The organism is Macrococcus lamae, from assembly GCF_004359545.1.
Classification (GTDB): Bacteria; Bacillota; Bacilli; order Staphylococcales; family Staphylococcaceae; genus Macrococcus; species Macrococcus lamae.
On record NZ_SCWB01000004.1, the window covers coordinates 57672 to 115342 of the forward strand.

General features: G+C 36.2%; 50 protein-coding genes and 1 pseudogene (2 of these 51 cut by a window edge). 20 read left to right on the forward strand and 31 right to left on the reverse strand.

Annotated elements, in window-relative coordinates; genetic code table 11:
• From ERX29_RS03485 to ERX29_RS03515, 7 genes and pseudogenes are all read right to left on the reverse strand, one after another.
• Positions 1-622, reverse strand: the 5' portion of a protein-coding gene (locus ERX29_RS03485) for an ABC transporter permease (protein WP_133443304.1). The gene continues 188 nt to the left of window position 1, outside the view; 622 of the gene's 810 nt are visible here — the first part of the coding sequence; the start codon lies at positions 620-622; the stop codon falls past the left edge of the window.
• Positions 623-746: 124 nt separating this feature from the next.
• A complete protein-coding gene (locus tag ERX29_RS03490; protein WP_133443305.1) occupies positions 747-1997 on the reverse strand; it encodes a nucleotide sugar dehydrogenase in 1251 nt (416 codons plus the stop codon).
• Positions 1998-2162: 165 nt separating this feature from the next.
• Positions 2163-3275: pseudogene (locus tag ERX29_RS03495) on the reverse strand (IS30 family transposase).
• Between the two features lie 146 nt (positions 3276-3421).
• Positions 3422-5254 carry an LTA synthase family protein gene (locus ERX29_RS03500; RefSeq protein ID WP_133443306.1) on the reverse strand — a complete coding sequence of 611 codons (1833 nt, stop codon included), beginning with the start codon at positions 5252-5254 and terminating at the stop codon, positions 3422-3424.
• Between the two features lie 23 nt (positions 5255-5277).
• Positions 5278-7326: a CDP-glycerol glycerophosphotransferase family protein gene (locus ERX29_RS03505; protein WP_133443307.1), complete on the reverse strand. Its 2049-nt coding sequence runs from the start codon at positions 7324-7326 to the stop codon at positions 5278-5280.
• A gap of 125 nt (positions 7327-7451) precedes the next feature.
• Entirely contained in the window at positions 7452-8882 is a 1431-nt protein-coding gene (locus tag ERX29_RS03510) for a glycosyltransferase family 2 protein (protein ID WP_165981053.1), read from the reverse strand.
• The gene (locus ERX29_RS03515) at positions 8872-12135 is read right to left on the reverse strand and encodes a CDP-glycerol glycerophosphotransferase family protein (RefSeq protein WP_133443309.1); all 3264 of its coding nucleotides are present in this window, start codon (positions 12133-12135) and stop codon (positions 8872-8874) included. The genes ERX29_RS03510 and ERX29_RS03515 overlap by 11 nt, the downstream gene beginning before the upstream one ends.
• 85 nt (positions 12136-12220) lie before the next feature.
• Here ERX29_RS03515 and tagD point away from each other — a divergent pair, with 85 nt between their 5' ends.
• Both tagD and ERX29_RS03525 read left to right on the forward strand, forming a co-directional pair.
• Positions 12221-12619, forward strand: coding sequence for a glycerol-3-phosphate cytidylyltransferase (gene tagD, locus ERX29_RS03520; protein ID WP_133443310.1), 399 nt, complete (start codon positions 12221-12223; stop codon positions 12617-12619).
• A gap of 69 nt (positions 12620-12688) precedes the next feature.
• Positions 12689-14338: a CDP-glycerol glycerophosphotransferase family protein gene (locus ERX29_RS03525; protein WP_133443311.1), complete on the forward strand. Its 1650-nt coding sequence runs from the start codon at positions 12689-12691 to the stop codon at positions 14336-14338.
• Here the strand turns inward: ERX29_RS03525 and ERX29_RS03530 are convergent.
• Positions 14331-15356, reverse strand: coding sequence for a glycosyltransferase family 2 protein (locus ERX29_RS03530; protein ID WP_133443312.1), 1026 nt, complete (start codon positions 15354-15356; stop codon positions 14331-14333). The genes ERX29_RS03525 and ERX29_RS03530 overlap by 8 nt on opposite strands.
• Positions 15353-16375, reverse strand: coding sequence for a CDP-glycerol glycerophosphotransferase family protein (locus ERX29_RS03535; protein WP_133443313.1), 1023 nt, complete (start codon positions 16373-16375; stop codon positions 15353-15355). Before ERX29_RS03535 ends, ERX29_RS03530 begins: the two co-directional genes overlap by 4 nt.
• A gap of 30 nt (positions 16376-16405) precedes the next feature.
• Here ERX29_RS03535 and ERX29_RS03540 point away from each other — a divergent pair, with 30 nt between their 5' ends.
• Positions 16406-17548 (forward strand): glycosyltransferase, encoded by a 1143-nt coding sequence (locus tag ERX29_RS03540; RefSeq protein ID WP_133443314.1) that lies wholly within the window; start codon positions 16406-16408, stop codon positions 17546-17548.
• Between the two features lie 14 nt (positions 17549-17562).
• Here the strand turns inward: ERX29_RS03540 and ERX29_RS03545 are convergent, their stop codons facing one another.
• Together ERX29_RS03545 and ERX29_RS03550 are read right to left on the reverse strand one after the other, a co-directional pair.
• On the reverse strand, positions 17563-18378 hold the full coding sequence (locus tag ERX29_RS03545; protein ID WP_133443315.1) for an ABC transporter permease: 816 nt from the start codon (positions 18376-18378) through the stop codon (positions 17563-17565).
• Positions 18379-18391: 13 nt separating this feature from the next.
• The gene (locus tag ERX29_RS03550) at positions 18392-19213 is read right to left on the reverse strand and encodes a WecB/TagA/CpsF family glycosyltransferase (RefSeq protein WP_133443316.1); all 822 of its coding nucleotides are present in this window, start codon (positions 19211-19213) and stop codon (positions 18392-18394) included.
• Positions 19214-19344: 131 nt separating this feature from the next.
• Between ERX29_RS03550 and tagH the strand changes: the two genes are divergently transcribed.
• From tagH to ERX29_RS03570, 4 genes are all read left to right on the forward strand, one after another.
• Positions 19345-20136 carry a teichoic acids export ABC transporter ATP-binding subunit TagH gene (gene tagH / locus ERX29_RS03555; RefSeq protein ID WP_133443317.1) on the forward strand — a complete coding sequence of 264 codons (792 nt, stop codon included), beginning with the start codon at positions 19345-19347 and terminating at the stop codon, positions 20134-20136.
• A gap of 67 nt (positions 20137-20203) precedes the next feature.
• Positions 20204-21535, forward strand: a complete 1332-nt coding sequence (locus tag ERX29_RS03560; protein ID WP_133443318.1) for an LCP family protein — start codon at positions 20204-20206, stop codon at positions 21533-21535.
• 13 nt (positions 21536-21548) lie between these two features.
• Positions 21549-22022, forward strand: a complete 474-nt coding sequence (locus ERX29_RS03565; protein ID WP_133443319.1) for a DUF2538 family protein — start codon at positions 21549-21551, stop codon at positions 22020-22022.
• Between the two features lie 258 nt (positions 22023-22280).
• A complete protein-coding gene (locus ERX29_RS03570) occupies positions 22281-25421 on the forward strand; it encodes an N-acetylmuramoyl-L-alanine amidase (RefSeq protein WP_165981054.1) in 3141 nt (1046 codons plus the stop codon).
• 70 nt (positions 25422-25491) lie between these two features.
• Here the strand turns inward: ERX29_RS03570 and ERX29_RS03575 are convergent, their stop codons facing one another.
• A complete protein-coding gene (locus ERX29_RS03575; RefSeq protein ID WP_133443321.1) occupies positions 25492-25938 on the reverse strand; it encodes a MarR family transcriptional regulator in 447 nt (148 codons plus the stop codon).
• Between the two features lie 191 nt (positions 25939-26129).
• Here ERX29_RS03575 and ERX29_RS03580 point away from each other — a divergent pair, with 191 nt between their 5' ends.
• Positions 26130-27116, forward strand: coding sequence for an acyltransferase family protein (locus tag ERX29_RS03580; protein ID WP_133443322.1), 987 nt, complete (start codon positions 26130-26132; stop codon positions 27114-27116).
• A gap of 100 nt (positions 27117-27216) precedes the next feature.
• Positions 27217-28377, forward strand: a complete 1161-nt coding sequence (locus ERX29_RS03585; RefSeq protein ID WP_133443323.1) for an aminotransferase class I/II-fold pyridoxal phosphate-dependent enzyme — start codon at positions 27217-27219, stop codon at positions 28375-28377.
• Positions 28378-28440: 63 nt separating this feature from the next.
• On the opposite strand, the gene ERX29_RS03590 is transcribed toward ERX29_RS03585, so the two are convergent.
• Entirely contained in the window at positions 28441-28899 is a 459-nt protein-coding gene (locus ERX29_RS03590) for a competence protein ComK (protein WP_133443324.1), read from the reverse strand.
• A 208-nt stretch (positions 28900-29107) separates the two neighbouring features.
• Here ERX29_RS03590 and ERX29_RS03595 point away from each other — a divergent pair, with 208 nt between their 5' ends.
• From ERX29_RS03595 to ERX29_RS03605, 3 genes are read left to right on the forward strand one after another with little or no spacing between them, the layout of a single operon-like run.
• Complete coding sequence (locus ERX29_RS03595; protein WP_165981055.1) at positions 29108-29599, forward strand: sigma factor; 492 nt, start codon at positions 29108-29110, stop codon at positions 29597-29599.
• Between the two features lie 41 nt (positions 29600-29640).
• Entirely contained in the window at positions 29641-29823 is a 183-nt protein-coding gene (locus ERX29_RS03600; protein WP_133443355.1) for a YkvS family protein, read from the forward strand.
• A 1-nt stretch (position 29824) separates the two neighbouring features.
• Positions 29825-30424 carry a CPBP family intramembrane glutamic endopeptidase gene (locus tag ERX29_RS03605; protein ID WP_133443326.1) on the forward strand — a complete coding sequence of 200 codons (600 nt, stop codon included), beginning with the start codon at positions 29825-29827 and terminating at the stop codon, positions 30422-30424.
• Between the two features lie 37 nt (positions 30425-30461).
• On the opposite strand, the gene ERX29_RS03610 is transcribed toward ERX29_RS03605, so the two are convergent.
• Positions 30462-31925 carry a bifunctional metallophosphatase/5'-nucleotidase gene (locus ERX29_RS03610; RefSeq protein ID WP_133443327.1) on the reverse strand — a complete coding sequence of 488 codons (1464 nt, stop codon included), beginning with the start codon at positions 31923-31925 and terminating at the stop codon, positions 30462-30464.
• A gap of 65 nt (positions 31926-31990) precedes the next feature.
• Here ERX29_RS03610 and ERX29_RS03615 point away from each other — a divergent pair, with 65 nt between their 5' ends.
• Positions 31991-33460, forward strand: a complete 1470-nt coding sequence (locus tag ERX29_RS03615; protein ID WP_133443328.1) for an ATP-binding protein — start codon at positions 31991-31993, stop codon at positions 33458-33460.
• 70 nt (positions 33461-33530) lie between these two features.
• Here ERX29_RS03615 and ERX29_RS03620 read toward each other — a convergent pair whose 3' ends face one another.
• The 6 genes from ERX29_RS03620 to ERX29_RS03645 form a co-directional block, all read right to left on the reverse strand.
• A complete protein-coding gene (locus tag ERX29_RS03620) occupies positions 33531-34874 on the reverse strand; it encodes a TrkH family potassium uptake protein (protein ID WP_133443329.1) in 1344 nt (447 codons plus the stop codon).
• A gap of 16 nt (positions 34875-34890) precedes the next feature.
• A complete protein-coding gene (locus ERX29_RS03625; protein ID WP_165981056.1) occupies positions 34891-36210 on the reverse strand; it encodes a S1C family serine protease in 1320 nt (439 codons plus the stop codon).
• A gap of 66 nt (positions 36211-36276) precedes the next feature.
• The gene (locus ERX29_RS03630) at positions 36277-37053 is read right to left on the reverse strand and encodes a TerC family protein (RefSeq protein WP_133443331.1); all 777 of its coding nucleotides are present in this window, start codon (positions 37051-37053) and stop codon (positions 36277-36279) included.
• A gap of 31 nt (positions 37054-37084) precedes the next feature.
• Positions 37085-38647 carry a peptide chain release factor 3 gene (locus ERX29_RS03635; protein ID WP_133443332.1) on the reverse strand — a complete coding sequence of 521 codons (1563 nt, stop codon included), beginning with the start codon at positions 38645-38647 and terminating at the stop codon, positions 37085-37087.
• Between the two features lie 9 nt (positions 38648-38656).
• A complete protein-coding gene (locus ERX29_RS03640) occupies positions 38657-38896 on the reverse strand; it encodes a YueH family protein (protein ID WP_133443333.1) in 240 nt (79 codons plus the stop codon).
• A complete protein-coding gene (locus ERX29_RS03645; protein ID WP_133443334.1) occupies positions 38874-40367 on the reverse strand; it encodes a UDP-N-acetylmuramoyl-L-alanyl-D-glutamate--L-lysine ligase in 1494 nt (497 codons plus the stop codon). Before ERX29_RS03645 ends, ERX29_RS03640 begins: the two co-directional genes overlap by 23 nt.
• Positions 40368-40602: 235 nt before the next feature.
• Here ERX29_RS03645 and ERX29_RS03650 point away from each other — a divergent pair, with 235 nt between their 5' ends.
• Together ERX29_RS03650 and ltaA are read left to right on the forward strand one after the other, a co-directional pair.
• A complete protein-coding gene (locus tag ERX29_RS03650) occupies positions 40603-41775 on the forward strand; it encodes a diglucosyl diacylglycerol synthase (RefSeq protein WP_133443335.1) in 1173 nt (390 codons plus the stop codon).
• On the forward strand, positions 41753-42949 hold the full coding sequence (gene ltaA / locus ERX29_RS03655; protein ID WP_133443336.1) for a lipoteichoic acid biosynthesis MFS flippase LtaA: 1197 nt from the start codon (positions 41753-41755) through the stop codon (positions 42947-42949). The genes ERX29_RS03650 and ltaA overlap by 23 nt, the downstream gene beginning before the upstream one ends.
• Before the next feature lie 64 nt (positions 42950-43013).
• On the opposite strand, the gene galU is transcribed toward ltaA, so the two are convergent.
• Both galU and ERX29_RS03665 read right to left on the reverse strand, forming a co-directional pair.
• On the reverse strand, positions 43014-43886 hold the full coding sequence (gene galU / locus ERX29_RS03660) for a UTP--glucose-1-phosphate uridylyltransferase GalU (RefSeq protein ID WP_133443337.1): 873 nt from the start codon (positions 43884-43886) through the stop codon (positions 43014-43016).
• 68 nt (positions 43887-43954) lie between these two features.
• Complete coding sequence (locus tag ERX29_RS03665; protein WP_133443338.1) at positions 43955-45052, reverse strand: AI-2E family transporter; 1098 nt, start codon at positions 45050-45052, stop codon at positions 43955-43957.
• A gap of 125 nt (positions 45053-45177) precedes the next feature.
• Here ERX29_RS03665 and ERX29_RS03670 point away from each other — a divergent pair, with 125 nt between their 5' ends.
• The gene (locus ERX29_RS03670) at positions 45178-45900 is read left to right on the forward strand and encodes an alpha/beta hydrolase (protein ID WP_133443339.1); all 723 of its coding nucleotides are present in this window, start codon (positions 45178-45180) and stop codon (positions 45898-45900) included.
• 41 nt (positions 45901-45941) lie between these two features.
• Positions 45942-46451: a YjcG family protein gene (locus ERX29_RS03675; RefSeq protein WP_133443340.1), complete on the forward strand. Its 510-nt coding sequence runs from the start codon at positions 45942-45944 to the stop codon at positions 46449-46451.
• 38 nt (positions 46452-46489) lie between these two features.
• On the opposite strand, the gene fabI is transcribed toward ERX29_RS03675, so the two are convergent.
• From fabI to ERX29_RS03710, 7 genes are all read right to left on the reverse strand, one after another.
• Positions 46490-47263, reverse strand: a complete 774-nt coding sequence (gene fabI / locus ERX29_RS03680) for an enoyl-ACP reductase FabI (RefSeq protein ID WP_133443341.1) — start codon at positions 47261-47263, stop codon at positions 46490-46492.
• Between the two features lie 101 nt (positions 47264-47364).
• The gene (locus ERX29_RS03685; protein ID WP_133443342.1) at positions 47365-49197 is read right to left on the reverse strand and encodes a monovalent cation:proton antiporter family protein; all 1833 of its coding nucleotides are present in this window, start codon (positions 49195-49197) and stop codon (positions 47365-47367) included.
• Positions 49198-49205: 8 nt separating this feature from the next.
• A complete protein-coding gene (gene mgtE, locus ERX29_RS03690; RefSeq protein WP_133443343.1) occupies positions 49206-50567 on the reverse strand; it encodes a magnesium transporter in 1362 nt (453 codons plus the stop codon).
• Positions 50568-50594: 27 nt separating this feature from the next.
• Entirely contained in the window at positions 50595-51446 is an 852-nt protein-coding gene (locus tag ERX29_RS03695) for an RluA family pseudouridine synthase (RefSeq protein WP_243719962.1), read from the reverse strand.
• Positions 51447-51448: 2 nt separating this feature from the next.
• Entirely contained in the window at positions 51449-52249 is an 801-nt protein-coding gene (locus tag ERX29_RS03700) for an NAD kinase (protein ID WP_133443357.1), read from the reverse strand.
• Between the two features lie 11 nt (positions 52250-52260).
• The gene (gene yjbM / locus ERX29_RS03705; RefSeq protein ID WP_133443344.1) at positions 52261-52887 is read right to left on the reverse strand and encodes a GTP diphosphokinase; all 627 of its coding nucleotides are present in this window, start codon (positions 52885-52887) and stop codon (positions 52261-52263) included.
• Positions 52888-52904: 17 nt separating this feature from the next.
• On the reverse strand, positions 52905-53249 hold the full coding sequence (locus ERX29_RS03710; RefSeq protein ID WP_133443345.1) for a UPF0738 family protein: 345 nt from the start codon (positions 53247-53249) through the stop codon (positions 52905-52907).
• Positions 53250-53366: 117 nt separating this feature from the next.
• Between ERX29_RS03710 and ERX29_RS03715 the strand changes: the two genes are divergently transcribed.
• Genes ERX29_RS03715 through ERX29_RS03725 form a run of 3 tightly spaced genes read left to right on the forward strand, consistent with a single transcriptional unit; the run spans position 53367 to position 55164 of the window.
• Positions 53367-53948, forward strand: a complete 582-nt coding sequence (locus ERX29_RS03715; protein ID WP_165981057.1) for a CYTH domain-containing protein — start codon at positions 53367-53369, stop codon at positions 53946-53948.
• Positions 53949-53996: 48 nt separating this feature from the next.
• Entirely contained in the window at positions 53997-54374 is a 378-nt protein-coding gene (locus ERX29_RS03720) for a globin domain-containing protein (RefSeq protein ID WP_133443358.1), read from the forward strand.
• Positions 54375-54378: 4 nt separating this feature from the next.
• Complete coding sequence (locus ERX29_RS03725) at positions 54379-55164, forward strand: DsbA family protein (protein ID WP_133443347.1); 786 nt, start codon at positions 54379-54381, stop codon at positions 55162-55164.
• Between the two features lie 306 nt (positions 55165-55470).
• On the opposite strand, the gene pepF is transcribed toward ERX29_RS03725, so the two are convergent.
• A complete protein-coding gene (gene pepF / locus ERX29_RS03730) occupies positions 55471-57282 on the reverse strand; it encodes an oligoendopeptidase F (RefSeq protein WP_133443348.1) in 1812 nt (603 codons plus the stop codon).
• Positions 57283-57328: 46 nt separating this feature from the next.
• Positions 57329-57671, reverse strand: the 3' portion of a protein-coding gene (locus ERX29_RS03735; RefSeq protein WP_133443349.1) for a competence protein CoiA. It continues 644 nt past the right edge of the window; the window shows 343 of its 987 coding nt (coding positions 645-987); the start codon falls outside the window, past its right edge; the stop codon is at positions 57329-57331.

Sequence of the window (57671 nt, forward strand, 5' to 3'; positions counted from 1 at the left end):
TGTGCATGAGCGGCGTAGCATTTTCAATTGCCCAAAAGATAGGTGTTATAAAAAAAGCCATACGCATCACATTTTGAAGAATGTTTTTAGTATCTCTCACAAGTATGACAAGCGTACTCATAATAAGAGAAATACCAAATATTAAAAAATAACTCGCAATAATAAAATAAAAAAATTGTAAATAGTGCCACCAGCTGACATAGCCGTTAAGTAAAGAGATAATAAATAGTATGGCTGTTGTAATAAGTAGATTAATTAATGAATTAGTAAATGAGATGGACAATAAAGTGCTAGAAGGAAATTTCATCTTAGTCACTAAACTTAATTGACTTAATATTGCATTTGAACCAGCATTGATTGACTGTGATATAAACAGCCATGGAAATAAACCACTGATTAAGTGAATGATAAAGGGGACATGAGAAACATCTGAATGTGAACCTTTTAATCCTAGACCAAAGACAACATAATAGAGTCCGACTTGCAGCATCGGCTGCAGAAAATTCCAGAATACCCCTAGGTAGTGATTTGAGTATTGACTCTTCATATTGTAAATTGCTAATTTGTAAATCAAGCTAACGTGATTTAACTGCTCTTTAAATAAGCTTATAATTTCTTTCATATATAACTCCTACAAAATAAGAGACTGAGACATCATAGTTTATTCTTCGAGAAATTCAATACGACTAATTTAGCGTATTATCTGTACGAAGAAATGAACGTTTGTCCCAGCCTCCCTTTATGATTTATAAAGTATAGAGGTTACCATAATTTAAGTAACGCGCACTATTGAACTTTGTTTTGATAACATTTTTTGTATCAAAGATAATCGCATCTTTCATCGGGTTCAGCGCCACTTCATCCAACTGTTTAAACTCAGAGTGATCGCTTAATACAACGATAAGTGAGCTGTCTTGTAAAGCAGCATTTAAATCACGCTCTATAAAGTCCAACTGGACATGCGGATCATAGGCAACTACTTCAAAATTTTCATTTTTAAGCATTTGATATATGTCAAAAGCTGGAGACTCTCTAATATCATCAACGTCACCTTTATAAGTTAACCCAAACACAGTGACTTTTTTTCCGCCGGTCGATCTTAAGATTTCCTTTGTCTTTGAAACAACATAATGCGGCATCTGATTATTGATTTTACGCGCGACTTGAATGATATCTGAGTTAATCGGATCTTTTGCGATGATGAAATATGGATCGACAGCAAGACAATGTCCACCGACTCCAGGACCTGGCTGATGAATATTCACACGTGGATGTTTATTCGCCATATCAATGACATCTAATGCATTAATCTCCAGTGTATTACAGATTTTAGCCAGTTCATTGGCAAGTGCAATATTAACGTCACGGTACGTGTTCTCCATCAATTTGCTCATCTCAGCCGTTTTAGCATCTGTTTCAATCATTTCACCTTGAACAAAAGTGCCATATACGTTTTTACCCGCTTCAATACATTGTTTCGTCACACCACCGATGATCCGGTTATTGAAGACAAGTTCATGCATAATTTGACCCGGCAGTACACGCTCAGGACAATGTACTAAGAAGATATCTTCACCGATAACAAATCCTTTACTTTCAACCAATGGTTTGACAAAGTCGTCCATCGTCCGAGGTGCAATCGTTGATTCTACGATGATTGTATTGCCCTTTTCAATTAAAGGTAGAATAGTGTCAACAGCTTTCATCACTAATGAAATATCACATGACTTGAACTGATCAGCCATATTTGGTGTTGGTACTGCTATGATAAAGCAATCTGCAGGTTCCGGTGTTGTTGTCGATTTGAATTTTCCTGAAGCTAGAACAGCTTCAAATGCTTCTTGCAATCCTGGCTCTTCTATATGTATCCTACCGTTATTCAAAGATTCTACAGCCTTCTCGTTGATGTCTACACCGACAACATCTACCCCATGTTTCGCAAACATAATGGAAGTTGGTAGTCCAATGTAACCAAGCCCAATTGTTGTTAATTTCAAAAAATCCCGCCTTTAAGCAATAATAAGTACTGACTTAAAGAATAAATTAATTTTTTAACTCAATGTTGGAATTTACAATATCTTAATACACTTTTACAGATTTTAAATATTTGTGAAATTTATTTGTTTCTAAATTGCAATTACAAGTTAGCCACTCTGACAAATCTAGTTCATATAGAATCCTAGGGATTCGTTTAGTATGTTCTCTTTGATTAGTTCCTTCAAAAACACTTCCATCGCCGACTGTCCATTCAGTATCTTACGTGGATATCTATTCATCCACTCCTGGATTTTATGGACATTGAAAGTTGTTACAGTTGAAATGGGGATACCCTTAGGAATATGCCGGCGAATAAATCTGTGCTGATTTTCTTTCGTCCCTCTTTCCCAAGAAGCATAGGGGTGAGTAAAGTAGACCTCAGATAATCCCCTGAGGCATTCAGAAAGATCGCTGAATTCAGGTCCGTTATCTGATGTAATGGACTTGAATATCTTAGGGAAAGCATCTTATACATCTCCTGTTTCCTTAATCAGATGACGTAGTGCATTGACTACATGGCAACTTTGTTTACCATCAATCTTTAAAATAAGTTCATATCGGCTTTTTCTCTCAACCATGGTGAGGAGAACCTGGTCTTCCCCTGACTTCTGACCGACAACAGTATCTATCTCCCAATGTCCGAAGGTCGTGCGTGTATCCACTGCATGAGGTCGCAGCTCAATAGACTGACCCAGTACTTTTTTATTGATGCGAGTAAAGCCTGCCGGCTTCTTATTCTTAAGCTTTAATTTCATCAAAAGATTGATATTACGTGTCTTTATCAGTTTTCTGTCAATCCAGTTATAGAGTGTCTTGATGCAGGGTATGAAGCTTTCTGGAAAAAGCTTAGCTTTCTTAGCCAGCATAATAACGGAAGCCGGAGACATTTCCTGATGTATCATCAGATCATCGGCCCATTCAACAAAGGGATTATCCGTAATAGGGAGAGGGCGACGCCCTGACTTGATACGATTTTCAAAGTATCTATCCTGAGCAAGATCAGGTGAATAGACGCACTTGTAGTAGGTGTAAGTCTTATTATTCTGTATCTGCTGGCTCTTTTGCGTGCAGGCCCCACGCTTTATCTCATTATTGACGGTCTGTGGTGCTCTGCCGAGCTTTGCGGCTATTTGTCTGTTTGAATACCCTTCATTAATCAACGTCTGTATGATGATCCGTTCATCTCTAGAAAGGTGTTTGCCCTTAACGTTTTTCGTGTTACCATTGATATACGTCATACGAATTCATTCCTTTATTGTCGGTGTGAGAACTACAATATTAACATGAATTCGTCATGGCGTATTTTTTTATAGATAATTAATGTATCTTCCACCTTAGGTGGCTAACTTGATTGTATAACTTACCTATTTTTTTAAATCAATAATTAATAAATCTTTTGAAAAAAATCATCGCTTATTGTGTTTTTATCAAAATAACGATTAAAGGAGATATAGCGATAATCATTAATTAATTTTTGTTCATTTTTGGACAATTTACTATCTGCTATTTTTTTATTGTCCTTATATACACTATCACTGGCTATTCGTGTGATTCCTTGACTTAAAATCTCATCCAGCAGTTCATAGTAAGGAGATAATTTATAATCTCCTTCTTTCAATAACGTCGGTACCAACATTTCTGGCCCAATTATTGTTTCTTTCTGCTTAAAATGTCTTTTACTGTTATAAATAAAGTAAGGGGTTTTAAAAACATTATCCCCTATCAGCTTTTCTTTGCCTCTCATAAATGATGGAGCATGATCACCATAAAACACGATATTAGTCGGTACAGATGACTGATTTAGATCAGCAATCAACTTTTCCACTGCTTTATCAGTATATCTAACCTGCTTAAAATAACCTTCGGCAAAACCAATATAATCAGCAAAATTATCTTTTGGAGGAGCACTCGAGAATAACTTATGATTAATAACCGGCTTATATGTACTGTTTGAAAGTATATTCTGTTTATAAGGAAGATGATTCTGCATCGATAAAACATTTATCATTGAAAACTGGTTTAGTTTTGTATTTAAGTAATCAGTAAGATACATATCCGAAATTCGGGGGCTGCCAGGAATCTTAACGTAATTCTTCATTGATTTTGAATCATATAAATGAGAAATATGCATCTTTTTATATACTTCTTTTCTATTATACAAATCGAATGTATATGGATGGATGACAGCTCTTTTACGGCTATTCACCATTGTTAATATAGATGAAGAAGATTTACTCTTACTGAAATACTCTATGTATGGCGATGTTAATTGTGGTGTTTTATGCAAGTCAAGACTCATACTTGTTAAGACTGAAAACTCAACATTAGCTGTTCCGCCACCGATAAATGGTGATATCATTTTCCCGCCGCTTAAGTTTGCCATTGAATCAATATAAGGTGCTGGTAAATTATTTGGTGTCACAATTTCATCCTGCCATAGACTCTCACTTAAATATATTATCGTTCGTTCATCAGCTAGGTTATAAAGTCTTTTGCGATTATTCCTTATTGATAACTTTACGTATTGATTTTTAATGTCTTTAATTTTATCCCTTGAGTATCCTTTGGGTTCGTCCATAAAGTCTCTAGAAATATTATTCATAAAATAAGGTATAAATCCTATCCTTTTGATTTCCTTTGTTGGATTAAAAACAAACTTTTTAGGCTTCTCAAGTTCAAAATAGCTATAAGTGACTTTTTCTGAATTCACATAAAAGGGTATGAGGCATAAAACTGAAAGGGAAAGTATGAGTATTCTGGCAATTTTACTAAATTTAAAATTGTATTTATTTGAAAAATAGTTTTCAAGTTTAAAGACAAATAAAAATACGACAATTGCTACACCAATCAAAAAGAAAACTTGTGTCAATGGTGCAATATTAGAAAGTTCTTTGATATTCATCAGTTCCCTGAATTCATAGAAATTGATGACCTCTCCTCTTTGTACATATTTCAAATGATTGGCATATATAAACAAGTACATACATACATTAACCACTAATAATGTTCCAAAAAAAGTACCTGTAATTGAAAAGGTAATTAAAAATAATAACACTATGATACTGATGCCTTGAAATGTGTGTGGATTAATTTCATTCGGAGGAATGCCCTCTCCTACATATATTACTTCTGCCAGTTGATGGACAATATAATAAGCATTTAAAAAAAACAGAGAAATTATAACACTGTATATTATTAACTTAATTATCCTATTCAATTTTCTGCTCCTATCTTCCTTACTTATTTATTAGCAAACACGCAATTGACTACTCTTTTTGTTGAAGAACCATCTTCCAGTTGATTGAATAATAAATGAAAGTCATTAATTTTATCTTTATATATCTTTTCAATATCTTCGAGATGTTCCAGTAAACGAAGTAAATCTGTTGAATTTTCTACAAGTGGCCCTGGAATCTCTTTAATATAATTAATATAAAAACCTCTAAGATCATTCTTATACTTCTCCAAGTCATAACTAAAAAACAATTGCGGTCTTTTTAATATAGAATAGTCAAAAAATACAGATGAATAATCTGTGATTAACACATCGCTGATTAAATAAAGATCAGTGATGTCTTCATAACTTGAAACGTCATATGCAAAGCCGCTATATGCTTCAATGTTTAAATTATTTGAAATCAAATAGTGCATTCTCATAAGAAGTATGGTGTCACTTCCCAAATGTTCTTTGAGAAGATTCAGATCGAGTTGCAGCTTAAACTGATAGGTTCCGAGCTTTACAAAGTCATCATCCCGCCAAGTCGGTGCATACATCACAATTTTTTTGTTTAACGGCAAATTAAGACGTCTTTTAATGTCATTGATTTTATTCAGATTGTTTTGACTGGTGATTAACCTATCATTTCTTGGATAACCGGTTTCTATTATAATCTCGCGATTTACTCCAAAAGCTCGCTGAAATATTTTGGTAGAATATTGATTCGGCGAAATCAAATAGTCCCATCGATCACTTTCCTGTAAAAACCTCAGTCGATATTCAATTGTCGTTGTATTCGGCATTTTAACGTCCTCAATATCTAATCCGAGTTTCTTCAACGGCGTGCCGTGCCAAGTTTGTAAATATATCTGTTCTTTTCTTTTAATTAGAAACTTTGATAATCTGGCATTTGAAACCCAGTACTTACTAGTTGCGTAGATAAAATAATATGTCATTGAAAAACGCTTAACCTTTTTTGCATTACCGGAAATAGTCACTTGTTCTGGATGGTCAAATACCCAGTAAAACTTATAGTCAGGATATTCAGAAAGCATGTACTCGTAAATTGCTTTCGGATTATCAGAAAAGCTTTTTCCAGAAAAGCTTTCAAAAACTACCGACTGGTTAAATATTGGCATGTGAGGCGCTATTATTTCATATAGAGAAAAAGGAAGTTGTTGAGGTGTTTTAACTAAACGGCTAAGAGATCTTATAAGCCTTCTTAAAGATTGCATATATAAAAATAATCTTTTCTTTTTTGACGTGATTAAATAGCGTTCTGGTTGTTTTAGACGAGAACCAAATGCATAATTGTTTTCGTAAAATAAGGCTATTTCATTGAAAATTGTCGATAAAAAATCATGATTATATTGATTTGACGGATTAATCATTTTGCTGATTACATAATCATAATAGTCATTCATATAGTCATTAGGTTGCCGCTCAATATATAATTTTATGAACTCTCCCATCATTTCATTTCTTAATGAACAAGGGCTGTCTTCATAAAGCAAGTGATTGCATTCATTAAACGACAGGTAATATGTTATGGGACAAAATTCAATATCATTTGGATCTATATTCTCTAAACATTGCAGAAGAAAGTCAAAATTCTTATAGAATTTTAAAGCTGTGCGTATTTTACAATGTTTGTTATTCAACAGTTCAGTATTAAATATAATAAATTTAAGTCGGTTACAATGATAAATAGGATTGAAGGGATACATGAATTCTTTATTGATTGCAACAAAAAGTGCCTTCTCTGAAACAGGTAACTGAAGAAAATATTCCAAAAAATCAACTTCAATGTCTTCAGTTACTAAATAAGTATAAGTAGTAGTAACATTCGTTAACTCATTATTAATCACAGAACTTACGTCGTTATGAAAACACTGATTTCCTGTGATTTTTTTTAATGGATAATAATCCCTTATATAATTATATGACTCAGCAGAAAGTTCATTATATACAATTACAATATTAAATAAATCATTCACCTGTTCTAACTGTTCAACTAATCGATTAACATTATACGGGTGAATAAGAGGTATAAAAATCGTTAAATTATTCATGGCAAATCCTCTTTTCTGTAATGTTAATTTAAACTAGGAAAACATTATGTATCGCTAAGAACTACATTAAAAAATAGAGAACAATCAATAAAATTTATTGAATGACTCTATTGAAAAAGTTCTTCCTAATTATTTTCTAACTCGATTTTCATGGATAAATTACCTGCTATTGAAGGGTAAATCATTGCTTTTTTATCATTAAGAACAAAGTTCTTCTGATAACCAAAACGGACCGCTATATTTTTATATTCTTTATACTGAACTTTAAAATTATAAAATCCCGCTGGTAGCTGATTAAATAACTGTAGTGAAACATAACAAGTCATTAAATCTCCAGAGCATGTCACTTCTTTTAATAGTATACTTTGCTCAAAAGAAGTTCTACTTTCGATTAACAAACCTGCTATCTCATCACGTTTGACATGATTTAATTTGATTTGCAGTAATAGATAATCTTTTAAAATATCAATTATCATGGCATGACTACTAACGAACGGCAGGCTAAATGTATTTTTTTGATTTGTTAAATAATACTCACCATTTTTAAAGTATGCAACTTTATTATCTTTTTTCAGCCACATAAAAAATTCGCAATATTTATCAAAATTATCATTCTGCAATGCATCTATTGCATCCGAATATTTTTCATCAATTTGGTTTAATACTAACTGTGTATCAGGGTCACTTATAAGCTTGCAATTCAGGTTAAACACTTGCTGCTTATCATGTTGTGATAGCTTCAAAAATGTTTCACTGTTACAGTTTGATAGTAAATCCTGTTCAATTATTCTGATTATCAATTGCTTTTTTAATGTTAGATTAGAAAGCCGTTTTACTTGATCAAACAATAACTCATCACTTTTTCTTTTTTTCAAAAAGCTAGTTCTTCTCACAATTGAATCATTTGTAGCAGTTCTATCTATAAATCCACATTCTTTTGTGATTGTTGAAACATTCTTGACATGGCTGTACAGTTCAGCAAAAAATAGCTTGTCTTCACCAAAGCTTATTTCTTCAGGAAATCTTATATGGTGTTTTATCAATAGTTTACGGTTTAGAAATTTTGATGTCGGACCTAAGTAATACAAAAAATACGGGATTTCTGTCAACGGCTTGAGTAATCTATTTTTAATGCTCATAAACTTTGCATATTCCGTTTTAGCTTTTTCATTTACTTTAATTGATTTACCTACTATAACATCACTTTTTAACAGTTTTGGATGGTGATATATATAACTGAGAATATTTTCTGCTATCCAATCATCAGAATCTAGAAAATATACAAATTGACCTTTTGCCTTAAACAATCCAAAATTTCTAGGAGCAGATGCTCCTCCAGAATTTTTTTTCAGTTGGAACGCATGAACATTTGAAAATTTCCTGCTATACTCATTACAAATCGAGAACGTCTGATCACTTGAATGATCATCTATAATAATCACTTCAAAAAATTGTTTCTCTAATGATTGATTTAAGACAGAATCAACTGTTCGTCTGATTTTTTCTTCTGAATTATAGGTAGGAATGATGATTGAAAATAGTAATTTATTTTTCAAAGTCTGACTCCTTATTAAGTAAGAGTGAATTAACAATCGTTTCAGCTGCCGATCCTTTTTCATACTCACAATATTTTTCAATGAATTTCATATATCGAGGTGCATAAGCTGCTTGAACTGTTTCAATTCCCACTATTGATTGAACGATTTGCTCTGTAGTAAATAATAGCGGTCCTGGCGCTTCTTCTTCGAAGTTCATATAAAACCCTCTTAAATGGTCTCTGTAATGCTCAAGGTCATAAGTATAGAAAAGTAACGGCTTTCTAGTATTGGCAAAATCAAACATAACAGATGAGTAATCGGTGACACAAATGTCACTAATTAAATAAAGGTCCATTATTTCGTGATAATTAGAGACATTATAAATAAAATCTTGATATTGTTCTGGAATTGATATTTTATTTCCGACGAGTAAATGAGGTTTCAATAAAATAATATAGTCATCTTTTAATAACTGAAGCTGTTCAAAATCAAGATTTAACTCATGATTACTGCTTTTCAGCTGATCATCTCTAAATGTCGGTGCATATAAAATAATTTTTCTATCATCGCCAATATTGATTTTCTGTTTAATTATTTGACATTGCTGATTGATAAACTTGTCGTTTGACTTATAGAATACATCATTTCTAGGATAACCAATTTCTAGCATTGTTTTATTAAAATTAAAAGCTGAAGTAAATTTCTCCGTAGCATATTGACTCGGTGAAATTAAATAATCCCATTTTCTAGTAGCAATATTCACTCTATTTTTATAATTTTCATCTCTTCCCTCGAACACTTTGATGTCATTTAGCATTTTCTTCAAAGGAGTCCCATGCCATGTTTGAATATACTCAGTATTTTTATGTTTTCGAATATAGTACGGTAAATTTTGATTATTTATCCAAAATTTCGCTCTTGATAAATAATAGAAATAGCTTGGAGATAGTCTTTTTACTGTTTTGACTTTCTCATCGTTAAATGGGTAAATTTTATTAGTTACCCAGACTATTTCACAGGGATGATTACGCTTACTTAATTCATCGTAAATTACCTTAGGACTGTCTATAACAGATTTCCCCACATTAGATTCAAATACAATTAAATCCGTATTTATTGGAATAAATTTAGTCAACAAAAAATTCATGACTTTCATTGAGTTAAAATAAATTTTTTGGTTTCTTCTAAACCGTTTGAAAAGATGTTGAACTATAATATTATATTTCAATTTATTTTTAAACTTTTTAGTATTTTTAAACTCCAACGCTGATTGATAAATTCTATTAGAGCTTTGCTGGTCTCTATACTTAATAAATGAATCAATTTTAAATTTTAATTTCTCGTCGATTTCAAAACTTCGAGCTGCAAAATGCTTTACTTGTATCTCTAAATTTTCAATGTTTTTAACACTAATACCCGGTAGCTCTCGTTCAAGATCTAAATGTGAGCCATCTTTGCCAATAAATCTATTTCTATCAAACTGATAATAAATCACTGGTTTATAAAGGAAACTAAAATCAAAACCTACACTAGAATAATCAGTAATCATCAATCTGCTTTCTTTTATCAGCTGTTGTACATCTACTTCGCCTTGTTCAATGTTTTTAATAAAAGTCGGTACATTGATAAGATGAAGATACGACTGCATGTTTGGGTGCATACAGAAGATGATCTCCATTCCTTGATCATGCATTTCTTTAATCACATGACTGTTCAATAGTTCTTCAATTTTTTCCAAATAAATAGAATCTGAAAATTTTTCTGGACTGTTTAACCAATCTCTCCAAGTAGGAATGATTAAAATCTGATTATTTATTGTTATTTTTTTAAATAAATTATCAAATCTTGATAAACCTGTCACTTTAACTTGTTCTGGATAAAATTGTAAGTCTCGAGTAACGATTTGTTTTTCTCTATCCGAACTGACAATAAACATATCTACATTAAAGTCTTTTAATTGGTTACCATTGATTTGTGTTAAATTTTTAGTGCCTAGAACCCCGTGCTGTAAAAAAATTCTCTGTGCTTTTATACTTTTTGTATATTGAACATCTGACATTGGAAATATAAGTTCAGGATGATGCGTTGTAAATATTTTTTCAGCTCTAGTCATTACTTCAAAGTGTTCAGGCGAGCGAAAATCAACAATATTTCCCAGATTTTTCACATTAAGATACTCATTTGATTTTTTATCAATTACATAATACGCTTCTATCTCAGGATGATTTTCTCGTATATATTTAAAAAAGTGGTACCCATTATCCTGAGCTTTATAATGTCTTTCACCTATAATCCAGACAGGTTTAGATTTTTTTCTTCTTTTAAAACTTTTTTCGTAAGCTTTAACACTATCGGTAGTTAATTTGACATGTTTAAAAGCTAAATTCCTTCCCTTTAAAGTGAAATAGGGAGTAAAGTATATTGTTTCATCATCCCGTTTAATACTTACATTTCCTTTAAGCATAGCCTCTACTAAAATTCTAGGATTACCTAATTTGAATTTAAAAGGTTGATCATAAGTGTCTAGGGTGACTTGAATATATAGATCTACTATATCTTCTTCCTGTAACCCTTGTAGTAACATTTGGCTGAAAATTAAGTTACTATTCAACTCAAAATAGTAAGCATTATATGTTTTAGTTTTAGAGATATCCTTTTTATAAATATTAAGATCTTGTGTAACAAATTGACCTGTTAGTCTGCTCTCAAGGACAATTTCAGCTTTGTTAACAAGTGAATTTATTAATGAGAACTTACCTTTTAGATTAATTGTACTTTTTTTAAATGAAAGTTTATCTATATGTCTGAAATTAATATAAGTGCTTGGTTTAATATTGGATATTAACGATAGTGAAAACACAGAATATTTATCAAAATACGGAGTAATATATTGCTCATTTGCTTCTAATGTATGAAATTGGTTATGATTAATAATAAAAGATTTTAATGAAATTCTTCTTCTTTTACGAATTCTTATGAATGCCTCTTGATTCTGATAAAATATATCTTTGTCTAAATCAATATTCTCGAGTTTATCCACCACCTCTTCAAGAGGTTTAAAATCATAGTAATTTAAAAATACATTAATTTTCTTTTCAAATTGCATCTTACTAATATTTAATAAATCTTTAAGATTAATAATTATTTTTCCATCAGTAACTTTTTTTTCAAAATAATTAAGTCCCTCTTCGAGAGTCACTGACTGATAACGGAATGGAATCTGGTCAATTGTAAGAGTATCTTCTTCTTGTATTATTCTTATTTTTTCCATAATGGCACCCTTTACTTTGTTTACAAAACATTAATAGTATATTAACATAAAATTAAAAATCGAACATTATTTTTGGAGGAATACTATGAAACGTGTAATCACATATGGAACATATGATCTGCTGCATTATGGTCATATCGAATTATTACGGCGTGCCAGAGAGATGGGAGATTATCTTATTGTTGCTTTATCGACAGACGAGTTTAACAGATTAAAAAACAAAAAATCATATTATGACTATAATCAAAGAAAAATGATGTTAGAATCCGTCAGATATGTTGATTTAGTTGTTCCTGAAAATAACTGGGAACAAAAGAAAACAGATATTGCTAAATATGAAGTAGATACTTTTGTGATGGGTCATGATTGGGAAGGCGAATTCGATTTTTTAAAGAATCAGTGTGAAGTTATTTATATTAATCGGACAGAAGGAATATCAACAACAAAGATTAAAAAAGAACTCTATGGTAGTGACACGAAATAATTGAAGCCCGGCTCCGTTGTAAAATACGGTCGCCGGGTTTAGTATATTTAGTAATAAGGAGTTTTGACAATGATCACTCAAATAAATGATAGTACAAATCTCATAACTGCTATAAATCAAGTATCCACTTCACATTTTGTAATTAATAATCGCATTTATCAAGATCAGCTCCAAGCTGTTGAATTAAAAAACAATCATATATTTTGTGATTATACTGTGAATGGAACATATATAAATATGTATACATTTTTTGGAGAAACACTAATTGATATTAATCAATTATTAACTAATACTTTTTCACCAGCCATCATATATCACACAGAAAAAATTAAAATAATGATAAGTGAATTCCCTATTTCGATTTGTACAGAATGGGATTTAGTTTTTGCACTATTAATTACTGAAAAAAAAATTTTTATTGATGGACATGTTGTGTTTGATTTTTCATATTCTACATTTGATCCGTTATTTTTAAAGCCGTTTTTACCTTTAATTAAAAATAAAAATGACCTAGTGCTTAACTTCAAGATAAATCGTTTCTCTGCATATCACCATTTAAAAATAGAATCATTACCTGAACAGAAAATCAAAGATGATTATTACTTACTACCGGATCGTTTTCAACTATATAAATTTTTTAAATCCGCCTACTCATTCTTATATAAGAGATTCATGCAGAGAAAACAAAACCCATACAGTACTATTAAAAGTACTGTTTCTCTTAAAAATCACATCGTCTTTTTAGGGTTTGACTATCACTATCGTGGAAATTCTAAATACTTGTATGATGCATTAATGTCACTAAAGGAAAATGGTCATCCTTACTGGAAAGATATAGATATCTATTTTGTTTCAGCCGATAGCTCTCATTTTATTGATCCAGTAGCGTCTTCCACAAAGTCTTTGATTGCATCTGCTAAAGTTGTAATTTTAGAATCTTTTAAACCAGATGACATAGTTATCAATGGTGTTTCAATCAATTTATGGCACGGTATTCCTATAAAACGGTTATTTCTAGATAGTAAAGAACTGAACCAAAACTCTCATATATTTCTTTATCGATTACGAAAGTATCGCGCGCTTTCAACGACAAACTACTTTGTAACTGATTCACCGAAAGTAAATCATATATTTCGTTCTGCATTTCCATTCCATAAAACAATACTGATAGATACAGGTTACCCGCGGGTTGAATACTTAATCGCAATGCAGAAGAAGCATGAATATATTTCATCGCTTAAACAGAGTCTTGACATAGAAAACAGCAAACCTATTGTCCTTTATTGTCCGACATGGAAAGATTATGATTATGTTGAACCTGATTTTACTACTATCAGTGAACATTATGAAGTACTTGTCAAAGGTCACCCGGAATCTACCGCTTCCATTAAGGGTCGAAATGTCAGCCATTTATCAACAGAGGATGCTTTACTTGTTGCAGATATCGTCATTTCTGATTATTCATCTATTATCTTTGATGCCCTGAATATCAACAAATCTGTCCTTATATTAATGGATGATTTTGAACAATATTCAAGAACGCGCGGTATCTATGATGGAATAATGGAGACTCTCTTTCCAATCTATTTTAATTGGGAAGATTTATTAAACGATTTTCAAAACCAACAGTTGAAATTCGTATCTTCTCATCAATTTTGTCATAACCACGAATACGCAACAGCAAGTATAATCAATGTCATAGAAAAAAATCTTAGTTAATCAACCGTTTAAACCATTCTTTAAGATGCGCATTTAACTGTCTTAAATATAGTACTGAAGTTGTAGGAATTAAGAATTCTTTTTGATTTATCTCACACCAATTGCCGATAATTTTTCTATCATGCTTTGATCCATATATCATTATAAAATTCACTATTTTTGACAGTGCTTTATCAAAATAAGCAGTAGTAACCATATGATCTAAATATTTTATCACTAACATCATATCAACAGATATATTGGCTGACAATGTTCTCTTAATTAAATATGACACAATGAGTTCATCCATACGATAGCTGTAATAATTCCAGACAGAAGGCCTATCCATCTGCTGCCAAACTCTTTGACGAACAATGAGTGCATCGCTTAAATATAAATCAGTCTTCGTCAAATTCTGTGTTACTGAGGCACCTGTATCAATGTTATAAAGATAAACAGGTTCTAAAGAAACAAATACATTTCTACTATATGCACTAACGTTAAAAGTATGTTCTTCACAGAAAGTGATATCTTCATCAAATAACTGTGTAATTACTCTTTTATCATAGAGCTTTGCTGATGGACCTATTGATTGGAGCAAAGCAGGCTGCTCATTTAATGTAGTTGGACCGTTTCTCAGTGTGTGCGTACTGATGGTAGACGTTTTCTGGCCTCGTAGATGAAGCATTTGTCCAACATAAACATCAAATCCAGGATATTGATTTAATAATTCAATGAAATGCTGAAGTCCATGTTGTGTCAGTTGATCGTCACTATCGAGAAACAGTATATAAGGATAGGTGCTAAGTTTAATTCCATAATTTCTAGCTGCTGCTGCACCTTTATTTTCCTGTTCAACTACAACTGTCTTATAGATGGTGTCCTTTAACCAGTCTTCAATCAATTGTCTGGAACCGTCAGTTGAGCCATCATCTATGCAGATAATTTCAATTAATTCAGTTGAAGTTGCTTGAATAGAGTTCAATGTATTAATAATTGTTTTTTCTGCATTGAATATCGGTATAACAATTGAAATCATTTAATCTGCTCCTTAATATAATTAATAAGTTTTTGACATGCATCATCAGACTGATAGTTGGTCCAGTCTGAAATTTCAGGAATAGAGGCCGTCTTTAAAATATTTTTGAGTTGATCAATTGTATATGCTTTTCGACCTTTCGATAAGCTATAATATTCATTATTTAAACCACGTTGTTCATTGTACTTTGCTTCATCCGGGACATAAAACACTACCTTTTTATTATAATAAGCTGCTTCTACTGCAAGCGAACTATAATCAGTGATTATAATATCTGAAGCTAACATGAGTTCTTTTGTTGGAAGCTCTGAAGTTGATGCATAATTTCGATCACTTGGATGCGCTTTGATAATTAAATGTTGAATATCGTCCTCATGAAGTTTTTCATCTTCATCTAAATCGTATTCGCGATAAGTAGGTAAGAAAAGTATTGAATTATTTTTTCGTGATTGTTCATTAACTGTTAACCGAGGTAATCCTGTTAACATAAAATTTTTTTCATATGCATCTAACGAGCGCTTAAAGATGTTAACCATTTTGTCACCTGCCACAATGTAACTATCTGTGAAATGATATACTTTTAAATATTGCTCAATTGATTTCATATCTGTTAAATCTATACTCTTATCTTCTAATCCAAATAATTTTAATGCACTTGAGGCATGCCATAACTGAATGACTTCCTGCTTGCTACTTTTAGTGATACTACCTAGTAGTAGATAGTATGTGTCAATTAATATAATACGAGCATTTTTTATAGCAAATACTTGCTGTATTATATATTTATTAGATAACGGAATAGATTTTAAATGATTTTGATTCAGCGACTTTATAAAATCTTCATATTTAGGATGGTAGATGACAGTTACTTTGTGTTCAGTCAATAGATTTATCAATAACTCTGACTGATCTTCTTTAAATGTCATCAGCATAACTATATCTTTATTGATTGACGGGCGGTAACAAATATCAATTATTTTTATCAGTGTTAAATAAAGTCTTTTAATTATTTTTCTCATTATTTTACCTCTTCAGATTGGAGTATTGTTATGAAATCGTACACATTTCTTGTCCATAATATATATCATATAGGAGGAACAACTCGATCGGTCATCAACCTTGCAAATTGTTTAAAGGCTCATGGTCATGATATTACGTTGCTTTCTGTTTTCAAAAGTAACCACCAGCCCGCTTATCCTGTCCATAACGATATTCAAATTAGAAATATCATAGACTATAGTAACCGTTATTCTTTCATTCCTAAAATTATCAACCGGTTACGAAAATATACTCCTTTTTTTTCACCTCGATTGATTCAACCTGATGAACCGGGTATTAATCAATTTTCCGCTTATATTGAAAATCGTATCGTAGATGAAATAAAAAATGTCAGTACAGATTTTTTAGTTGGTACACGAGCAACTTACAATCTGCTAATTGCAGAATACAGTACTACAGCAACAATTGGTATGGAACACATGCACTTTGCGGCACACCCTAAACGATTACAGCAAGCTATAATTGAAGAGTACGTTTATCTTGATTACATTACAACATTAACTTCAATAGATCGATCGTGTTATCGTCACTACTTTGACAAAGAAAAAGTAGTATTACTACCCAACATTATGTCTCCGGTACAAGTAGAATGTAAAAAATCATCCATTATCACTGCGCTTGGCAGGCTAGAATACGAAAAAGGATTCGATATGCTCATTGAAGCTGCTCATATGATTAAAGACGAATTGAGAACATATGGTTATCAGATTATGCTGTATGGTGATGGAACAGAAAAAGCTGAATTAATTTCTCAAATTTATAATCTTAATATTGGTGATATTATTAAAATCAATCCAAGTGTAAATGATATTAGTCCCGTACTAAGTCAATCGCAAATTACTGTCATTCCATCACGATCTGAAGGATTTGGCATGGTGATACTTGAAGCATTTGCTTTTAACAATGCTGTTGCTGGCTTTAATGCGCCTCTTGGTCCAAAAGAATTACTAGTTCATAATGAAAATGCATTAATAGCCGATTGTTACAATATTAAGCAGCTTGCTGATTATTTATTAACACTTATTTGTAATGAGTCATTGAGAGAAAAATTGATTAAAGGAGGAAAAACGACTTTATCGAAATATAGTCCAGACCAAGTTTATAGTATGCTAAAAGACCAGATTAACAATTAATCTGGTCTTTTTAATTACATAAAATCACTAAATCGATGACGGAATTTTATATGAAGGAAAGATCCTATAATAAAGAATATTACGACAAATAAAACATTGTATATAGTTAGCTGCCAATGATCAATAAAGAACCAACCCTTTGATAGAATAGCTGCTCGGTAACTTTCTGCTAAAAAATAAATTGGATTAAATTTCATCACTGTTAAAACTACTTGTTGTACATAAGAATTATTATCTGGAAGCCACAATATAGGAGACATATAAAACAAAACTCTAAGCAATGCCTGTACTGCCATCTGCACATCTCTAATCATCACTCCCAAAGTGGAAGTTACAAGTGTTATAGAAAGACAAAAAATATAGACAAATGGCACATATAGAAATAGTTGAAGTGTATATACAGTAGGATATATCCCCATATATGCACACAATAACATGACCACAGCAAGTAAAACAAAATGACCATAAAACTTACTCATTAATATATAACTTGGAATAGTTGACAGTGGAAAATTCATTTTTGCCACTTGATTATATTTCATCGCAATTGATTTCGTTCCCTCTAAAATACCTTGGTTTACAAAAAACCACATGCTGATACCGACAAGCATCCATATGATGAACGGAACGCCCTCAATCTCACCATTCCCTCTGATACCTAATCCAAAAACAAACCAGTATACTCCAATTTGTATTAATGGGTTAATCAATTCCCATGCAAGCCCTAAATAATTGTCATGATTTGAGATTTTGAGTTGAAATTGGGCAAGTCTTTGAATTAAATAGAAATTTTTAAATTGTTCTTTTAATACGACAGATATCGCATTCATAATGGCCTTCTTTCTAATCCTTGTCCTTAAAATGGGCATGTGGATCGTTATCAATCACATATTTTTGTTTAACTATCTGAATTAAAAATAACGGAATAGCTACTGCTCGTTTAAAACGTCTGAAGTCAGTCATTATTCTATACAGCCATTCCATATTCGTTTTAATAAAAAATTCAGGTGCTCGTTTGACATTACCGCTAAAAACATCAAATGAGCCACCTACTCCCATAAACACAGTATGAGAAAAGTGATGCTGATTATAATAAATATAGCTTTCCTGCTTTGGATATCCCATAGCGACGAAAACAAAATCAGGTTCAAAGGCTTTGATTTTTTTTAATGTTTTGTGATCGTGAATATCTTTATAACCATGTTTTGATTTAAAAGTAATTCCAGGATATTTCTCTCTCAGCTTTTTTTTACACTTTTTCACTGTCTCTTTTGAACCGCCCAGCAGGAAAACTCGTTTATGATCCCTATCAGCTATACCGAGCATCGCTTCCATTAATTCTATACCGGGAATTCGTTCTTTCAGAGGCGTCTTTAAATATTTTGCGGCTTTGATTATACCGATGCCATCAGGTACTATGTAATCAGCAGCTTTAATCCTTGTCAAATAATTTTCATGGGTTTTAGCATAATAAGCAATTTCGGGATTAGCAGTAACTATGAACATGTTTTTCTGTTGATATTCAGCAGAAAAATTCTCAATGTTTGACAACATCTCCTGCTTCGTTACATTATTAAATGGAATCCCCAATATTTCTATAGTATCACGAGTATGGGCAATAGGTAATGTATCATGTATCATAGTAAGATGTATCTTATGATACATCATTCACCTCTTTACTTTTTATATAATCAAATGTATTTTATAATTTACATTATTTCAACAATATTTACAATCCGTTTACGTTTTCTCATATTAAATATGTAAAATATTTTTCAAAGAACAGGATGAGTATCTTGAAAGCTTCAGTAGAATTTAAAAATGTTTATAAGGAATACAAAGTTTTTACAAGCAATAAAGAAAGATTACTTGATATCGTCAAACCATCAGCCACTAAAAGATTTCATGCGTTAAGAGACATTACTTTGACGGCGTATGAAGGTGACATAATCGGTCTAGTCGGCATCAATGGCTCTGGGAAGTCTACACTTAGTAATATTATAGGCGGCAGTGTACCCATTACGAGCGGTCAGCTATCAAAAAACGGAGAAGTTAATGTGATAGCAATCAATTCCGGATTAAACACTCAATTGTCCGGTCTCGATAATATTGAATTCAAAATGCTTTTAATGGGCTATTCTAAAAAAGAGATCAAAGCACTTACGCCGCAGATTATAGAATTTTCAGAGCTCGGTGACTTTATTTACCAGCCAGTCAAAAAGTATTCAAGCGGTATGAAATCTAAACTGGGTTTTGCCATCAGTGTGACCGTCAATCCGGATATCCTTGTCATTGATGAGGCATTATCTGTCGGTGACCAGACGTTCACTCAAAAAAGTCTGGATAAGATGCAGGAGTTTAAAGCAGCGGGTAAAACCATCTTCTTTGTCAGTCATAATCTGAAACAGGTCCGCAATTTCTGTACAAAAATAGCGTGGATTGAAGGCGGACGTCTAAAGTCGTTCGGAGATAAAGATACTGTGCTGGAACAATATGAAGATTTTCTCAAGAACTATAAAAAATTGTCCGTTAAAGAGCAGAAGAAGTTCCGCCGAGATTTAGATAATGATCGTTTCTTTTTCAAATAAGTTGTTATTTTGCTCATGATTATGTATACTTATGAAGTTTAAAATAAAACTAATAAGGTGACTACCGATGAATAAATACTTTAAAGCTTTATTGATAGTTTTAAGCTTAAGTTTAATCATAGTTCCAGTGACTTATGCCGGTTTCCTGTATTTGACGACTAAAGGAGCAATTGACCAGTCTTTCTCAGATGGAACCAAAAAATCAAATTTAAGAGAGAACAATGTCGATCCCGCCATGGATCATGTCTCTATTCTATTCCTTGGAATAGATGACAGCCTAAGTAGAAGAAAAGGCGGTCAGAAAGTTTCTGAAGCAAGAACAGATGCAATGATTCTGGCGACGTTTAATCGCGACAAAAAGCAGATCAGGCTTATCAGCATTCCTCGTGATACACTTGCTTATATTCCATCGGTTAAGTATTATGACAAAATCACGCATGCGCACGCTGAAGGCGGTCCTGAATCATCCATGTATGCTGTCGAACATCTATTCAACGTGCCAGTTGATTATTATGCTCGTGTCAATATGCAGGCGTTTGTAGATATTATCGATGAGTTAGGCGGCATCTACTTTGATGTTCCATTCGATATGGATGAACCTACGAAGAATGATAAAGGCAGAATCAAAGTTAAAGAAGGTTATCAGCTGCTTAACGGCGATCAGGCATTGGCACTGGTGCGCAGCAGACATATCGACACAGACCTTGGACGTGGAAAACGTCAGATGGAAATGATCGAAGCTATTGTTAAAAAGGCGCAAGGAACAGATTCACTGGCTAAATTAGATGAACTTGTTGAAATTGTAGGTAATAATGCGAAGCATAGTTTAACCTTCAACAATATTACTTCTCTTGCTTCGTTTTATTCAGCAAATGACGTTGAGTTTAAACAGGCACAGCTCAAAGGAACAGATTATATGTATGAAGGAGTTTATTACTTCAATCCAGTGTTCAAGGATATTACACGCATTTCTCGTTTAGTTAGAAATGACTTAGGATTATCACAAGGTAATAAGGAAGATCTTCTTGATTATAAAGTTATCTCTCTATTTGGTGACTTAATTCCACTTAAAAAAATTAATATTAGTGATATCAATCAAGAGTTAAAAGAGCAAGAGAAAAATGAAAAAGCAAAACAAAGTGAAGAAAAAACAGCTGAAGAATCCCCGACATCTGAACAGACTGATCGCCAGGAAAGAACGAGTGAAAGTCCTGTTATAACAGCAGAAGAACCTTCAACAGCACCCCCTGTCTCTGAATCTGTGACTTCAGAACCAGTAACCAGTGAACAAGTAGAAGTTGAGTCTGTGACTCCACAGAACTCTACGACTGAAGTTTTTAATAACAATATACAAACTAATACTTTTCAACAGACGACAGAATCTTATAATAACCAGTGAAAGGAATGAGAGGATGAGTCAACGCAAAACTTATGAAAAGTACGAGCAGATCAGCCATATGTTTGATCGTCTGGAAGATCAGATTGTTCATGCCGGTGACCTTGAATACTTCAGGTCAAAGTTTTTCTACCTTGATGAAGAACATCATCAGAACTATGAGTCGCTGAGACTCTACTATCACCAGTCAGATGACAGTCCAGTTATAGACGGTGCTTGTTATGTACTGGCCATACCTGAGATTTTCAATGTTGTTAATATCTTCGACTACGAAGTTCCACTTGATTTTGTATTTGATGATGGACATTTAAGTGATACATTTAAATCTCTGAATGTGTATTATCAGTATTTGATTGCTGCAATTCTTGAAGTATCCGAAATAAAGATTTTTGAACCTTCCGGATATTCATTAGGCATGACTAACTGGAATATCACGCAAATGAAAATTTTCTGGCAGTATACAGCTATTATTCGAAAGAATGCTTTATAATAACAAGAGCAGCATCTAAACGGTGCTGCTTTTTTTATATTATTTTTCGATATTTATACGGATAAATATATATAAAGGAAAGCTCAAACAAATGTATTAACTTTTTTTATTTTGTTAAAGTAATATTACAGTTTTATTGTGCTATATACTTCAATTGATAAAAAATTTATAATACTTAAGAGACTAAGAATTCAGACAAAGAAAGGATGCATTATGGATAATAAATTTTACTATAGGGCCCCTGCCCTTTTACTCATGATGTTTGCTGCACATTCTACTGCTGCACATGCAGCAGAAAACCAATCACCAGACATTAAACCTGACATTAAAGTTAAACAAGCGACTCAGAAGACGACTGCTGACGAGCAAGTCAAAACCATTCAGCTGGAAGAAAAAGAATCAACAGTTCCTCCACTTAATGCAGTAAAACCTGTTAATACAATGAATTACAAAGAAGTAAAAGACGCTTTACCTGTTACTATTAATTCCACTGTACAAAATAACGATAAGATGCCAACAAATGAGATCACTAATAATATTTCTGAAGAACCGCTAAACAGTCGTCAGACTTCAGAAATTAAAGCACCAGTTGAGTCAACACAAGCAGTACCTGATATGACAACGTCTGATAACGGGGATACTCCAAAAGAAGAAGTCCCTGCTGAATCTATCGTGAATTCTCAAAAAACTTCTAATACTGACAACCATTCATCGCAACAACTCAATGAAAACGTAGAAGAAACACAAGGAATAACGGTAACTGATAATAGAACAGATGCGTCACGAACAGATAATATTGTACAGTCTACTGACACAGAAACTGTCAGACGACCTGTTACCGACGACGTAAATAAAACTACTGAATTGAACATTTCTGATGAACAGTTGAAATCGGTAGATGTTTCAGCAATCAATCCACCAGCTGAAAAAGAGAATAAAATATCTACTCGAACTAAAACATTAACTTTAAGAACACCGGCAAAAACACTTGCACTACAATCTATAGCAGCTAAAACAACAGTTAAAAAAGCTGCGACAGATATGTCAGTTAACGATTATATCAAATATATGAATTACCAGGTTCCAGTTTATCAGGAAGATTTCTCGAGCCACATTCCTAAAATTGCATATCGTACTGGGGTCGGTGCTCCAGAAGGTGTTATTGCACACGAAACGGCAAATAACACGTCGACAATCTGGGGTGAAATTGCTTATATGAAAAACAATTTCGAGAACGCTTTTGTCCATGCGTTTGTCGACGATAACAACATCATTGAAACAGCACCGACAGATTACCTGGCCTGGGGCGCAGGACAATATGCCAATAGTAGATTTATTCAAGTGGAACTGGTCAGAGTACATGGAAAAGACCGCTTTAGTAAAGCAATCAATAACTATGCTGATTATATCGCTACGAACCTGCTTTACTATAATTTACCCATTGATAGTGCAGAATATGATGGTATAGGTACACTCTGGTCACATAAAGCGATATCAAATTATATCGGTGGAACAGATCACTCAGACCCGCATGGCTGGTTCGCGGAGAATGGGTATACGTTTGATGAGTTAGTACAGTTAGTTGCAGAGAAATACAATTATAAAACAAACGGCATACCGGCAACACCACCGCCAACACCACCGCCAACACCTGCTCCAGTGCCAACACCTGCTCCAGTGCCAACACCTGCTCCAGCTCCTGCAAAGACAGGAAATATCACGACTTCTGTTGTGTCTAAAATGGCGCGCATTAAAGCTAAAACCACACCTGTCTACAAAAGCGTAACTGACGCTGCCGGTACAGCAGCAGGTTCAAAGTATGGTACTTCATATTACTTGAATAAAAAAGCTGAATTAAATGGTGTCACTTATTACTCTCTTCAAGATGAAAACGGCGTGGCACGCGGATGGATTGAATCAAAACATCTGACTCAGGCTACAAGAAGTGCTGAGCAAAAAGTAAGTGCAAGATATAAAATTTCTGCAAAAGTCAGTGGTCTTTATTCTGTTCCTTGGGGTACGAGCGCTCAAAAACTAAATGATATGAAAAACTCGATCAACAAAGTATTTTCACCAAGCAAAAAAGTGACAGTAAATAGTACACCTTATTATTTCGGCACAATCAATAATATTTCAGGCTGGATCAATGGTAAGTATTTGACATTGCAACCTGTCGGACCGACCCACGTCAAAACAGTCGACATGATTGGTAGAACAACGGCGAAAGGTGCAGCTTATTACACGGACAATTACATTTCCGAAAAGGCTGCTGCTAAGCTGGTGAATAAGCAGTATTATATCAATAAAGAAAGCGTGAAAGGATCAAAGAAATACTTTAGAATTGTGGATGGTGCAAATAAAACGGTCGGCTGGATCAGTGACAGTGATATTGCACAGAAATCACATAAAGTACTCAGCTGGGAAAAAGCTCCTTATGTCATCAACAATACGAAAACTTATGTCTATAGTATTCCTGGTGGAAGTGCAACACAGCGTATTGCACCACTGACTAAGCTTACAAGCAAAATCTTTAATGTCGTCAAAGCTGAACGAGTAGGCTCAGCTATATGGTATAAGGGAACGCTTAAAAACACGCGTACGGTCGGCTGGATTGCAGGCAAGTATTTATCTAAACAGACAATCACAATTGCTAAAGCTCCCGATACTTTATCAGCTGCTGTAGCAAAACAGATGAAGCTTATACACACTGGTACAAATTCAGGACCTAAAGTGTTATATACCGATCAATATGGTAATACTAAAAGTCGGCTGGCATATGCTGCAGAAGTAAAACAAAATATAGACACTTCTTTAACCATGAATGACGATGTACAGAAATATCAGTTCTTGAAATTAAATGCTTCACAAGGAATATCAGGTTCTTCTTTAAATAAATTACTGGTTGGAAAAGGCATACTTGAAGGGCAGGGAGCGGCTTTTGCTGCGGCTTCTAAACAACTGAATATCAATGAAATATATTTAATCAGTCATGCACTTCTTGAATCAGGGAATGGGACGAGTCAGTTAAGTCAAGGTGCTGGTTATAACCGCAGGAACAGTCAGGCGGTCACTCATTCTGCAAAGAAATATTATAATATGTTCGGTACTAAAGCAACGGATCATAATGTATTGAACGGCGGAATAAAATACGCTTATGAGAATGGCTGGGATACACCTGCAAAAGCGATTGTCGGAGGTGCAAAATATGTAGCCAATGGTTATTTTAATAATCAGCAGGTGACATTACACCAGATGCGCTGGAATCCAGTTAAAACTGCAACTCATCAATATGCAACAGACGTCTCATGGGCCTCAAAAAATGCTGCCCGCATTGCATCTTTCTATAAACAGCTTGGGTTAGAAGGTTTAAAATTCTATATCCACCGTTATGATCAATAGACAAAACCTCTGTGAACTTTAGTTCACAGAGGTTTTTATGTAAATAAGACGGTTATTCTAAATATGTATATTAAAATCTAAATGGATCACGGATAGAGAATGAATTGTATATTTTTTCCAATAAAATAATTAATTCAAATGCTTCTTCTTCGGCTAATTCTTTCATAAATTTTTGTACTATTTTTGTTTTTATCAGATCTGCCTTTTCGAGTACTTGTTTTCCTTCATCGGTTACTTTAAGTACCGTTGAACGTAAATCATAAATGCTCTGCTCTTTATACACATATCCGTTATCAACTAATTTCTTAATAGCTCTTGATACAGCAGTTTGTTCTTTATTTAATCGGTATATTAACTTCTTTTGTGTCATATTATCTTCACTTACAATTAATTCCATCATGTATAACTGTTCTCTTGTCAGATTGACATCTGCAAATTCAGTTGAAGTAATCTCATCTATTCTAGAGTCCATAAAATATATTAATTTCCCGAATCTTTTCAAATGCGTTTCATCCATCGTTGTTCTCCTTCACCCGTGTTACAATGAATTATAATGCACCATAATTAGTTTATCAACTATTTATTAATCATAATATAATAATTGTAAACTATTTAATGAAAATATATAAAGTTTCAGTATGCATAAACATTAGAGGTAAAGGGTATTTGAGACGTGAATTCTCAAAATTAGAAAGTAGGCGTCTTTTTATGGCTAAAGTACGCGATCATTATTTTGACAATGCACGATTTTTCTTAATCGTCCTTGTCGTTTTCGGTCATCTTCTTCGATCATTCGTTTCAGAAAATCACTTTCTGCAAGCTTTATATATGTTCATATATAGTTTTCATATGCCGGCGTTCGTTCTGATTTCCGGATATTTTGCTAAAGGAATTAATAAACCGGGATATTTATTGAAGTTAATTAAGAAGTTGTTAATACCCTATTTAATCTTCCAGACATTTTATGCCTGTTATTACTATTTCATTGATGATGTAAAGACAATTGATTTAAATCCTTTTGACCCTCAGTGGGCCATGTGGTTTCTACTCAGTTTGTTCTCATGGCACGTGATGCTTTATCTAGTCAAGGATTATCAAATGTCTGTTGTAATAACCGGCTCGTTTCTAACAGGAATATTAGTTGGATATTTTGACTTTATTAATAATACTTTAAGTTTATCCAGAACATTTGTCTTTTTCCCGTTGTTTCTATTAGGTTATTCTGCAACGGCAGAAAATTTTAATTATATTAAGAATAAGAAGTATCTGCCTTTATCAATATTTAGTCTTGTATTAATTTTCAACTTCTATATGTTGACTAACTTCAACTTTGAATGGCTGTTTGGCAGCAAGCCTTATAGTTCACTGGAAAATGTAGATTTATATAGCGGCGTGAAGCGCGGACTCATTTATATTATTATCGTACTAAGTACTTTTAGTTTTCTGAACATCGTTCCTAAACGTAAATTACCTCTGACCTATATAGGATCAAGAACTATGTTTATCTATTTACTGCATGGTCTGTTCATAGGTTTGTTCCGCTCAAATGGATGGGATAAAGCGTTTGAAGGCAATATGATATATATCATGACTGGACTGCTCATCATGTCAGCACTACTTGTTTACATTTTCAGCCATAATATGACCAAGAAAGTCACGACACCTATCGTAGAAGTGAAAAACCCACTTAATTAAAGGCAGTAACTATATAAAGATTTTATTCTCTTTAACGAAAAAACCATTTATCATTTATTTGATGCGGTATAATAAATAATAAAACATAAAGGATGGTTTTATGGCTTTAACCTTAAATCCCAATGCAGAAAAATTAGATGTGCCTGGTATTAGAAAATTTTCTAATCGCCTGTCAGAATTTCCTGATGCCATCAACTTAACAGTGGGTCAACCGGATTTTAAGACCCCTGACATCGTTAAACAGGCATTTATTGAAGCCGTTACTCACGATTATACTACCTATTCACATAATCAAGGTCTGTATGAACTGCGTGCAGCAGTCAGCCAGTTCATGAGTGAAAAGTACGATGCTCGCTATACTGCTGACAATATATTGATCACTAACGGTGCATCTGAGGCCATTGACACTGTTTTCAGAACAATTTTAGTGCCGGGAGATGAAGTGATTTTACCAGGTCCGATTTACGCCGGCTACATCCCTGTCATCGAAAATATGGGAGCCAAAGTTGTGCTGATAGATACAACTCAAAACCACTGCAAAGTGACACCGCAGATGATTGCTGAAGCGGTAAGCAAGAAAACAAAAGCGGTCATGTTGAACTATCCAAATAATCCTACGGGTACTATTCTCTCTGCTGAGGAAACAGCAGAACTTGCGTATTATTTAGCTGAACAGAACTTTTATACAATCAGCGATGAAATATACAGTGAGAATACATTTAATCGAAAGCATGTGTCTTTCGGTGCTTTTGCCAGCCTTAAAGATAAACTGCTGCTGATCAATGGTCTGAGTAAATCTCATGCCATGACTGGTTTTAGAATCGGTTTTTGTATGGGACCAGCTGAGTTAATGTCACATATCACTATTGTTCATGCCTATAACTGTATATGTGCCAATGTACCGGCACAGCATGCAGCGATTACTGCTGTTACTTCTGCAAAAGATGCAGCATATGCAATGAACAAAATCTATATTGACCGAAGAGATTACTGCATAGATAGACTTGCTGCAATGAATTTACAGTGCTTTCAACCAGATGGTGCTTTTTACTTATTCATCGATATTCGTTCATTTAATATGAATTCATTTGATTTCGCCAATCTTGCTCTTGAAAAGTATGGAGTCGTCCTTGTGCCTGGTTCCACATTCACTGATGCAGGCGAAGGTTATGTCAGATTAAGTTATGCCTATCATAAAGATGTATTGACTGTTGGTCTTGACCGACTAGAAGCAATGATTACTGATTTGTCACACAAATAAATATTGTAAACCATCGATGTCACAAGTGATGACATCGATGGTTTTTAATATGTGGATATACTCTTAAAAATCATAATTGATTTTCTGTTCTCTTATTTTTCGCTGACTGTCCATCATCGAGAGTGACTTCTCGTATTGCCTCCTGACAAATGCTTCAGGTAGTGAAATTTTCAATCTAGTCTTATTCGTGAATATAATCTGCTGCTCCGTATAATCAAGAAAGTAATAACTGTTAATATAATAGCGGCAGTAATCTGACTGTTTATGCAGAGGAAAAAACGTCATGCCGATGTCACTATCTATAACAACCGGAATAAACTGTTTAATATTAAATATTTTCTTAGCAGTTGTCCGCCTTGCTTTTATACTGCTGCCGAGATATATCAAAGTTTGATTTAGCAGCTTTTCAGGATCAATTTCCGTTGTTATCATCCTGCCATTTTTCAGCATTATTTCAGTTTTTCCTTCACTGTTCCAGTCTCTCTTCATAAAGACAATATCATTACTCACTGTATCGATCATTCTCCCTCCCTTCTTTTTTTGTTAACTGAATTATAATGTTAAATGCCTGATAAATGGCTAAAGTATGTTAAAAATTAATAATTTTAAACTTTATTTTTAACCTATCAAGCAATATCTTAAATATGTTAAATTTCATTTAACAAATTGATACTTTATTATAGTGTCATCCGGAAATTTACCGCTTGTGCATAAGCAGAAAAGAGATGTCATGTTTGAAGAATGGAAAGTAAAATATGAGAGAATGATTTATCATATTCTGCACCACTACCAGATTAAATATGATTTCGATGAATATTATCAACTGGCCCTTATCAAATTATGGCAGATAGGTGAAACTTACGATCCTGCAAAATGTACTAACAAGGATCAATTTGTCTATCTAAAATTGAAGTTCTTCATTATTGACGAAATGAGAAAAAGAATCAAATATCAGCAGCGTCATCAAATAGTAGCTGATGATGTATTGATACCTTTAATGGATTGTGAAGATAATACGTATGCAGAACTTTTTCTTGAGGGCGTGACTGATGACCTTAATGATGAGGAACGTCTCTGGTTCAACTATGCGGTAATCGGTTATAAAATTAATGAAATTGCAGAATTTACGGGTAACAGTCCGTCGACTATTAAGCGCTGGAGAAGGCGTGCCAGAGAAAAAATATGTAAAAATTACAATTTTACATTTAAATCTGGTTTGTAATTTAGTATAATGTCGAATAGTACGGTTTTAGGAGGAAAATGATGACAATAGCTAAAGTAGGAAATATTGTAGAGTTTCATAACGGTTTACGTGGTAAAGTCGAAAAAGTAAATGAGAATTCTGTAATCGTCGATCTTACGATTATGGAAAATTTTGAGCAGCTTGATCTTCAGGAGAAAACTGTCATAAATCATAAGCGTTACACTATAGTAGACGAGTCATAGTATGTCTATTAAAAAACCATTAATCTGGTTTGTATTCATTTATATCTTTTTCCAGACTATCCTGATTCTTATGCGACACGAAGAACAGGTATTCTGGCATATTATTACAGGTCTTATGCTGCTTTCTTCTATCAGCTATGTTTTCTATGAGCGCAGCATAGACTCGAGAAGAATCCCTGTGTCTATTGCAGCAGGCATCGGAGCAAGTATTACCATCGTACTCATTCATACATTAGCTTCATACGTCACAAAAGACGTCCATTATTTTCATATATTAAAGACATTAGTGTCTATAGGTGTCTATTATAAATGGCAGCTTATACTGTCACTGATGATTACAGTGCCGCTACACGAATTGTTTATGAGAAGTATGCTGCAGCAGCGTCTGATGGATATTACTCGTCCCTGGATAGCCATTCTTATCACTAGTGCAGCATCTGCCTTGTTATTCATATGGACGCTCAACTTTCAGCTCGTACTGTTCATATTTATCGTTCAATGTATCTTAGCTGTAAGTTATGCTTACACGAAACGATTAATCACTCCAATGATCGGACAGATTCTTGCCATAGTCATTCTTATTTTTATTCATGCGCGTTAAACAAGCTGTACCCTGGTTAATCAGGGTACAGCTTGTTTTATTCTGCCATTTCCACAAGATAGCTGGACAGTAGTTCTATCATATGTTTTTCATTCACATTAATCAGTTGATCACGAGCAATAATATCACTATACTGCCGGTAAATATAATCTGTAGTTCCTACAATATACTTATCCTCTTTTTCCAGCTGTGTTTTCACACGATGTCCAATAGGTCGGTCAAGCATAATAGTATAGTCAAATCCTCTCCAATCAGTAATAACAGTTGGATCCATCATTTCCTGGCGGACATGAATGCCATTATCCTCATATAAAGCAGCACTGCTTCTCTCCATTATTTTATGAATCTGCTCACCTGTCAGCAGCAGCTGTACCGGATGATCAATACTGACATAGGACTGATATAGATCATGCTGTGTTACTCTACCTTGCAGCCCTCGTGCTTTAAGATGCGGAATATGGCAGCAAGTGATTTCTGCTGTACAGGATTTTAACAAGTCATGTAGTAATGTCTTAAAAGGGTGATGACTAAGAAAGTCCTCATAATGATTCAGTGCTAAGTCCTCATCTACTGCTCCGACTTCACTATCAAGCCACTGTCTGAATACTTTCTCCTCATAATATACTTCATCTTTTAGCTGCTTATCTTCAGGATAAGCTGTCATATCAATTAAGTTTGCCTCGCTATTCACAAGCTCAAATGTATTCGTTCGCTCTCTGAACTGAAGCTGTATATGACAAAGATGGCTTAAATTGCTGCCGGCTTGAATAAACAAAGTATCATCAATCATTTTATTGATTGTCTTTTTCTGATGACCGGTGATCATGACATCTATTCCTTCACTGGCCTGAATAATGGCTTCAGCTTCGTTACTTGTCAATTCTTTATAATCTGAGCCTTGAACAAGTTCATTCAGTCCTCCGTGGTAAAGTGCGATAACAAAATCCGGATTTTCTTTGTCATGCATATGCCGAATCCAGCGCTTAGCAGCTCTCACAGTATCCTCTATAGCAAACTCACTGTCCGTTTCCACTGTTTCTTTTGACATCAGTCCTTTTGAAGTAATACCGATGATTCCAATTTTCATTCCGTTGAATGTCTTGATAATATATGGCGAATTGAAGTAAGGTTCTTTTGTCCGGGAGTGAAGTATATTAGCTGATAGAAAAGGAAAGTCTGCCATGGCCTGAGCTTTATTGAAATATGACAGTCCGTATCTGAATTCGTTAGGACTGATACCACTAGCATCATAATTCATTTTATTCATTAATGTAATCATTGGATTGCGAAAATGATTTTGAGTATGCGCGAAGAAATATGTACTGATGGATCCACTTAGTGCATTACCATTGTCAATAAGTAGTAGATGATCAGATACTCTTCTGACCATCTTTACATATGAAGCAGCTCTCATAATACCCGCTTCCTGCTCTGTAGGAAAGAGTGCCCCATGTATGTCATTTGTTGCTATAATATGAATATCAATTAATCCTTGATTCATACATATCACCTATTCATCTTTTTTTTCATTATAACAAATGAGCGGTCAGGAGGTTTAAGAGTTTTATGAAACAATTGAAAAGACATATCATTTTTAATCTGATTGTGACGCTCATACTCTCGGTCATCACTTTCACCGTACTCCTCAGTTATCATAAAGAGCAGGAATTAAATAAAATAAATCGAAATATTTCCATGCACCAGCAGCAAATTGAAACATTTATCAATGATGCGTATGCGACAATCGAAAATCTGGCCACAGTAGTCTCTCTGAGCAGCAGCGAGAAACAGATCAATAATGCGATTAATTCTATTAAAAGACAGGAGCCAAGGTATAAAACAATTTATGTACTTAACAGAAACAGCAGAGTCGTCAATTCATCAAGCCCTCAGATGATAGGTAAGAAATTAAAGACTTATGATTATTTCAGCAGGGGTAGGAATTTAAATAATGTATCAATCAGCAGTCGTGAAAAAGATAGAAATGGTATTGATGTCATCTATATTTCAAAGTTCATTCCGAATGAATATGATAAAAACATCATTGTCCTTGAACTGGATATTAACGGTCTGATATCTGTCATCGATGCTATCCAATCGAACAGCACGATAACCATCACTGATTTTAAAAATAACATTTTATTTGAATCAAGAAATCCGGTGAAGTCAAATATTTCACGGACAACTGCTTTTCAGAACATGCGTTGGCAACTGACGATTACCTCTAACGAAAATATTTATTTAAAAACATTGGAACAAGTTTTAATCATATCACTTGTTATCATCTTAATCACTGCCATGCTTCAGCTTTACAGACACAACCTTGAAGTTCAGAACGAACGATTAAGGCTTATAGATGAAATTAATATTCAAAAAAAAGAGTTGATAGGAATGCTCGCAGCCAATACAGCTCATGAAATAAAAAATCCTCTGACTTCTGTCAAAGGATTTGTGGAACTGCTGGAATTGAAATATGATAAAAATCATTTGAACCCCCATTTCACTATAGTCAAAAAAGAACTCGACCGTATTAATGACATCGTCAGTCAATTTCTTCTTCTAGGGAAACCAACTTCGGCTGTCGGAGAACCAGTAGAAATCAGCAGAATCGTAAAGGATACATTGACATTCCTAAAATATGAACTGGAGCTCTATAATGTTAAACTGATCAGCAGTTATCCGGATCATCCGCTTTTTACAACTATTGCAAGTGATCAGCTGAAACAAATCCTTATCAATTTGATTCAAAATGCCCGGGAAGCTATTCCACCTGACCGCCAAGGGATTATCGAGGTAAAGGTCAGTGAGCATCAGGATATTTTCTTATCAGTCCGTGATAACGGAGAAGGTATGTCAAAGCAGACAATTAGTCAGTTATTTGATACTTTCTTTACAACTAAACCGAACGGTACAGGTCTCGGACTTCCAGTAACTAAAAATATCGTTGAAGCAAACGGAGGAAGTATCACTGTCGAAAGTGAAGTCAATAATGGGACAACTTTCATTATTCAGCTTCCTCAAAACAAAAATCAATAAAAGACCGGCTTTACAACATCACTATAAGATATTGTAAAGCCGGTCTCTTGGATTAAATTCTGCTCAGCATTTACCCGATCATAATTCGTTCTTTCGGATATCTGAATTTGTCTGGTTCTGCCTTTCCACCCAGCATGATAATGAATGAGATCAGTCCGACCCTTCCTACAAACATCAGTGCCATGATGACGATTTTCGATGGCGATGATAAGTCATCTGTTATTCCTAACGACAGACCACATGTACCGAATGCGCTCATCACTTCAAAGAAGATAGGAAGTAACTGCTGTTTTCCATTTTCAAAACTTAGCACAAGTGTCAATGCAGTAAAGCATATTAAGCAGGCCAGCACCATAACTGCAAATGACCTCTGAATATCAACCAGATGAATTTCCTTATTAAATACTTTGATTGTTGTTCTGCCGTTACTAAAATTCAGCAGGAATAGTATCAGTATCGCAAGAGTTGTCGTTCTGATTCCTCCACCGACAGAACTTGGAGATGAACCGATGAACATCAGTCCGCCCATAAAAAACTGGGTTGCTTCTGAAAAGCGGGAAAGATCAATTGTCGTAAGACCCGCACTTCTAGTTGTCGCTGATTGAAACATGGCATAGAAAATTCCTTTGTGCCATGTCTCTCCTTTGAATGCATGGTTAAATTCAAGTAGATAGATCATTAAAAATCCAGCGGTCAAAAGAAGAATGTAAGTCGTCACTGTTAGTTTGGCAAATAAACTGAATCTGAAGTTAGGAACTTTATTTGTTAAATATGTCTTGACTTCAATAATAACAGGAAACCCGATAGCTCCGAGGATAATAAGCAGCATTATAATAGACTGAACAAAATAATCGTCCGCGTATGGATTTAAAGACTCACCGGTGATGTCGAGACCGCCGTTTGTGGTGGCTGACACACTTGCAAATAAACCATGATAAAGAGATTTACTCACAGAATGAAAATCTTTATAGAAATAAAACGCAAGAACAAGAGCCCCTACCAGCTCAATCATAATCATCGTCTTGACAATTTCCTTGATCAGAGAAACTGCTCCGGACATCTTATCGCGATTATTATCAACCATGATCAATTGTCGTTCTCGCATACCGATTTTCTTACCGAGGATCACCCAGAACAATGTTCCCATTGCCATGACTCCAATACCCCCGAAATTAAGGATAACAAGTATCATCATCTGCCCAAAAACTGAATAGGAGTCAGCGATAGATATAGGTGTCAATCCGGTGACACTGATTCCTGATACTGCTACAAACAATGAATCTATATATGAGATGTCTACACCAGGCTTATGGACATAAGGTAATCTGAGTATCAGAAATGAAATAAGCATCGCTGCAAGATAATAAAGGACGATACCTTGCTGCGGCGTCAGCTTTCCGAATATTTTATACATGTTCTATATCACTTCCTCATTTCAGCTTAGCTTGTGCCTTCTGCTGTTTTCCCTGCCTGTAATAAGTAATGGTGATATCGTCACCTATTTTCTTATTATAATAAAGAACCTTTCTGAATTGAACCAGACTTTCTACTGGAATATCATCTATTTTTGTGATGACATCTTTAGTCAGCAGTCCAGCTTCTTCAGCCGTTGAATTCCCTTCAATACCCGTGATGACTACACCCTTATCCACTGATTCAGGTAAATTGATCTGAGCCCGCACAGCATCTATTTCGAGATGAGTCAGATCTTCAAGGATGACTCCAAGATCCGGTCGTTTTATTTTACCTTTATCTCCAAGAATAACAGCGATTTCTTTAACTTCATTAGATGGGATGGCAAAACCTATTCCTTCTACATGATCAAGAGATATTTTCAAAGCATTGATGCCTATCAGTTTTCCGTCGTCATTGATCAGTGCGCCTCCAGAGTTACCTGGATTAATTGCTGCATCTGTCTGAAGTACATTCGCTTCAAAGTCATACTCGCCGTCATCATCAAAGTCTACTGGAACACTGCGGTTCTTGCCGGAAATAATACCTTGAGAAACACTGCCCGCAAATGCCTGGCTGAGTGGACTTCCAATAGCGATGGCAGTCTCTCCGACACTTACTGAGTTACTGTCAGCAAATGCTATTTTATCTGTTATTTTCCCTTTAGGAATTTTAAGTACTGCCATATCTGTCCATATATCAGTACCTACCACTGATGCCACTTGTTTTTCATTATTAGACATCGTCACTTCTATCGTCTCAGCACCTTTAATCACGTGATAGTTCGTGATGATATAAGCATATTTCTCAGTAAGTTTATAGATAACACCGCTGCCGATACCTATTTCTTCCGGGGTGGTCTCATCTGTTTTTTCAAGTAAGTCTGATGCTTTTTGAGTATTGATGACACTGACCACATCAGCCTGTGTCTTTTTTATCGCCTGCTCTGACTTGGAATACGGTGACGGCTCTATTTCGTCCTTTCCTTGCTTCATAAACAGCATTGAAAATAAATACATGAGCAGAATGCCTAGCAGCAGACCGAGCATGAGCCACAGCCAGCCGAAGCTTAATTTTGACATCTGCCGATCTGCTTCAGAGTAATCAGTGTGAGGAATGGATTCCTCCTGCTCTTTATCATCCGGCTCAACTATTGTAGTCTGCACCCGCTCTTCAGTACTAGCTAGCTCCGCTTCTTCTTGTTCGGGTTCATCTGCAGTATTATCATGCTGCTCTTTGTCAAAGAAATGTCTTCTCTTTCTTCGATAATCTGCTTTTCTAATTGTAATCTTTTTCATTATTGCCTCCACAAAAAAACTTAGTATTTCCATTATACAGAAGAAATACTAAGTTTAATATATATGTTAAGCTTGATTTTCGTTTTTCTTACCCACAAACCAGCCGACTGCAAGTATTCCTAACAGCACAGTCCAGAAGATGATCTGCCATGGTGTAGAGTGCGGAAAATCATGTGGCAGCACTCCGATTTTTTCGTGGGCAAGGACGATTACTACTAATTTAATTCCCACCCAACCGACGATAGCGAATGCTGCCGCTTCAAGAGAAGGATATTTATGCAGCAGCGCAACGAACCAGTTAGCTGCAAAACGCATAATAATAACTCCGAGCATACCACCGATGAACATAACAGTAAACTGTCCAGCGTTCATACCGCCGAACTGAGGACCGATGTGAGGCAGTGTAAGGGCAATCGCGATTGCTGCAAGCATCGAATCAATTGCAAAGGCAATGTCAGCGAATTCGACTTTCAGTACAGTCATCCAGAATCCTTTACCGCCCTTACCTGCAGCTTCAGCAATTTCCTCTTCTTCTGCAGCGGTCGTGGAATCTCCGGTTTTAAAGTACTCGTATAAGTTTTTAATCGATATGAACAATAAATATGCCGCTCCGAGTGCTTGTATCTGCCAAATGTTTGCGAGATAGCTGATTAGGAACAGTGAGATAAACCGGAAAACAAAGGCACCGAGCAATCCATAGAATAATGCTTTCTTACGCTGGTCTTCAGGCAGGTGTTTAACCATGACCGCCATAACGATAGCATTATCTGCTGCAAGCAATCCTTCCAGAACGACCAGGACAATGATTACCCAGCCATATGTCAATAAAATACTTGGATCCAAAATGATTCCTCCTGATAAGTTAATTCAATCATTATAGCAGACTATACAGCTTGATGTCCGGAAACTTGTCTTCAAACCAGCGAGTCGCAAACTCATTTTCGAACAAGAAGACTTTATTGCCGAATCGGTCATCAACAAGAATAGAACGACTCGAGTTCATCGCGTCAGTGATGGCTTCTTCGTTTTCTATCCAGCGGGCAATTTTCTTCCCTACAGGTTCCATCACGACATCCACATTATATTCGCTGTTCATACGGTGTTCAAATACTTCGAACTGCAGCTGACCGACAGCCCCAAGAATGATCTGATTGGTATAAAGCGTGCGGTAAAGCTGAATTGCACCTTCCTGTACCAGCTGTTCAATCCCTTTATGGAAATGTTTCTGTTTCATGACGTTTTTTGCACTGACTTTCATAAACAGTTCAGGAGTGAACTGAGGTAATTTTTCAAAATGGAATTTCTGATTGCTGCCGACTAATGTATCACCGATCTGATAGTTGCCTGAATCATAAAGACCTATAATATCACCACTGACTGCATGATTGACTGTCTGTGTATCGTCAGCCATGAAAGAAGTCGATCTTGAAATCTTTAACTTCTTGCCTGTGCGGGTCAGTGTCACATCCATTCCTCTCTCAAAGGCACCGCTGACAATTCTCATAAATGCGATTCTATCACGGTGAGCTGGATTCATGTTCGCCTGAATCTTGAAGATAAAGCCGGAGAAGGCAGAATCAAAAGGTTCTACAACGTCTCCTTCTTCTGTCAAGCGTCCGCTTGGCATCGGGGCAAAGTCTACATAGGCATTCAAGAAATTCTGGACGCCGAAGTTGGCAAGTGCTGATCCAAAAAATACCGGTGTCAAGTCTCCTGTTAACAACTTTGCTTCGTCAAACGATTCTCCTGCTTCATCCACCAGCATCAGTTCTTCGATTGCAGCTTCAAAAGCACTGTCAGACTCTATAGCATGACTAGTTGTCAATTGATAGTCCTCGTCAAGATGCAGCAGGTTCTCTTCATCCCGGAAAGGTTCAATCGTCCGTTTTTTGCGGTCAATAATACCGAAAAATGATGGTCCCATTCCTACCGGCCAGTTCATCGGATATGTTTCAATATCAAGTGTCTTTTCTATTTCTTCAAGCAGATCGAATGGTTCCTTGCCGACACGGTCCAGCTTGTTGATGAATGTAAAGATTGGAATGCCGCGCATTTTACATACTTTAAACAGCTTCAATGTCTGCGGTTCTATCCCTTTAGCTGCATCAATAACCATTACCGCGCTGTCCACCGCCATTAATGTACGATATGTATCTTCAGAGAAATCCTCGTGTCCGGGTGTATCAAGAATATTGATTTTAAAATCGTCATAATCAAACTGCATCACTGAACTTGTGACTGAAATTCCCCGCTCTTTTTCTACATCCATCCAGTCACTGGTCGCAAACTTACCTGTTTTCTTACCTTTAACTGTACCGGCTTCGCGTATAGCACCTCCGAATAGCAGCAGCTTTTCAGTTAATGTCGTTTTACCTGCATCCGGGTGAGAGATAATGGCAAAGGTCTTTCTAATTTCTACTTCTTCTCTTAATGTCATGTCTTCTCCTTAAACTTCACTCGTCCACTGTGAAATACGCAGTGCCAGTTCCGTCGCTTCCTTCTCTTCCAGCGTATTGAAAAGATGCACATATAAATGTTCTGTCAGTGCTTCTCCGTATAAATCATAGTCAAACTGAATAGAAAAAAAGATATCTGGTATGCTGACGAGGAACGTTTCTTCTTTTTTATTTTCATGAATGTAAACTTTTACTGTTAATGTATCGCTATTGCTTTGTCTTATTTTCATCAGGTCCTCCAAACTTAAGGTAGGCCGCTTCCAGTCCGATTAAATCATCGCGATGGGGCACTTTGACATAGTTCTTCATGATCTGGTATGGTTCACGACCTTTTGAGGCGAGTACAACCATGTCACCTGGTTCTGCCACTTCTATGGCATGAATAATACCTTCCTTACGGTCAGCAAATGAACTGAAATTCTGATGGGTCGCTCCTGCTTCCAGCGCATCCGTCAGTTTTTTTGGGTCATCATTCGCTGGGTTATCAGGAGTGAATATGACATAATCAGCACGGCAGGCAATCGCTCCCATTTCAGCCGCTTTTGATAAATCACGCTCTCCTGCCATACCGACAAGAAAGATGAGCCGTCCCTTGACAAAAGGCTGAACAGCATCTATTAATTTGTTCATACCGTCTGGTGTATGCGCATAATCAATGACGAGATCTATTGGCAGATTTCTGTCCAGCACTTCAAGACGGCCATCAACGGGTGGTAAATCAGCCGTCACACTGCAAATCATTTTAAGGTCATGTCCCACTGCAAACATTGACGCAATAGCTGCCATCAAGTTGTAAATATTGAACAATCCGAGATAAGGACTTGCTACAGAAAATGTTCCTTCAGGTGTCTTTAGTTCAAACATCGTTCCATGGATTGACGTTTTGATATCTGCAGCCATAAAATCGGCTATATCGTCAATACCATAAGTAATCACTTCTCGTGAAGTCACGCGTGCCAGTTCACTTGAGAAGGCATCATCAGCATTCAGCACAGCATATCTCGGCTGTGAAAAATCATGTCCGAGCTGGCTGAACAGCAGCGACTTTGCAAATCCATAGTCTTTCATCGTTCCATGGAAGTCCAAATGATCCTGAGTCAAATTAGTGAATATAGCGACATCAAACTGGACACCGTTTAACCGTCCTAAAATGAGCCCGTGACTGGAGACTTCAAAGCTCATCGATTCAGCTTTCGCCTCCAGTGCGGTTACCATGCTTTTAACAAGTGTGACTGTTTCAGGAGTAGAGTTAGCACCTTTTGTCACAGTTTCATTGATCTGCAGCCCATTCGTCCCTAAATAGGCACTGTTCTTATCCAGTGCGCGATAGAGATGGTGAATCATTGTTGCTACACTTGTCTTACCATTGGTACCTGTTACCCCATATGTTGTTAACTGACTGCCGGGATAACCGAATATTTTATGAGCAAAGATGCTCGCAGCTCGCAGCGTATCTTTTACGACCAGCTGTCCGATATTCTCAGGTGTTTCCACAAAGCGGTCAGTTACGATGAAACGACAGCCTTGTTCAATAACATTCGGAATAAACTGATGACTATCGACTGTATATCCGACAGAAGCAACAAAAATACTTTGTTCATCTGCCTGCCTTGAATCTGTTGTAATATTTGTCACACTGTCAGGAAAATTTCCATATGTCTTTTTTGCTTTAATTGAATCAATGAGTTCTTTTACATTCACAGGTCAGCCTCCTTTTGTTCAATTTTTTATTATACACCTTTTTATGATATGATATGAATTATTATTCGTAAATAGTTGTTGAAATCAGCTAGTAATGAGCATAATCATCTGTAAAATTTTCATTAAACTTTACTATCGAATTGTAATTTTTTTGTAATTTCTATGATTTTTTTTCCAAAACTCAATATAATAAGTTAAAATAATGAAATACAATAATGATTTCCGGAGCGTGACTATGTTAACTGCAAACAAAAAGATATTAATAATAACAGGCTCGTTTGGAAATGGCCATATTTCAGTGACCAATAGTATCGTAAATCAATTTAATCAGATGAACTTACCTAATCTGGAAGTAATACAGCATGACCTGTTTTTAGAAGCGCACCCAATAGTCACGTCTTTAATGAAAAAATGGTACATTAACAGCTATAAATATTTCAGAAACACCTATAAATATTTCTATTATTCAAGACCCGATGAAATTGATAAATGTTTCTATAAATATTATGGTCTTAACCGTTTGATAAATTTACTAATTAAAGAAAAGCCGGACTTAATTCTGCTGACATTCCCTACTCCTGTCGTTTCACTGTTGACACAGGAATTTAAACTTAATATACCGATTGCTACTGTAATCACAGATTACAATATGCAGAAAAACTGGATTACACCTGAATCAAGTCGTTATTATGTCGCGGCTGAACAGACTAAAGAACAGTTGACGACTATCGGTATTTCGGAAGACGCCATTCAGGTCACTGGTATTCCGATTGATTCAAAATTCGAACTAAAGGTCGATAGAAACAACTGGCTTGAAGGATATGGATTGTCACCTGCAAAGAAAACATTGCTGATGGTAGCTGGAGCATTTGGTGTCGTTCAAGGTTTCAGCGCCATGCTGAAAGACATGAATGATCGAGCTGATGTTCAGTTTGTTGTCATATGCGGAAACAATAAACGTCTATTCGATGAACTGACGCTTGAGTTTTCAGGTGATAATAATATAGTGGTTATCGGATACACAAAACAAATGGACCGTTGGATGAGCTCCTGTGATTTAATGTTGACAAAACCTGGAGGCATCACTATTTCTGAAAGTTTATGCAAAGCAATACCTCTCATATTTTTCAATCCTGCCCCAGGGCAGGAAGGTGAAAATGCTATTTATTTCAGTCGTCAGGGCTATTCACGTATCACCCATACTGTGGCAGAAACATCCCATGTCGCTTTGGACCTTCTGACAAATGAAAGTGAGCTGAACAAAATGAAACAGCAAATGACCATAGACTATCTGCCCTCTGCATCAGAAAATATTTGCTTCGATCTTATCAGATTATTAAATGAGTCTCTTATTGATCAGCAATTACAATCTAAGGTATCTCTATATGCGAAATTCTTCGCAAGATAATCGACTCAAAGGATTAAACTTCTGGTTGATGCTCACTGTTTTGTTTTTAATGGAATTTGCAAGAGGCATGTTTGTTCTAAGTTATTTGCCGATACTACCTACAACAGGAATCGGTGTGTCTGTAGGTATTACTTCATTATGTATCACGCTTCACTTTGTCAGTGATGCGCTGATGAATTTCTCTACCGGCTTTCTTTTAAGAAGGTTTGGTACAAAAGCTATTTTAAATTTCGGATTTTTACTAGCAGTTATAGGACTTGTCGTGATTATTTTCTTTCACTCCACTATTGTGCTGATGACAACTGCCATTTTACTTGGCATTGCGGTATGCCCGATCTGGGTAGTGATGCTCAGCTCCGTTCAGGAAGATAATCGGGCCAAACAAATGGGATACGTTTATTTTGCCTGGCTGGTCGGAATGATGTCTGGCATGATTGGAATGAATCTCATATTCAAACTGCATCCTGAACGCTATACATTTTTAATGGCGCTTATTGCTGGCATTGCATGGTTACTCTATTTTTTCGTCAATACAGAAGTGTCCTACATCGATAAGAAATCAATTAAAGCTCAAGGCCGACTGATTAAATCAGTGATGAAACAGCACCGTGCGCTATTCCCTGGAATACTTTTACAAGGACTTGCCATAGGAATGCTTGTACCTATTTTACCGACTTATGCTGTCAACCATCTTAATGTTACAACTTTGGAATATACTTATCTTCTTATAGCAGGCGGCGCTGGCTGTACTGTTGCGATGCTGTTTATTTCAAAATGGATGGATCTTGTAAGCAGAAGATTAAGGTATGGTATCATCATAGCGGGCTTTTTAATATTCGGCATTTCAATTTATATTCTTAGTACGCTCCATTCATTTATCGTTGCATTAGCCATCGCGTCAGTTATCGGATTGTTCTACGGTTTGCTGCTGCCAGGCTGGAACACTTTTCTCGCCGAAAATATTAGTGGCGATATGAAAGAAGAGTCGTGGGGTGTTTTCAACAGTTTACAGGGCATCGGTACAATGTTCGGTCCAGTCGCTGGAGGATTGTCCGCCGAACTGTTCAAAGATGTCAATTTTACGTTATATTTATCAGCACTAAGTTTTACGTTCCTTGCCATCTTCTACAGTATATATTTCTTCAAAAGATTGCGAAACGCTCGTCAACTATAGAATAAACCCGGGACAATTACTTATTCTTAAATTTTAAGAAATATAGTAATTGTCCCGGGTTTATTTATCGGTGTTTTTGGATGAGCTGTTCAAGAAACGGAATCAGTTCATCTTTCATCTCTGAACGCATGGCATACTCCATCGTGGTCTTGACGAAACCAATTTTATCGCCGACATCATAGCGGTCTCCTTCGAAGTCATAAGCGTAAACAGCGGTCTGCTCATTGACACGTTGAATCGCATCTGTCAGTTGAATTTCTCCTCCTGCACCTATATTCTGCTCTTCCAGATAAGTAAAGATGTCCGGCGTCAATATATAACGTCCCATAATAGCAAGTCGTGAGTCAGTAGTGCCAAGCTTCGGCTTCTCTATTAAATTAGCAATTTCATACAGCCGGTCTTTCTGGAATCTGGCTTCAATGATTCCATAGCGTTCTGTCTCATGAGCTGCGACAGTCTTCGCACCTACTACTGATGTTCCGGTTTCCTCATATACTTCAATCAATTGTCTGATTGCCGGCGTTTTTGCATCTACTATATCGTCACCAAGTAATACAGCAAAAGGCTCGTCACCGATGAACTGCTTCGCTGTCCAGATGGCATGACCTAAACCTTGAGGAGATTTTTGTCTGACATAGAATATATTAGCCAGGTTGGTTGAATGCTGAACTTTTTCCAGCAATTCTGTTTTGTTCTTTTCTTTGAGATTAAGTTCAAGTTCAAGCTGTGAGTCAAAATGATCTTCAATAGCTCGCTTATGTTTACCAGTGACAATGATAATATCTTCTATACCTGCTGCTACTGCTTCTTCCACAATGTACTGGATTGTCGGTTTATCAAGGATAGGAAGAATTTCCTTGGGCATGGCTTTTGTTGCTGGTAAAAATCTTGATCCTAATCCAGCAGCTGGAATAACAGCTTTTCTTACTTTTTTCATATAGTCTCCTTGTCGACAATCATTTTAACTATATTTTAACAATTTGCACTTAATAATGTAAACCTAGATCAAGGTTTCGGCTGATCTTTAACAACTTTTTGTGCCTCGAGCTGAATATTCTGGCGGTGTTTATAGAAACTTGTAACTATAGTTTTTAATACTGCATATGTCGGCACAGCAATCAAAATAGCGAAGAAACCACCTAGATTACCTGCTGCCAGAATTACCGTAATAATAGTCAAAGGATGGATGTTCAGTGATTTACCCATGATATTAGGCGTAATGACATTACCTTCAAGCTGCTGGGCAACGAACATAATAATTACAACATAAACTACCATGATTGGATCTTGAATTAAAGCGATGACAATGGCAGGAATGACGGCAAGATAAGGTCCTAGGAAAGGAATTAAGTTGGTCAGCATCCCCCAAAGTGCAAGTACTAATGCATAATCAAGTCCGATGATCAAATAACCGATCAACAGCAGTGAGCCTAAGATGATACTCACTGTCACTTGGCCTTGAATGTAGTTTTTAAGTGTTTTATCAATATTTTTGAATAAATCCACGACAAATTTCTTTCTGCTTCCTGTGAAGGGAGATGCAACAAACGGAATAAATCTATCGTGATCTTTCAACATGTAAATCAAAAAGAATGGTACAAGAATGAGCAGAAACAGTGTAGAAATGAACTTAGTGATATAGGAAACAGCACCAGACAGCAAAGTTCCGGTATAGTCATTAACTTTCTGAATCCCTTCATTGATACCGTTCTTCAACCCTTCTGGCAGCTTCTCGCGCTGATCCAGTGCATAGCTGATGTAAGACTCGAATTCGCGTTGGATCTGCGGAAGATTGTCAATAAATGAATTGACTTGACCGACAAGAACAGGTCCGACAATAGATACAAAACTGGTAGCTAATAATAACATCAGTAAAATAATAATGATCAGACTGCCCCATCTAGGTACTCGTTTCTTTTCAAGAAATGTCTGAAATGGAACGGTAATGTAGTACAGAAAACCTCCAAGCAATAATGGTAATACAATCGAATTGACTATCACTATGACTGGATAAAAAATATGATTGATCTCTAAAAAGTATTTGACGAGTAGAAATGCGAGCAATAGACCGATTGCTACTCTGACCCAGGCTTTATTTAACATATTGACCTCCTAGTTTAAATTTCTTATCTATTATACCCAATTATTATATAAATATTTGAGTTAAATAGAGTTAACCGCTTTCACTGTATGATACAATAATATAAAACTTTGAGGAGAAATTATAGATGTTACAGCAAGGATTAATCAATCCATTTGATTTGGAAAGCAAGCATTTAAACAGACTAGTTAAACTTGGGATATATTTGCCAGATAACTATACTTCGCTTTATAAACATCATGTGATCATCGCGTTTGACGGACAGGATTTCAGCCAGTTAGGCCAGCTTCACCGGAGTTATGAAAAACTGTATGCGGCTGATGTTATAGAGCGAGCAATTATTGTTTATGTACATTATCCTGACGTCAAGACTAGAAAAAAAGAATATCATCCTGATAGTCCCGACAAACAGCAGATGATTAAATTCGTCGTTTCAGAACTAATGCCTTATATTGATCAGAACTTTGCTACATTGAAAACCGGGAATGCACGACTTCTGATGGGAGATAGTCTTGCAGCCAGTCTTTCGCTGTCAGTTATACTGTCGTATCCGATGAATTTTTCACGCGCGCTGCTGCTGAGTCCGATGATTTCTGAAACTATTATCGAAGAATTTGTTACTTCCGAAACTTCTCATATTGATTTGTATCATGTCATCGGAAAAGAAGAGCACTCTTTCAAACTGATGTCTGGTGAGAAAGCTGATTTTCTGACGCCAAATCAAGCATTTCATGAGCGTCTTGTTTCAGCAGGTGTGACAACATATTATGAAGAGCTTGACGGAGGCCATACGTGGAAAACATGGAAACCTCAACTTGATTCGGTACTAAAGTATTTTTTATCGAAGTAATTTGTTATAATTAAATGAGTACAGCAAAGGGAGGCGTTTCCATGAAATTAGGTATTGTAATTTTTCCATCGAAGGGGTTCCAGGATAAAGTTAACTCATATCGTAAACGTTATGATTCACACTATGCATTGATTCCACCACATATTACAGTGAAGGATGCATTTGAGGTTGCTGAAGATGACTTATCAAGCGTTACTGACAAGTTAACTCAGATTACTGCTGAAGCTGAACCAATAGAAATCGAAGTGACAAAAGTATCGAGCTTCGCTCCTACTAAAAATGTAATTTTCTTTAAAGTTGTCAATAACGAAGGTTTAACTTCAATCTTTGATGCATTAAATGATGGCTCTTTTTACGATAAGAATGCCCATCCGTTCGTACCGCATTTTACGATCGGCCAAGGCTTCTCAAGTCAGGAATTTGAAGATGTTTACGGCCAGTTGAAAATGGCAGGCATTGATCACAAAGAAACAGTTGATAAAGTCAGCCTATGTTACCAGCTTGAAAATGGTACGTGGAATGTCCTTGAAACATTTAAATTAGGTCAATAAAAAAGTGCTGCTTATATACGCGGCACTTTTTCTATGGATTAACCTAAAATGTGATAACCGGCATCCACGTGAATATTCTCCCCTGTAACACCGCTTGATAAGTCGCTTAATAAATATGCTGCTGTTTTACCCACTTCAATAATATCCACATTTCGCTTGAGCGGTGCTCTTTCTTCTACTTCTTTCAGAATAATGTTAAGTCCGCCTACTCCTTTTGCACTTAACGTACGAATCGGACCGGCTGATACTGCATTGACACGTATGCCTTCTGCTCCAAGATCCTGTGCCAAGTATTTAACACTTGCTTCAAGTGATGCTTTTGCTACACCCATAATATTATAGTTTGGAACAGCAAATTCACCGCCAATATACGTCGTTGTGACAATACTGCCGTTTTCTGCCATGACTTTTCTTGCTTCTCGTGCGACAATGGTCAGTGAATAAGAACTGATATCATGTGCCAGAAGGAACCCGTCTCTTGAAGTATCAGAAAATCTTCCTCTTAAATCTTCAGTATTAGCGAATGCAATAGAATGGAAAACACCATTGATTGTTCCACACTTGTCACCGATTTCCTTAAAAGCATGTACCACAGCTGCATCTTCCTGCACATCACACTGAATCAATAACGCATTCTGGTTATTCTTCAAACTTGGCAGTAACTTTTCAAGCTCATTACGGCTGCGGTCTTTACGATATGTAAACACAACTTTTGCTCCGGCTTCGTCCAGAACTTGTGCTACACCAAACCCGATACTTCTTTTATTGGCTACGCCCATAATGACATATTGCTGTCCTTCTAAGTTTAACATGCTATCCCTCACTATTATTATAAGTTATTAGTACCTGTTACTAATTTATAGTTTTTAAGCTTTAAATGCAAGAAAAACAGGTTTCCCTGTTTCTATTGCACTTATATGAGCTCAAGCTCGCGTTTCAATTCATCGACGTAACCTCTTGAGCCAGTCACAATAAGTCTGTCTTTAAAGTGCAGCTCAGTGTCCCCATGAGGGACGATGGAATCTTTTCCACGTAGTATTCTGACAAAAATAATATCTCCACTGAACGGGAAATCTCTCAGCATCATTTCATGGTAACGTGTATTCAGCATTTCAATTTCATAGAGTGACGTTTCAACATTAGACAGCAAGTTCAGCATATTCGGTGATTCAATCAATCCTTTCAGCAGCGTCTTCGTGCTTTGGAATTCACTGAACATCTCAATACCCTGCTGTGCCAGTTCCTCATCTTCATTGGTGTTTTCGATCCGGCAGATGACACGGTTGACACCTTGCTGCTTAGCCATCAGAGCGACACTTCGATTGATACGCTCATCATTCGCCGAGCAGACGACTATATCAAAATTAAACAAACCAAGCTGGTTCAATGTGTTATAGTCATAGCTTTCAAGCTCAATCGCTTCAATATCCTCAAGCGTTCTATTGTCAGAGTTATCTTTACGATAGAATAACGTCGGCTGATAAAGTTCAGACTTAATACTTTGTGCAACAGGAATGGACATCTGATTTTTACCGATAAAAGCGATCTTAATCACTTTTTCTTCAGATAACTGAACCGGGAATATTTTCTTGAAGAATATCGGAACGATAACACAAGTGATAATCGCACTGAGTATAAAGGTTCCTGACAATACATTGCTGATTGTTCCAAGCTGCTCGGCAAGCTTGGCTGACACTATGATAAGCGATAATGTTGACGTTAAAAGAAAAGATGACGCAACGACGGTTCTCTTGTCATACCATTTCATTAGCACCAGCAAAGGAAATAACTTTGTCAGGAAGAATACGATGAACAATAAAGGAATTAATATCAGTACAGATGGATCCTGCAGCAGTTCTCTAATATTGAGTTCTACTCCAACCATGATAAAGAAAATCGGGATAAAGAAACCATAACCGAATGAATCCAGTTTATGTACGAGGTCCTGGTCCGGACCGATCAAACTGACAACCACCCCTGCTAAAAACGCTCCTAAAATATTTTCGGCTCCGACACCTTCTGCCAGTGCGACTAAAAGAATAATAAGGGCAAATATAGCTCGAATCCCAATCTGCGTCGTTCCCTCCATCATTTTTTGCAGAAATGATGACTTTTTAAAGTAACCACCCATAATATAAAAGAGTACTGTGAACACCACTAGTGTACCGATCAGCCATATTGGAGAATCGCCTTTAGCATGAAGCGTTCCGTACGCTGTCAATAGCAGCATCGTCGCTAAATCTGCGATTACTGCGACGAGCAGGATGATCTGACCGATTGATGTTCTGAGCAGATTCATTTCCTTTAAAGTCGGCATCACTACACCAAGTGAAATAGTCGAAATGATGATGACCATCAGCAGAATATCATCAACTAGTCCAATCCATTTAAAGATATAGGCAGCAAATATGGAGAGAATCAGTATCCCTATAAAAATACCCGTCGTTAAAATTAATCGGTTTGGTTCATTATTCTGCTCACTATCTTTATTTTTCTTTGTCTTAAATGCTGAAAAATCAATTTCAAGCCCACTTAAAAACATTAGAAAGATAATTCCCAGAGTAGATAATATATTTAATACGTCGTTTGGCTGCACTAAATTAAAAACTGATTTGCCAATCAGTATTCCCATCAATATTTCTGCTACTACAACTGGCAGGAAGTTCAAATGAAGCCGTTTCACTAATATCGGAGTGATCAATGCGGTCATAACAATTATGACAAGTGCCGGTAGATGATGTTCCATAAATCCTCCTACATTAAATAGCTCATAAATGCTGTTGCCAGTCCAAAATATATGAGCATACTGATAATATCATTGATTGTTGAAATAAAAGGTCCGCTTGCAACAGCCGGGTCAATATTTATCCGGTGCATGATAATAGGAACAAGCGCTCCGGCAAGCGTCGCAACAGTCATGGCAATCGTCAGACTGAACGCTACGATACCTGCAAGTACAGGTTCTTTATAGACGACGCAAATAATGATGAATAAGAGAATAGCACAGCATAAACCTGTTAAGAGACCAGACCCCGCTTCTCTTAATGCCAGTCTGAATTTACTCTGCCCTTCTATTTCGCCGGTTGATATCCCTCTGACTACAACAGCCAGACTTTGTGTTCCAGAATTTCCCGCCATACCACCTATAATCGGAATAAATGCTGCGAGAAGTGCCACTTGTTCTAGTGTATCTTGAAAACTACCTAAAATAGTCGCAGTTCCCATTCCCATAATCGTTAAAGCAGCAAGCCAGGGAAGCCGTTTTCTGGCTGTTGAAAAAACAGAATCATCGGTAGAATCGATGTCACTGACACCGGCAAGTTTAGAATAGTCTTCACTTGCTTCTTCATCGATAACGTCGACGATATCGTCAATGGTAATAATACCAAGCAGATGATTCTGATAATCAACTACAGGTAAAGCAAGTAAATCATAATCCCTGACAACCATTGCGACGTCTTCCTGGTCATCTGCAACATTCACACTGATGACCCGTTCATTCATCACATCTTCAATGTAGGAATCATTCTCGGCAACAATCAAATCTCTTAAGGATATGACACCAGCAAGTTGGTTGCGGTCGTTCACGACGAAAATATAGTAAATAGTTTCAGCGCTTGGTGCCTGTTCCTTCAGCTGCAGCATCGCTTCATTAACAGTCATCAAAGACGATACTGAGATATACTCAGTGGTCATCAGACCACCGGCAGTATCTTCTTCATAGTGAAGCAGTGCCTTAATTTCTCCAGCCGCTTCTTTATCCATCATTAGAAGAAGACTTGCGATCTTCGCTTTAGGCAGTTTATTCAATATATCTACGGCATTATCATAAGACATTTCACTTAACATCTGGCTCGCGTATATTGCATCCATTGTCTCAAAGAGTTCATCGTAGTTTTCGAGTTCTGTCACTTCTAGAAATTCTGCAACTTCAAGAGGTGACAGCATCTGATAAATAACGCTGCGCTTGTTTTCATCAGATGCTGTGAAATATTCACCTTGTTCATAGATGTGTAACGCAAGGAAGACTTCTCTGAATTGATCGATATCATGATGTTCAAGCAATTCATCTAGTAACTCTTTATCATATAATTGCTCTTCTAATTCTTCTGCCATGCGCTCACCTCCTAAAAATACAATTCATTATAACATAGGAATCAGGCTTCTTAAATCTTTGTATGGGGAATCTTGAAGAACAATGTGCACTCCTGTTATGGGATGGACAAATTCAATCTGCAGGGCATGAAGCGCCTGACGGGAAAGCCGCTTATCCTTACCATATAGTGTATCCCCCGCAAGTGGATAACCGATTGCTTGAAAATGGACACGAATTTGATGTGTGCGTCCCGTATGCAGCTTTACTGCTGCTACACTGTAGTCATCGGAGTGATGAAGTGCAACATAACTTGTCAGTGCCGCTTTACCATTAGCTGAAACTTGACGTTCAATAATAGAATCGCCTTTTCTGCTGATTGGATAATCAATGACTCCTGATAAAGGAATCTTGCCGCATACTATGCACACATAGGTTTTTGAAATCTTCCCTGTCATTAAATGATGGATGAGCTGATGTTTAGCGAAGACTACTATGCCACTCGTATTTCGGTCAAGTCTTGTCACAATATGCGGAATTCCTGTTTCATCATGATTGATAAAGTGAGCAAGAACCCGTTCCAGGAGACTGTCATGCGGATGAAGCATAGAAGGCATTGTACTAACGCCGGGGGCCTTTGAAACGATACATAAATAATCATCTTCATAAAGAATATTGAGCGGACCATCACTTGGTGTCAGGCTCGCACTCGGAAATTCTTCAGGCAGATGGATTTCAATAATATCATCCAGTACCAGTTGATAACGGACCGTGACAGGATTATCATTAACAACTAAAGCGCCATTCTGCTTAATGGCGCTTAAACTTTTCTTCGATATATGCTGATGCTGCAGAAATTCACGGAGTAACATCGGTTCATGCACTTTATATAAAAGTTTCAATGTTATTCACTCGAGATAAATGAATCATGGACTCGTTTCCAGAATGGAAAAGGTCTGAACCGCGCAAATTTAATTTTTTCATCTGCCACACGATACTGAATAGAGGCGATGCCTTGATGGTCGCTCGCGATATGATCAATCGTCAGCTGTAGTATTCCGCGATTAACCGGTGTCACATGTATCGTATGATGTTTAGGGAGTACGAGCGGCGATCCGACCGTTCTGAACACACGGTTATTAATAGAAGCAATCTCTGCCATCTGCATCGCCTCTAAAGAAGGATGAATCAGTGCACCACCGAGCGCCTTATTATAAGCTGTCGAACCGCTAGGCGTTGACATGCACAAACCATCCCCACGGAACCGTTCGAACTGTTGACCACGGATATCAACATCGACGACAAGTGTTGCACCATTATGCGTTTTGATCGTCGCTTCGTTCAATGCCAGATAACGAGATTCCCGACCGCCGTTCGAATATCTGACAATGACTTCTATTAATGGATATTCAATGCGCTGAATCGGTTCATTGTTAATAGCAATAATGAGACGTTCTACTTCATGTGGCAGCCAGTCAGCATAAAACCCGAGATGTCCGGTATGAACACCTACAAAACTGCAGTCGTCCAGGCGGTGGCTATAAGTATGAAAGGCCTGGAGCAATGTTCCATCACCGCCGACAGAAATAACAATATCAGGTTCTTCATGATCTTCAATCATTTTAAAGTCTTTCATATAACTCTTCATCTTTTGAGTTAACGCATTGCTTTTTGAATCACCTTTTGAAAGAATAGTGTATTTCAGCACACTCACCCCTATCTTAATTCACTTCGCTGTTCAGAATAATATTTCTGTGCTTCTTTAATCTCTTCTCTAATTTCGGACATTTCCTCATCCAAAAGATAAGCCGCTTCTGCTGCACGCTCAAGTCGATGCTGTATTTCCGGTGGATAATCACCATCGTATTTATAGCGAAGAGTATGCTCAATTGTAGCCCAGAAGTTCATTGCTAGAGTTCTGATCTGGATTTCAGCCAGTATAAAGCGCTGTCCGTCAAGCGTTTCTATTGGATATTTAACAATGACATGATAAGAACGGTAACCACTTTCCTTAGTTTCCTTAATGTAGTCCCGTTCTTCCACCACCTCAAAATCTTTTCTGTTTTTCAGCAGAACAACGACAATGTCAATATCATCTACAAACTGGCACATCATACGAAGACCCGCGATATCATACATTTCTTCTGACAGTTTATCAAACTGTATGCCCCTTTTATTTGCTTTTTCAATGATGCTCGGTATAGGTTTCACTCTACCTGTCACAAACTCAATGGGTGAAGATTTTCCTTCCCTTTCATACTGCTTACGGATCCCCTTGAGTTTAATCTTCAGTTCATCTATTGCCTGTTTGTATGGCGCTAAAAAGATATCCCATTGATTCATTTGTTTCACCTCAGATTCTACAGTTCAAATACTTCTTCAACACGTTCTACGAAAGATTTACCATAATTATGGTTACCTTCTATATTTTCAAGCAGCATTGCGAACTCCTCATTAAAACGATCGAGTTCAATCGTTCCATATAACATCCAATTCCAGTCCTTATATTCCTTCATCATCTGCCATGTTTCCTGGACGAATCTTAGATGATGATAGACGGCACCATCATCCAGCAAGTAGACAAACTGAAAGTGATCGCTGTCAGTCAGCAGCTGTCCTGCAGGTCTTACATCGATAGGTTCTTCCTCTGTATAGACGTGAACAGACCCATCCACTAATTTGATTTCATTGACATGTAAATTCATTATTATCTCTCCCTTAACATAGATATTTTAACATAAAACAAATGCAAGTCGTACTATAGCTTATTTCTTTACTTCATTTATCGAGTCCGCCATAATTTGTATATGGAGGGGATTGGATTGAAAGAACTAGAAATAGAATTTAAAAACATGCTGAATTATGATACATATGCACGTTTAAGAGATACATTATTTAAAAATGCTGAAGCTATAACGCAGACTAACTTTTATATTGATACGCCGGACCACCAGCTTATAGAGCAGAAAGTATCATTAAGAATCAGAGATATTAAAGGCAGACTTGTCATGACTCTGAAAATCCCCCAGGAAATCGGTATTATGGAATATCACGATGATATTTCCGATGCTCTATTTGATCATGAGCATATAACAGAAAATGATATACCAGACTCTATTAAAGTACAGTTATCAGCTTATGGAGTAGACTTAAATCAACTCAGAATCATTGGAGCACTATCTACTGAGCGCAGAGAAACACGTTATCAGGATGGTCTGCTCGTACTCGATGCCAGCCATTACCTCGATGCTGAAGATTATGAATTAGAGTTCGAAGTGCGTGATTATGAACCAGGTCTAGCACAGTTTGAACAGTTTTTAATTGACTATCAAATAACGGGGCAGCAAACCTTGAATAAAGTGCAGAGGTTCTACTCCAGACATAATCAACTTATAAGCAAATAACTTTAATATTACTGTTAACATGATATATTTAAATAAAAGGTGATTAAATTGTCAGTTCCATTTGATGCAATCGGTCAGGAAACTTTGCATGCTGTGATTGACCGTTTTTACGAATACGTGAAAGCAGATGAAAGAATAAATCATCTGTTTCCCGATGATTTATCTGAGACAGCGAGAAAACAAAAGCAGTTTCTTACACAGTTTCTAGGTGGTCCATCTTTATACACAGATGAACATGGACATCCTATGCTGCGCATGCGGCATTTACCGTTTCAGATTACGCCATCAGCAAGAGATGCCTGGCTTGAGAATATGAACATTGCACTGAACGATTTTGTTATTGATAAAGCTTTAAAAGACTATATATTTGAACGTCTGACTTTGACCGCGACACATATGATAAACACTGAAGAAAATTGTAGGTGAAAATATGAAACATTTAGAGGTCATTCATAATGATAAGTGTCTCTCTCTTCAACCCGTGAAGAAGGTGGAAATTTATTCATTCTTTGATCCATTCTGTAAAGATTGCTGGGACCTCAAAGCTGTTCTTCGTAAATTACAGATTGAGTACAGCCAATATGTAGAAATCAAGCAAATACTACTTCCTACTTTGCGCGTACTGACGAAATGTCAGGCTCAAAGTACAACGGAAGATGATAATATCGCATTAGCGTATAAAGCAGCAGAACTGCAGGGCAGAAAAAGAGCGGCTATGTTCCTGCGCTATGTCCAGAATGAGATCATGCCGAAACAAGATATTATTACACGAGAACTGATTATTGAATGTGCGAAAAAGGCACGTCTCGATATTGATACGTTCCTGACTGATATAAAAAGTATCCACGTCACTAACTCTTTAAAAGTGGATCAGCATATTTCAAGAGAAATGGAAGTAACGATGTCACCGACTTTAGTATTTTTTAATGAGAATTTCGAGGATGATGGATTAAAAGTCGAAGGCATTCAGCAGTATGCCATCTATACTTATCTCATCAATGAACTCATCAGTCATTCGATCGAAAAAGAACTGCCTCCAAAAATCGAAGAATATATTATAGAAAATGAATTAGTGAGCGAAAGCGAATTAGAAGTCATCTATGAATGGCCAAAAAATGTTCTATCGAGAGAACTGAAGAAATTAAAGCTGATGAATAAGATCGAAGCGGTGACATATTCCTCAGGTCAGTACTGGAGAAAAAAAGAAGCGATATAGTCTTTTAATAATATTATATAAAATGAAGAAGCGGTTAACCACTAGATTTATCCTAGTGGTTAACCGCTTCTTTAGTTTACATATAGAAGGCTATGACTACAATTAACTTCTTAATAGACGACAAAAAAATACCGCGTCTGATTACGCGGTATTTAAACAAAGGGGATGGGAGAAATTTACACTCAAACAAAGGGGTATGTTTGGTTTGTGATAAATTTCATGTTTGTATGATATCATGAATATACAAGTACTTCAACCTATTATGACTGATTTCACAATATCGACATAATGAAAACGTATTCTCTATTAGTTGTTTGTTTCTTTGATCAAACGTTCAAATTCATTTAACCGTTCTTCAAATACTTTGCATGCTTTTTCAATTGGTTCGCTAGTCGTCATATCCACGCCTGCTTTTTTCAGTACTTCAATCGGATAGTCAGAGCTTCCGGCCTTAAGGAATGAGTTGATATATCTATCTACTGCCGGCTTGCCTTCGCTTAAGATCTGATCGCTCAGTGCCATTGCAGCGCTATAGCCTGTCGCATATTGATACACATAATAATTATAGTAGAAATGGGGAATACGGCTCCATTCGCCTGCAATGAAGTCGTCATGTTCTACTGATTCACCGTAATATGCTTCATTTAAAGCTTTATACTCTTTGTTCAATCGTTCTGCTGTCAACGGCTCATTATTCTGAGCAAGCGTATGAATGAGATGTTCAAATTCTGCAAACATCGTCTGTCTGAACACAGTACCGCGGAACCCTTCCAACTGGTAGTTCAGCAGATAAAGCTTTTTCTTTTCATCCGTCAAAGTGTTATACATATGATGAGCGAGCAGTGCTTCATTACATGTTGAAGCTACTTCCGCTACAAATATAGAATAGCCGGACATATTTGAAGGCTGATTCTGTCTGGAAAAATAACTATGCGCCGAATGACCAAATTCATGCGTCAACGTAAACGTATTATTAATATTATCCGTCCAGTTCATCAAAATGTAAGGATTAGTACCGTATGTTCCTGAAGAGTAAGCACCGCTTCTTTTACCTTTATTTTCATAGACATCGACCCAGCGGTTATTCAAACCTTCTTCAATAACAGCAGTATATTCCTCTCCCATCGGTTTTAAAGAATCGAGTACCCACTTCTTTGCTTCTTCGTAAGTCACTTCAAACTTCTCATCCTTAACTAGCGGAGTATACATGTCGTACATTTTCATGTCATCAAGACCGAGCAGTTCTTTACGAAGTGCCGTATATCGATGCAGCAGCGGCAGGTGATCATGAACAGTCGATATTAAGTTGTCATATACCGCTTCAGGGATATCGTTGTTTGACAGTGCCTGATGACGCGGAGAATCGTATCCTCTGACTTTGCTTGAAAATACTGAAGCCTTCACTTTTCCTGCGAGCGTCTGAGACAATGTATTTTTGAACTGACCATAATTACGGTATATTTCCTTATAGGCATTCTCACGCAGCACTCTGTCAGTAGATTCAAGATATTGAATGTAAGTTCCTTGTGACAATGGATGTAACTGACCTTCTGCATCTTCAATATCATTGAAAGTCAGATCGGCATTATTGAACATGCCAAAGACATTGCTCGGTGTAGACAACGCTTCACCTGCTTCTGCCAGTATCTTCTCTTCCTTGTCTGACAAAACATGTGATCTTTTCTTGTTAATCAGCTCAAGATTGAACTTAAACCGCTTTAGTCCTTCGTTCTCTTCAATAAATTGATTGAGCTGAGTTTCATCAATCGTCATCAGTTCAGGCAACATAAAACTCCAGGCGCTGCTGAACTGTGAAGCAAGAGCTGCTGCTCTCTGGTCCATAGCTGTATAAGTATCATTCGATGTATCCTGATCATGTTTCAAATGAGCATAGACATAAACTTTGCCTAGCTTTTCATCAATTTCAGTATCTAGTAACAATGCTTTCAGTAAATGCTCAGCACTTTCCCCAAGCGTACCTTTCACTTCTTCTTCGCGTCCTAAATAACCTTCAATCTCCTGGAATGCTTCTTCAAACGCATCATCGCTCGGAAAAATTTTAGTAAGATCCCATGTATTTTCTACAAGTTGTTGTTCCCGTGTAATAATTTCTGTCATAATGTCCTCCTAAAATAATGATTGTTATAATTTTCTCACTTTTCAATCAAATTTGCACGTATAACTTTCTGACCGCTTCTTTATACTCTTTGAGTAGTCTCGCTGATATTTGAAGCTCTGAACAATCAATAGCATAATAACTATAGAACTCAAGTTCCTCAATAAATCGCTGAAGTGAAAAACTACCCGTATATAATAGAAGTCGGAGTCTGCTCTGCCATCTGATCGGATGTGTCCTAATATAGAACTGACTCGGTACTATAATACCGATCTCCTTCGGCAGCTGACGCCAATGAATATTCAGCTGATACAACGCACTAAGCGTCGGCTCAAGTACGCTTCTTTGACTGAGACAAGTGCTGATGTACTTAGAACGTTCATGCTGATTG

Coding starts and splice junctions, on each gene's coding strand:
- ERX29_RS03505 (WP_133443307.1), bottom strand. CDS start 7,326: ATGAATAATTTAACGATTTTTATACCTCTTATTCACCCGTATAATGTT.
- ERX29_RS03670 (WP_133443339.1), top strand. CDS start 45,178: ATGTTACAGCAAGGATTAATCAATCCATTTGATTTGGAAAGCAAGCAT.
- ERX29_RS03605 (WP_133443326.1), top strand. CDS start 29,825: ATGTCTATTAAAAAACCATTAATCTGGTTTGTATTCATTTATATCTTT.
- ERX29_RS03635 (WP_133443332.1), bottom strand. CDS start 38,647: ATGACATTAAGAGAAGAAGTAGAAATTAGAAAGACCTTTGCCATTATC.
- ERX29_RS03610 (WP_133443327.1), bottom strand. CDS start 31,925: ATGAATCAAGGATTAATTGATATTCATATTATAGCAACAAATGACATA.
- ERX29_RS03535 (WP_133443313.1), bottom strand. CDS start 16,375: ATGAGAAAAATAATTAAAAGACTTTATTTAACACTGATAAAAATAATT.
- ERX29_RS03585 (WP_133443323.1), top strand. CDS start 27,217: ATGGCTTTAACCTTAAATCCCAATGCAGAAAAATTAGATGTGCCTGGT.
- mgtE (WP_133443343.1), bottom strand. CDS start 50,567: ATGGCAGAAGAATTAGAAGAGCAATTATATGATAAAGAGTTACTAGAT.
- ERX29_RS03675 (WP_133443340.1), top strand. CDS start 45,942: ATGAAATTAGGTATTGTAATTTTTCCATCGAAGGGGTTCCAGGATAAA.
- ERX29_RS03685 (WP_133443342.1), bottom strand. CDS start 49,197: ATGGAACATCATCTACCGGCACTTGTCATAATTGTTATGACCGCATTG.
- ERX29_RS03600 (WP_133443355.1), top strand. CDS start 29,641: ATGACAATAGCTAAAGTAGGAAATATTGTAGAGTTTCATAACGGTTTA.
- pepF (WP_133443348.1), bottom strand. CDS start 57,282: ATGACAGAAATTATTACACGGGAACAACAACTTGTAGAAAATACATGG.
- ERX29_RS03570 (WP_165981054.1), top strand. CDS start 22,281: ATGTTTGCTGCACATTCTACTGCTGCACATGCAGCAGAAAACCAATCA.
- ERX29_RS03620 (WP_133443329.1), bottom strand. CDS start 34,874: ATGTATAAAATATTCGGAAAGCTGACGCCGCAGCAAGGTATCGTCCTT.
- ERX29_RS03640 (WP_133443333.1), bottom strand. CDS start 38,896: ATGAAAATAAGACAAAGCAATAGCGATACATTAACAGTAAAAGTTTAC.
- tagD (WP_133443310.1), top strand. CDS start 12,221: ATGAAACGTGTAATCACATATGGAACATATGATCTGCTGCATTATGGT.
- ERX29_RS03515 (WP_133443309.1), bottom strand. CDS start 12,135: ATGGAAAAAATAAGAATAATACAAGAAGAAGATACTCTTACAATTGAC.
- ERX29_RS03650 (WP_133443335.1), top strand. CDS start 40,603: ATGTTAACTGCAAACAAAAAGATATTAATAATAACAGGCTCGTTTGGA.
- ERX29_RS03595 (WP_165981055.1), top strand. CDS start 29,108: ATGTTTGAAGAATGGAAAGTAAAATATGAGAGAATGATTTATCATATT.
- ERX29_RS03545 (WP_133443315.1), bottom strand. CDS start 18,378: ATGAATGCGATATCTGTCGTATTAAAAGAACAATTTAAAAATTTCTAT.
- ERX29_RS03625 (WP_165981056.1), bottom strand. CDS start 36,210: ATGAAAAAGATTACAATTAGAAAAGCAGATTATCGAAGAAAGAGAAGA.
- ERX29_RS03575 (WP_133443321.1), bottom strand. CDS start 25,938: ATGGATGAAACGCATTTGAAAAGATTCGGGAAATTAATATATTTTATG.
- ERX29_RS03550 (WP_133443316.1), bottom strand. CDS start 19,213: ATGTATCATAAGATACATCTTACTATGATACATGATACATTACCTATT.
- ERX29_RS03615 (WP_133443328.1), top strand. CDS start 31,991: ATGAAACAATTGAAAAGACATATCATTTTTAATCTGATTGTGACGCTC.
- ERX29_RS03565 (WP_133443319.1), top strand. CDS start 21,549: ATGAGTCAACGCAAAACTTATGAAAAGTACGAGCAGATCAGCCATATG.
- ERX29_RS03725 (WP_133443347.1), top strand. CDS start 54,379: ATGAAACATTTAGAGGTCATTCATAATGATAAGTGTCTCTCTCTTCAA.
- ERX29_RS03560 (WP_133443318.1), top strand. CDS start 20,204: ATGAATAAATACTTTAAAGCTTTATTGATAGTTTTAAGCTTAAGTTTA.
- ERX29_RS03580 (WP_133443322.1), top strand. CDS start 26,130: ATGGCTAAAGTACGCGATCATTATTTTGACAATGCACGATTTTTCTTA.
- ERX29_RS03540 (WP_133443314.1), top strand. CDS start 16,406: ATGAAATCGTACACATTTCTTGTCCATAATATATATCATATAGGAGGA.
- ERX29_RS03530 (WP_133443312.1), bottom strand. CDS start 15,356: ATGATTTCAATTGTTATACCGATATTCAATGCAGAAAAAACAATTATT.
- ERX29_RS03710 (WP_133443345.1), bottom strand. CDS start 53,249: ATGAATTTACATGTCAATGAAATCAAATTAGTGGATGGGTCTGTTCAC.
- yjbM (WP_133443344.1), bottom strand. CDS start 52,887: ATGAATCAATGGGATATCTTTTTAGCGCCATACAAACAGGCAATAGAT.
- galU (WP_133443337.1), bottom strand. CDS start 43,886: ATGAAAAAAGTAAGAAAAGCTGTTATTCCAGCTGCTGGATTAGGATCA.
- ERX29_RS03665 (WP_133443338.1), bottom strand. CDS start 45,052: ATGTTAAATAAAGCCTGGGTCAGAGTAGCAATCGGTCTATTGCTCGCA.
- ERX29_RS03525 (WP_133443311.1), top strand. CDS start 12,689: ATGATCACTCAAATAAATGATAGTACAAATCTCATAACTGCTATAAAT.
- ERX29_RS03590 (WP_133443324.1), bottom strand. CDS start 28,899: ATGATCGATACAGTGAGTAATGATATTGTCTTTATGAAGAGAGACTGG.
- fabI (WP_133443341.1), bottom strand. CDS start 47,263: ATGTTAAACTTAGAAGGACAGCAATATGTCATTATGGGCGTAGCCAAT.
- ltaA (WP_133443336.1), top strand. CDS start 41,753: ATGCGAAATTCTTCGCAAGATAATCGACTCAAAGGATTAAACTTCTGG.